Here is a 55,881-nt window from a genome sequence, read left to right as displayed (position 1 = left end):
CGTGGCGCTGATCGGACGCTCGGGTTCCGGTAAGTCCACCCTGCTGCGGGCCCTGGCCGGCCTCGACCGTGAGGTCGCGGGATCGGGGGTCGTGGAGGTGCCCGAGCGGGTCTCGGTGGTCTTCCAGGACTCCAGGCTGTTGCCGTGGCGGCAGGTGCTGGACAACGTGATCCTGGGGCTTTCGGGTTCCGATGCCCGTGCCCGTGGCCTCCAGGCGCTCACCGAGGTCGGGCTCGAGGGCCGCGAGCAGGCCTGGCCGCACGAGCTCTCCGGCGGCGAGCAGCAGCGCGCGGCGCTGGCCCGATCGCTCGTACGCGACCCGCAGCTGCTCCTCGCCGACGAGCCGTTCGGCGCGCTGGACGCGCTGACGCGGATCAAGATGCACAAGCTGCTCAAGAAGCTGTACGCAGCCCACAACCCCGCGATCCTGCTGGTCACCCACGACGTCGACGAGGCGATCGCGCTCGCCGACCGGGTGATCGTGCTGGTCGACGGCGTCGTCGGGTCCGACATCCAGGTCGACCTGGGGGAGAAGCGGAGCCCCGGCGACCCGCGGTTCGCCGCGCTGCGGGCGCAACTGCTGGCCCAGCTCGGTGTGGTCGAGGAGGAGGTGGCCTGATGGGTTCTCGACGGCTCCACCTCAACCTGTTCATCCACGACACCGGTCATCACGAGGCTTCGTGGCGGCTGCCGTCGTCGGATCTGCGCGCCAACCTCTCGCTCGCGGCGCACCAGCATCTGGCCCGGGTGGCGGAGGCGGCGAAGTTCGACTCGCTGTTCCTGGCCGACTCCCCGGTGATGTTCGGTGACCCCGGGCGACGGCCGTCCGGGCGGATCGAGCCGACCGTACTGCTGTCCGCCCTGGCGGTCTCCACCCAGCGCATCGGCATGATCGCGACGGCCTCGACCTCGTACAACGAGCCTTTCAACCTCGCCCGGCGGCTCGCCTCGGTGGACCATCTCTCCGGTGGGCGCGCGGGATGGAACATCGTCACCACCGCGGGTGATGCGGCCGCTCGCAACTTCGGGCTGGAGGAGCAGCCGCTGCACAAGACCCGCTATGAGCGGGCCGACGAGTTCCTCGATGTCGCCACCAAGCTGTGGGACAGTTGGGCCGACGACGCGATCGTGGCCGACAAGGGCGCCGGGGTTCATGCGGTGCGTGACCGTGTCCGGGCGATCGCCCACTCCGGGACGTACTTCTCGGTGGACGGCCCACTCAACCTGGCGCGATCGCCGCAAGGGCATCCGTTGCTCGTCCAGGCCGGGTCGTCGGAGGACGGCAAGGAGTTCGCGGCCCGTTGGGCCGAGGCGATCTTCACCGCCCAGCCGACCCTGGCGGAGACCCAGGCGTTCTACGCCGACATCAAACGACGGGTCGTGGCTGCCGGCCGCAACCCGGACCACGTGCTGGTGCTGCCCGGGATCGTCCCGGTCCTGGGTGAGACCGAAGCGGAGGCTCGCGAGCTGGAGGCCGAGCTGGATCGGCTGATCGCGCCGGAGTACGCCGTCGCCCAGCTCGCTCAGCTGCTCCGGGTCTCGCCCGATCGGCTCTCGTTGGACGAGGAGCTGCCCGCCGATCTGCCGTCGGAGGACTCGATCGAGGGGGCGAAGAGTCGCTATACGCTCATCGTCGACTGGGCCCGGCGCGACCGGCTCACCGTGCGTGAGCTGATCGGGAAGCTCGGTGGCGGGCGCGGGCATCGCACCTTCGCCGGCACCCCTGTCCAGGTCGCCGACACCATCCAGCACTACTTTGAAAATGGTGCCGCGGACGGGTTCAACATCATGCCCGCCGTCCTGCCGTCGGGGCTCGACGCCTTCGCATCCTCGGTCGTGCCGATCCTGCAGGAGCGTGGGCTCTTTCGGACGGAGTACGCCGGGGTCACTCTTCGGGATCACTACGGGCTGCCCCGGCCGGGTAATCGGCTTGATTCGGGAGATGCGGGGGTTGCTTCTTAGGTCCTGGCTGCGGTGGTCGAGCCTGTCCGACGGGACATCTGTCGCCAGCATCGGCGTGCCTGCACAAGCCGAGGACACTTTGTGAATCGTTCACAAGCTGTCCTCGGCTTGTGCAGGCGACTACGACACCCACACTCAACAAGGTCAGCGAACGACGTCGGGCGTCATCAGGTCTTGGTTCTCCTCGGCCCACTCGTCCATCCGATCCTCGCGTACGGCGCGCCAGAGGTCTCGGTCGCGGGACGGGTCGAGGCGTACGACGGACTGGTCGCCGATCATGGCGGTGCCTTCGGTGGGGACGGTGAGGTAGTTGATGTCGGCGGTGCGCAGGTTGCGGAGGGAGGCGGCGAGCTTGGCCATCTGGGTGGTCGACCAGTCGTCGTCGACGGAGGCGTGCTTCGCGAAGAGGGCCAGGAGGTCGAGGACCTGCTCGGGGTTGGTGCGCAGCTCCTGGGCCAGGGCCTGCTCGAGCAGCGTACGGAGGAAGGCCTGTTGGCGGGCTACGCGGTCGAGGTCGCCCTCCTGGAGGCCGTAGCGCTGGCGTACGTAGAGCAGTGCCTGCTCGCCATCGAGATGGTGACGCCCGGCCTCCCAACGGATCCCGTGAGCGGAGTCATAGACGGTCTTCGGGATGTCGATGTCGACGCCGCCGACAGCGTCGGTCAGCGCCTCGAAGCCGTCCCAGTCGACGACGGCGAGGTGGTCGATGCGTACGTCGGTCATCGTCTCGACGGTCTCGACCGTGAGGCTGGGGCCGCCGAAGGAGTAGGCCCAGTTGACCTTGCCCTTCCCGTGCCTGGGGATGTCGACCCAGGAGTCGCGCGGGATCGAGACCACCGATGCGGCGCGGCGGTTGCCGTCGAGGTGGACGATCAGCATCGTGTCCGAGCGTGCCTGCCCGGGCTTCCAGCCGGGCGCTTCGGCACCGGTGGTGGCGGTGTCGGAGCGGGTGTCGGTGCCGAGGACCAGGATGTTCATCGCGTCCGCGGCGGTGCCGGCGGTGGGCCTGGCCGGCCGGTCGGTGAGCCCGGTGAAGGTGTCGGGGAGACGCTGGATGCTTCCCTCCACCTTCGCCTGGAGCCACAGGATGCCGGCCAGGGAGGCGACGCCCAGCAGGAGTACGCACACCAACAGCCCGATCAACGGCTTGCGGGCGCGACGGCGCCAGCCGGTCGTGGTCCCGTCCGCGTCATCCGACCTCGGTGGCTCAGGCGGGTGATCGAGGATGGCCATCTCAGTATCGGACCGGTGAGACCCAGTGCATTTGCCCGAGATGCTCGCCATTCCTCAATTTCAGGCACCACTCGGTAACGGATGGTAACCAAAAATGGGTAGTCAATACCCCGGGCGACTTGGTTGAGTATGGTCACTTTGCTGTACGGCGCTGTTGTCTGCCGGTCCGTGAGGCCGGTTCAAGCGTGTTGGCGTTACGCCGCGTTCGGGGGCACGCGACAGGGGACCGCTCGAGATTTCATCGGGGACTGGTCCGGCGATTGAAGAGAAAGTGACCCCGGGGAGAGCTGTGTCAATGTCAAGAGTCGGTGCGGACGAACGCGCCCGGCTGCACGAGGTCGCCTCCGCGCTGGCCGGAGTCCGCGCGGCGACCACCCTGCTGAACATGCCCAGAGACATGGCCGGAGACATGGGCAGCGACCTGGGGGACGAGCGTCGCGCCGCGATGGCGGCGATGGTTCAGGGCGAGCTGCAACGGCTCGAGCGGATGGTCCAGGAGCGACAGGACTCCACCGCTCCGCGATCCCAGGCGAGCTCCATGGACGAGACCGAGGTGGTCGATCTCGATGCCGTCGTCGGCACGCTGGTCCTCGCGCACGCGGCCAAGGGCACCGAGGTCGAGTGGAACCCCAGCCGGATGCTCGCGCTGGGCGACGCGGACCAGATGACCGAAGCCCTCAACGTCCTCCTCGACAACGCCGCATCCCATGGCGGCGGGTCCGCCCGGATCGAGATCGGTGCCGCCGACCACGGCGCGAGCTCGGTCGAGATCGCCGTCACCGACAACGGGCCGGGCATCGTCCCGGAGCTTCGCCGGCGGGTCTTCGCGTGGGGTGTCAAGGGCCCGCGGTCCGCCGGCCAGGGGATCGGCCTCCACCTCGCGCGCGACCTGATGGAGCGCCAGGGTGGCTACCTCGAGCTCGTCGAGGCCGGCGAGCGCACCACGTTCGTCCTCGGGATTCCGATGCTCGGCCGCGCCGACGACCGCAAGACCTCAGGGAGACGCAGTGGCGTCGCCGCGTAGACGGGTGAAGGTGGTCATCGTCGAGGACCACACTCTCTTCGCCGAGTCGCTGGAGCTCGCCCTCACCCTCGAGGGATACGACGCCCACCGCGTCGACCTGCCGGAGGTGCCGCCGTCCGAGGCCAAGCTCCACTCACTGATCATGCGCACCCAGCCGCGCATCGTGCTGCTCGACCTCGATCTGGGGCAGCACGGATCGGGCGTACGCCTCATCGCCCCGATCGCCCGGGCGGGTGCGGACGTCGTCGTCGTGACGGGTGCGACCGACCGGACCAGGTGGGGTCACGCCCTGCACGCCGGGGCCAGGACCGTGCTGCCCAAGACCGTGCCGCTCGGCGAGATCCTGGGGACCGTGCGTCGGCTCAACTACGGTCTGAGCGTGCTCGACGTCGAGGAGCGTGAGCGCCTGATCGGTGCGTGGGTGGGGCAGGAGCAGAACCTCATCGAGATCCGTGAACGGCTCACTCAGCTCTCCCGCAAGGAGTCCCAGGTGCTCGAGCACCTGATGGGCGGCTTCACGGTCGGTGACATCGCCAAGCTCCGCGTCGTCTCGGAAGCCACGGTGCGTACGCAGGTGAAGTCGATCCTCGCCAAGCTCGGTGTCTCCTCACAGATCGCAGCCGTCAGCATGGCCCACAAGGCCGAGTGGCGGGCCGCCTGAGTCCCAGGTCGGAGGCGGCCGGAGCGAGGCGTACTCAATTTCAGGCAGCCTTTTCTGACGGTCGATCATGCGCTGGGGGACCCGTGGGACGTTGCGGGAGCCGGGAACCTGTCCCGGACCTAGCATCCCGGGGGACGGGCCATCTTGAACACCGCCGACTTTCTTCTCGAGCAAGCGCCCGAGGACTCGATCGCCCTCTGCGAGTCGGGTCGCGAGTACACCTACGCCGAACTGCGGGCAGGGGTGTCCGCGCTCACCGAACGGCTCTCCCCGCTCGGCCTCACCCCGGGCTCATCGGTCGGGATCATGGCTCCCAACGGACTGTTCTGGGTCTCGGCCTACCTCGCAGCGCTCCGGATGGGTCTGGTGGTCGTGCCCCTGGCATCCACGCTGCCACCCGACGAGGTGGTGGCCAGGACGCACTGGGTCGGCGCTGACGCGCTCCTGGTCGGCCGGGCGCAGCTGAACACCCTGCGACACCTGCTTCCGACCGGCTTCCCTGTCATTGCCGAGGACCGGCTGGTCCCGAGCCCACGGACAGCGCCCTCGGTCCAGCTCTCGCCATCAATCGAGGTCGCACCGGACCAGGACGCGCTCTACATGTTCACCTCCGGCACCACGGGCGAGCCGCGCGCGGTCAGGATCACCCACCGCAACATCCAGGCGAACACCAACTCGATCCTTGCCTACCTCGGCGTCCAGCAGCACGACCGGATGCTCGTGGTGCTGCCGTTCACGTACGTCTTCGGGCTCTCGCTCCTGCACACCCACCTGCGCACCGGCGCCGCGATGGTCATGCAGTCGAGCTTCGTCTTCCCGCAGGCCGTGGTCGAGCGGATGGTCACCGAGCGCTGCACCGGGTTCGCCGGAGTGCCCTCGACGTTCGGGATGCTGCTGCGCAACAGCACCTTCGGCGACCGCGCGCTGCCCGCGCTGCGGACGATCCAGCAGGCCGGCGGACGGTTGGCCCCGGCGCTGCTCGAGCAGATGGCGATAGCGCAGCCGCAGGCGAAGGTGTTCGTGATGTACGGAGCGACCGAGGCGACCGCAAGGCTCGCCTACCTCCCGCCCGAGGAGCTGGGCAGGCGGGCGGGGTCGATCGGCCGGGGCATCCCCGGGGTTGATCTGAGGGTGCTCGACGAGGACGGGATCCCGGTCGGCCCCCACCAGGTGGGCGAGATCTGGGCCAGTGGCGCGAACATCTCGCCCGGCTACCTCGATGACCCCGAGGCCACGGCCCGCAAGATGCCAGGCGGGATGCTGCGTACGGGTGACCTGGCGGAGGTCGACGAGGACGGATTCGTCTATGTCGTCGACCGGGTGGAGGACTTCATCAAGTCATGGGGCCACCGGATCGCGAGCCAGGACGTCGAGTCGGCGGCGCTCTATCTACCCGATGTCGTCGCGGCCGCCGCAGTGGGTATCCCGGACGAGGCGGCCGGAGAGCGGGTCGAGCTGGTCGTCGTGAGACGGCGTGGCTCGGATCTGCGCGTGAGCGACGTGCTGGTGCACTGCCGCGGGCTGCTGGCCAAGCACATGGTCCCCGAGGTGGTCCGCTTCGTCGACGAGCTGCCGCTCAACGCGAACGGCAAGGTCGTCAAGCGTGACGTACGCGCGATGTGTCTGAAGGAAAGCGGTATGAGAACAGCGAAGGTGAGTTGAGTGGTGTCGATCAGAGAGGTTCCCCGGTCGGTCAAGCTGCTGGTCGGCGTGTGGTCCGGAGTGCTGGTGGTCGCGGTCGCGTTGGCCTCGGCCTGGTTGGTGAGGAGCCCAGGAATGAACGAGCCGGTCGCGGTCGAGAACCCGTCGGAGTCGGAGCTGCAGATTGCCGGAAAGACGACGGTGCTCTTCGGGCACCAGTCGGTCGGGATGAACATCCTCGACGGGGTCGCGGGCGTCTACGCCGCCGCTGACGTGGACGCTCCCGCGGTCGAGGAGGTCGCGGGATCCAGCGATGCCACCTTCAGGCACGTGTTCGTCGGGAGGAACGGCGATCCGCTCGGCAAGTTCGACTCCTTCGCCGCGGTGATGGGCGGCCCGGCCGGCGAGGAGGTCGACGTGGCGCTGATGAAGCTCTGCTATGTCGACATCAATGCCACCACCGATGTCGAGGCCGTCTTCGACGCCTATGTGGCGATGATGGCCGAGGTCGAGGACGCGCACCCGAGCACGACGTTCCTCTACACGACTGCGGCGCTGACCTCCGACCGGAACCTGAAGGGTCGGGTGAAGTCGGCGCTCGGCCGTGGTGACCGGATGGGGCCTGCCGACAACGTCGCCCGGGAGCGCTATAACGCGATGATCAGGGAGAAGTACGCGGCCACCGGCCGCCTCGTCGACATCGCCGCCGCGGAGTCGGCGGGCACTGACAAGCGCAGCCACGACGGCAACGCCTACTACGTCCTGAACAAGAACCTGACCTTCGACCGGGGACACCTCAACGAGGCCGGCTCCCGCGCTGTTGCGTCCGAGCTCCTCAAGGCGGTCGCGGCGCACAGTCCCGTCGCCTGAAACCCACCACTCGAGCGATGAGTATGCGATGAGCCTGCGCGGGGTCGGGATCGATGTCGCCGACATCAGACGGTTCGCGCGGCTCCTGGCTATGCGCGGCTCCGGGTTCGCGGTTCTGTGGTTCACCGAGGCGGAGATCGCCCAGTGCATGGCGACCGCGACCCCGGCCACGGCCTTCGCGATGAGGTACGCAGCCAAGGAGGCCGTCTGGAAGGCACTCGGTCCCGGCGAATGGTCGGGCTCGCTGCCGTGGCGCGGGATCAGCGTGCTGGAGGGCGCCTCCGGCCAGCTCGAGGTCACCCTCGAGGGTCCCGCCGCCGAGCTGGCGGCTCTGGGAGGAGTCACGGTGGTGCGCGTCGCGACCGTCCCCGGGCCCAAGATGGCCATCGCCACCGCGATGGCCGAGGGCGCCCCGACCCGCTGACCCTCGCCGACTCGGCGCAAATGTCCCACATTCAAGGCTCGAGTCGGCGCGTCTGTCCCACGAGAACCGGTCGAGTCGGCGCGTCTGTCCCACTCAGAACGGTCGAGTCGGCGCTAATGTCCCAAACCGTTGAGACATTAGCGCCGACTCGACCCGGATTCTTGGGACAGTTGCGCCGACTCGGCTCGGATTTTTGGGACAGTTGCGCCGACTCGCCCGGTTTTCGCGGGACATTAGCGCCGGGTCGGCGGAGGGGGCGTCAGTCCCGGCGGCCGCGGCGGATCTCGGTGTCGAGGGCGTCGAGGTGCTGGGTCCAGAAGTGGCGGAACGGGGTGAGCCAGGCGTCGACCTCGGCCATCGGGCCGGTGTCGAGGGAGTAGATCCGGCGGGTGCCGTCGGGGCGTACGTTGGCGAAGCCGTGCTCGCGCAGGACCTTGAGCTGCATCGAGACGGCGGGTTGGCGGATGCCGAACTCGGCCGAGATCGTCTCGACGACGTCGCCCGAGGTGAGGTCGTTGGCTGCCAGGAGCTCGAGGATGCGGCGGCGGACCGGGTCACCGAGGACGTCGAAGGCGTGCAAATGGGCTACTCCGGCATCGCGGTGTAGGCGGCTACGCACCGCTCGCCGGCCGCGCGTGCCTGGTCCGCGTCGGTGCCGAAGGCGATGTCGGCCTCGACCCAGGCCGCTGCGGAGCCCTTGGTGTGCTCGACCATCGCGGGCAGCGCCTCGGGCGACATCGGGTCCATCTTCTCGGCGTCGGGCGCCGACAGATGGACGGCCAGGCCGAGCAGCATCTGCTCCCAGCCGATGCCGACCGCGCTGGGGCCGAACTCCTTCCACTGCTCCGGGGGAACCGGGGCGGAGTGCTCGAGTCGGAGCAACGTACGGCCGCCGGAGCCGGACAGGGTGGCGTCGACCCAGGACATCATCTCGCCGTAGGCCCAGGTGATGGAGAGCAGCTTCGGCCGATCGCAGGCGAGGATCTCGCCGCCGGCGTTGCCCTCGAGCTGGTAGCGGCCACCGACCTCGAAGTCGCCGGTCACGGGCATCAGCCAGCGCGGGATGCGCTCCTTGGTGGTCAGTGCGTCCCAGACCTCGTCCGGGTCGGCGTCGTAGGACCGCTCGACGACGAGGACGCGCAGCTCCTCGCCGTCGCGGGTCGCGGTGGTCAGTGCGCGGTTCACGGCGCCGAGGTGGTCTGCGGGGATGAAGGGCGGTGTGGTCATGCCGCCGACGTTATATCAAGAAGTCTTGATATTCAACGGCACCTCGTCGACGAGCATCGGCGCGGCGTGGAGATAGGCGGTCGTACGCCGCTTCTGCTCGATGTCGCGGTAGACGCGCTCGACCTGCTCGAGCGTGAGGCCGGTGGCCTCGGTGACCTGCTCGGTCGGGATGCCGTTGTTGACGGCGTACAGGCACAGGTCCATGCGCTGGTAGGGGAGCGAGAAGTAGAACTCCTCCTGGGACTGCGGCATCGAGTAGGTGTCGGTGGTCGAGGGGCGCTCCTGGATCTCGGCCGGCACCCCGAGGTAGGACGCCAGCGCATAGACCTGGGACTTGTACAGGTGCGCGATCGGCTTGACGTCCGCGGCGCCGTCGCCGAGCTTCACGAAGAAGCCCTGGTCGTACTCCAGCCGGTTCGGGGTGCCGCCGACCAGGTAGTTGAGCCGGTCGGCGTGGAAGTACTCCAGCATCTTGCGGGTGCGCTGCTTGAAGTTGGTCGCGGCGACGATCTCCAGGTAGGCCGAGGAGGTCAGTCGATGGCTCGTGGTCGTGCCGTCGGGCGCCTGGACGACGACCGAGTAGATGCGGAACGCGTCGGAGTCGACCACGCTCGGGAGCACGATCTTCGACTTCCACCCGGGCCCGTAGCCCGGTACGACCGAGGCGATCGCGGCGTCGCGGCGGCGGTAGCAGCCCGTGGCCTCCAGCACCGGGGAGATGTCCTCGAGCACCGATTCGATGCCGAGGGAGTCGGTCAGCTTTGTGCTGAAGTCGAGGGTGTCGTCGGAGGACTCCGACTCGGGCATGTGCAGGCCGAAGACCCGCTCCGGACCGAGCGCGCGTACGGCCAACGCCGCCACGACGCTGGAGTCGATGCCGCCCGAGACCGCGACCACCACACCCTTGCGCTTGTTCCGCAGCGTGTAGGACTGGATCATCCCGCTGATCCTCGCCACCTCGGCCGCCTCGTCGAAGGCCAAAGTCTCCAGGCTGAATGTCGCTGTCATCTGCTTTCCTGTCATCTTCTGAGTCATCTCTGGGGTCATCTGGGGGGTCATCTCTGGGTCATCTCGGGGGTTCGGAGACGGTCGAAGACCGCCATCGGTGCCTCACCGAGGCGCGGCTCCACAAGGCCCGCGCCGGCGAGGAAGTCGTGGTGGAGCAGCTGCACCGAGACCACGGCGACCAGGCGCATCGAGTCGGTGTTGCCGATCCCTCTGCCGCCGCCTCGGCGACACTTGGCCAGCAGGCGCTCGACGAGCTCGGGGCGGAAGACGCCGGCCTCCTTGATGGCCGCGGGCGCGGTGACCGCGTCGAGCCAGTCCGGCGACCCGGCGGCGAAGAACGCGGCGGCATCGGGCGCTCGATAGGGCTGTTTGGGGCGGGCCAGTATCTCGGCAGGTACGAGGTCGGCGAAGGCCCGCTTGAGCAGGTGCTTCTCGTCCAGCCCACGCATCAGCAGGTCGGCCGGCACCCGGCCGGCGAGCTCAGCGACGCGAGGGTCGAGGAAGGGGAAGCGGCCCTCGACCGAGTTGCCCATCAGCATCCGGTCGCCCTGGGAGGCGAGGATGTAACCGGGCAGCAGGGTCGTCATCTCGAGCCACTGGGCGCGCGAGAGCACGTCCCACGACGAGCTCTCCGCGGGCATGGTCGCGGCCAGGTCGCCGGCCGCGTCGGCAGCGACTCGCATGTCCTCGACGAGCATCGACTTCAGCACCGAGGTCGAGTCCCAGCGTGGCCGGTGCGACATCGCCGGGTCACCCGCGACCAGGTTGCGCCCGAAGAAGCTGCGGGCGAAGGCCGGTGCCTGGTTCGGCGAGCGCCGCATCCACGGGTAGAGCCGCTCGACGGCCGCCTCGGCCGCCGCCGGGTCACGGGTCCATAGCTCACGCACCCGCGCCTCACGGAAGATGTCGTAGCCGCCGAGCACCTCGTCGGCACCCTCACCGGTGACGACGACCTTGAACCCGGCCTCCCGCACCAGCCTGGAGAGCAGGAACATCGGCGCCGGGGCGGTCCGCAGCAGCGGGGTCTCGGCGTGGCGTACGACCTCGGGGAAGATCTCGGCGATGTCACGCTCCCCGACCACGACGTCCTCGTGCCGGGTGCCGAGCCGTTGCGCCATCAGGCTCTGGTAGCCGCCCTCGTCGAACTCGGCATCGGCGAAACGCAGCGAGAACGTGTGCAGCGGCGCCTCGGTGAACCCCGCCACGACGCTCGCGGTCACCGCGGAGTCGAGACCCCCGGAGAGGTACGCCCCCACCGGCACGTCGCTACGGGTGAACCGCAGCCGCGCCGCGTCGACGATCGCCTCGCGCAGCGCCTCGGCTGCTTCCTCTGCCCCCATCGACGCCCGACCCGTCAGATCCGTCGGCTCCGTCAGGTCCGGGAACGACGGTGACCAGAAGCGGTGCTCGCTCGTCTCGCCGTTGGGCCCGATCACAAGATAGGACCCCGGCGGCACCTGTGAGATGCCTTCGAAGACGGTCCGCGGCGCGAGCGTGGACCAGAAGGTCAGCACCTCGTCGAGTCCGGCGGGATCGAACCTCCGGGGCACCTCCGGGTCGGTGAGGAGCGCCTTGACCTCCGAGGCGAACAGCAGCCTGTCGCGTACGTACGTGTAGAAGAGCGGCCGCACGCCGAACCGGTCCCGCGAGAGGACCAATGAGCCCGTACGCCGGTCCCAGATCGCCAACGCCCACTGGCCGTTGAAGCGGTCGAAGCAGCCGGTGCCCCACTCCTCCCAGGCGTGCACGATCACCTCGGTGTCGCTGTGGGTACGGAAGGTGTGGCCGCGGTCGCGCAGCTGCGCGGCGAGCTCGACGTAGTTGAAGATCTCGCCGTTGAAGCTCACCCAGACCGTGCCGTCCTCGTTGGTCATCGGCTGCACACCGCCGGCGGTGTCCACGATCGCCAGGCGCGTGTGGCCGAGGGCGACGTGCTCGTCGCGGTAGTAGCCGCTGCCGTCCGGCCCGCGATGGACGAGGGCCGCCATCATCCGTCGGACCAGCTCGGCGTCGGGGGGCCCCGCGTAGGAGCGGATCCCGCTGATCCCGCACATCGATCCTCCAGGTGACGTCGTGTCCTGCTCACAGCGTGGTGTCTGCGTGGTGTCGGGCGGCGGATCGTCCCCGGGGAGGTCCCCTATTCTCGGGATACCGCCCCGACGAGGCACGAACAGCAGGCGGATCGGCGTGGAACATGGCGAAGTGCCCGCTTCGAGCGGTTCGTCACCCGGCCAGGTCGGCCGGGACCGCGGGTGGGCGGGAGGAGAAGCGGATCAGATGGCTGACGTTCAGAGCAGCATCGAGCAGTTCATCCTGGAGAGCCTGCTGCTGGGCGACGACTCGCGGATGCCGGCCGCGGCCGACTCCCTGGTCGAGTCCGGCGTGATCGACTCGACCGGAATCCTGGAGCTCATCGAGTTCCTCGAGGAGGAGTTCGGGATCGCCGTCGAGGAGTCGGAGACAGTCCCGGACAACCTCGACGGGGTGGACCGCCTGGTCGCCTACGTCGCACGCAAGAGCGAGCTGGCGGCCTGAGCCGCCTGGGTTGACCGAACCGGGTCATACGGTCCGGTGAACTCGTCGAGGTGGGAGCGCAGATCCTCGAGATCACGCTCCCACCACCTCTCCTCCAAAAGCCCTTCGATCGTCTCGGGGTCGAAGCGGTAACGAACCACTCGTCCCGGGTTGCCGGCCACGACGGCGTACGGCGGTACGTCCTTGTTGACGACCGCGCCGGCAGCCACGACGGCTCCGTCGCCGACCACGTCGACGCTCGGCATGATGATCGATCCGTGACCCAGCCAGACGTCGTTGCCGATGCTCAGCGGGCTGAACTCCCAGGCCTTGTCGGTCACCCCGAGCGCCGGGTTGAAGAAGTAGCCGTGCATCGACTTGTAGTGCATCGGGTGGTTGTCCGTGGCGGCGAAGGCGCCGTGGGCGATGGAGCTGTAGCGACCGATCGTCGTGCCCCGGCCGAAGGCCCAGGGGATGAAGCAGCCGCCGTGGGTGTACATCCCGATGTCGACGCCATGGTGGCGGCGGAAGATCTCGCGCAGGGTGGGGGAGAGGTATTCGTCGCCCTCACGTCTGCGGACCAGCTTGACGATCAGCGGGCGGAGGCTGCCGGGGGCGCGGCCATAGGCGGCGACCGCGCGCTCGTTGGGTTCGGTACGCATGGGGCAAGTCGACCCGGACACGGGCCGCAACGCCCGGCATCGGTCGGCGCATCCCCGATTCTCGGGACCTCGCCCGGAGACTCGCCGCGGATCGAGCCGGCGGCGGGAGGCTGGGTCCGTGGGATCGAGACAGTCAGTGGGATCGAGACAGAGTGCTGAGCGCGCGTTCGAGGTGGATGTGGCGAAGGCGTACGCGATCTTGCTGGGCACCCGCACGCCGCGGTTGTCCGGGCGACTGAGATTGTGGATCGGGTCCTTCGAGCTGCGCTGCGTCGCTGCGTACCGGTTCGGGAGGTGGGCGGACGGACTGCGCCGCCGCGGCCCTCTGCTCGGGTCGGCCGGGATCCTGCTGACCGTGGTTCACCGGATCTGGAACCGCCGGATGACGAGCCGTCATCACGTCGACATCAGCCCGCGATCCGTGATCGGACCTGGGCTGCTGGTGATGCATCACCACGGGCTCATCGTCGGTCCCTCGCAGATCGGTGGCAACTGCGTCCTGCACCAGAACGTCACCATCGGGCAGCGGGTCGCCGGGGGTGACCAGGGGGTGCCGCGCATCGGCGACAACGTCTGGATCGGACCCGGCGCGACGATCGTGGGCGCGATCGTGGTCGGCTCCGGCTCGACCATCTCGGCGGGCGCGGTCGTCACCCGGGACATTCCGGAGCGCTCGCTGGTGGCCGGCAATCCCGGGCGGGTCATCACCAAGGAGTACGACAACGGCCCGATGCTCAACTTCGACCTGCCGGCGCCACGGCAGCGAGCGGGCATCGTCTCGTGAGCACCACCGACGACGAGCCCGACGTCGTCGTCGAACGCTCCGGGATGGCCACCGGGACCCGGTGGAGCCTGATCAGCCTGGTCGCCAAGAACCTCGGCCGGATCGCCTTCAGCGTGCTCCTGGCCCGGATGCTCGGACCGGAGAACTTCGGCATCGCCGCCCAGGCCACGGTCTACCTGGCCTTCGCGATGGTCTTCCTCGACTTCGGTGTCGCCTCGACCCTCATCCAGCGCGACCGGCTCGATCGCCGGGTCATCGGCACCGCCACGGTGATCAACCTCGGGATCGTGGGGCTGCTGGTCGCGCTGACCTGGGCGCTGGCCGGCCCGGTGGCCGCCTTCTTCGGAACCCCGGAGCTGGTCGCGGTGCTCCAGGTGCTCTCCGCGACCCTGCTGTTCAACGGCCTCGCGGTGGTCCCCAGTGCCCTGCTCATGCGGCGGATGAGCTTCAAGCTCCTGGGCATCGCCGAGGTCGTCGGCACCTTCGGTGGCGGTGCGCTCGGGATCGTGGCCGCCCTGGGCGGCGCCGGTTACTGGGCACTGGTCGCCCAGACGCTCTCCCGCGACCTTCTCTTTCTCACCCTCGTGCTGGTCGTGGCCGGGCCGCCGACGTTCTCCTGGTCGCGCGATGCCGCCGCCTCGATCGCTGTCTTCGGGCGCAACGTGTTCGGTACGCAGCTGCTCCGGTTCGTCGCGGAGAACGCCGACTATGTGCTGATCAGCTGGAGGTTCGGGGCGACGGCGCTCGCCAACTACTCGCTGAGCTACCGGGTGCTCCTGCTGCCGGTGCAGACGCTCGGTCACACCGCCAACCGGCTGATGTTCCCCAGCCTGAGCCGGCTCAACGAGGAGCCCGAGCGGCAGGCCCGCTACTTCGAGCAGGCGACCGCGCTGTTGTGCCTGGTCGTGGCTCCGGCGATGACGCTGGTGGCTCTGGCCGCACCCGGCGCGGTGCCCATCATCTTCGGGTCGGCCTGGACCGGCGCGGTCGCGGCGATGCAGATCCTCGCCGTCGGCGCGATCGTCCGGGTGGTGCTCTCCATCAACCCCAACGCGCTGCTGGCCAAGGGGCTGCCGCACTGGGTCTTTCGGTGGACGCTGGTCTCGGTGCCGTTGCAGGTGCTCGGGTTCGCGGTCGGCCTGCGTTGGGGGATCGAGGGGGTCGCCTGGTCCTACCTGGTGGTGAACATCCCGCTCGGCGTCGTCTCGCACCTGATGGTGAGCCGGGTCATCCCGGTCAGCCACCGCCGCTACGCCCTCGGGCTGGCGCCGGCGCTGCTCGGGGCCGGGCTGATGGTCGCCACCTGGCGCCTGGCCGAGCAGGCGATCTCCTCGGCGAGCGCGGGCGGCCTGGCCGCGCTCGTGCTGGTCGCGGTCGGGAGCTACGCGACCACCCTCTACGGGGTGTGGCTGGTCTCGCGGCGGATGCCGGCGTGGCACGGTCGCCTGGAGGCCCAGGTCGACTTCGTACGCCGCGTCGCCGGCCGCCGCTGACGCCCAGGCGAGGAGCTCGGTCGAGGCCCCGGCCGAACCTCAGGAGCGGCCGGCGAAGGCGTACGTACGCCACTCGCGGTAGCGGGTCTGCCAGTCGTGCGCCGCCCGGAACCGGTCGATCTCCGCGGCCGTGGCCCGCGGTCCGGCTGCGGCCTGTCGCACCGCCGCGGCCCACGGCGCGCCGGGCGGGATCAGCCGGCACCGCCCGGAGACCTTACGGATCGTGGGGAGGTCGGTGGCGATCACGGGTGCCCCGGAGGCGAGGTACTCATACATCTTCAGCGGGCTCATCGTCCGGGTCAGCGCCGTGTCGAGGTGGGGCAGCAGACACGCGTCGGCGCGGGACATCATCGCGAGCACCTGTGGTCGAGGATGCCATCTGTCGGCGATGACGACGTTCGGCAGCGTACGCAGTCTCTCGAACGGCTCGGGCTCGGTGACCAGCCCAACCATGACGATCGTCCAGCTCGGTCCGAGCGCTCCGGCCAGCTCGGTCAGCGCGGCGGTGTCCACGCGGCTCTCCATCGTGCCCGCATAGAGGGCCACCCTGGTCCGAAGCCGGCTGAACCACTCCGGCGGCTGCCCCGGCCGCTCGAACTCCGCGGCGGTCACCCCGTTGGGGATGACATGGCGACGTGGTGCCCCGATCCGCTCGGCCGTCCTTTCGGCCACGGAGATCACCTTCACGTCGCGCTCGGCCATCCGCTCGTAGGCCCACAGGTAGAGGTCACGTGCGGCACGGTGGTGTGGGTGCGGGGCCTCGGCGAAGTCGTCCCAGGCATGGAAGACGACATCGGCCCAGGCGTCCGGGTCGGCGGTCGCGGCCTGCACCGGGTCGGAGGTCACCAGGACGGTCGGGTGCGGCGTCAGCCTCCGCAGCAGGCGCTTCTCGACCCGGCCGAAGATGGCCTCCGCCTCGGCAGGGATCCGCGGGAGCCCCCGCCGCAGGCGGTAGTGCTGGAGGAGACCGCGGCTGGGATCCTCACCCATCGACGGGGCCTTGCCCGCTCTGGGGCTGACTCGCGACGCCCAGCTCCGCAGCGGGTCGCTGACCAGCACCGAGTCCAGCCCGGGATCGCTCAGGGCCTCTCTGACGATCGCCTGACCGCTGCGGTAGTGACCGTCCTGCGTGCCGTCGGCCCAGGTGCGCATCGCCAGGCCGAACGCGGCGTGCCGGATCGGCTGCCGCGCCGAGGGGTCGGGGCGGAGGGCGGGGGACCGCTCGTAGGTGGGCCGCATGTCAGTGCGGCTTCGTGAGGAAGAAGATCGGCTCCGGCGAGAGCCCGAAGCGGTCGATGACCGCCTCCTCGAACCGCTCGCTGACCGAGATCCCGCGTACGTCGAAGCCCGCGTCGCTCAGCTTGACGGTGAAGTCCTTGCCGTACTGCCGGACATGGCCGACATCGCGAGGGTCGGGCGCTGCGTACTCCCGGGTGGTCCGCAGGTCCCAGTCGACCGGCACCTGCACGATCGCCTGGCCACCTGGCTTCAGGATCCGCAGGATCTCCTTCAGTGCTGTGTCGGCGTCCGGGATGTGCTCGAGGACGTGGAAGCAGACGAAGTAGTCGACCGAGTCGGTCTCGTAGTGCATGTCGGTGATGTCGCCGCGCTCCATGGCATGCCGCTCCAGGTCGAAGGAGACGTAGTCGATGCCGTCCTGCATCCGCATCAGCCGCTCGAAGCCGCGCATCGGCGCCACCTCGACCACGCGGCGGCCGCCGGTGAAGAGATCGGTCTCGGCGAGCATCAGTGCGAGCAGGCTGCGATGCCGGTCCTGGCTGGAGCAGCCGGGGCAGGCGACCTCCATCTCGTGGTAGCCCGGACCGGTGTTGGGATAGAAGGTGCGGCCCGACCAGCCACAGATGTTGCACTCGTGCCGGTCCCTGCGGCTCAGGTCGGCCACCAAGAGGACCGGGATCCGGAGCGCGGACTCCAGGCCCTGGCGTACGAAATCTGCGTAGCCCTGCCTCGCCGAGCGCACGATGTGGCGCAGGGTGCGGTATTCCATCCGTGCCCTGTTCTCCCAGGGGCGGGCGGCGGGCCGGGCGGGTGGGGACAGGTTCATGCGGTTGAGACCCTCCGTTGGTGCCAGGCGGCCCGTTGCCGCCAGACTTGCTGCCAGTGGTTGCGATGGGGACCGCCGCGAAGCTGGGACGCCAGCAGCCGGGTCAGCACGCGGGCGTCGAGGAGAGCGGTGCCGGCGGCGATGGCCGGTCTCGTCCAGTGCTTGCGGTAGTAGACGGCCCGTGCCGCCAGGACCTTGACGAGCTTCGCCGAGCGCACCGTGTCCGATCCGCCGCCGGCATGGACCAGCCCGACCCGGTGATGATGTACGCAGCGCCGGCCGCTCCGGCGGACGCGGAGCGAGAGGTCGGTGTCCTCGCTGTAGAGGAAGAACCGCTCGTCGAAGCCGCCGACCTCCTCGAAGACGTCGCGCCGGATGAGCAGGAAGCAGCCCGTGACGACGTCGACGTCGCGGGTGTCGCCACGGTCCCAGCCGCCGAGGTGCTCGGGGTTGAACAGCGTGGTGCCCGACCCGAGGGCGTTGAGGCCGAGCGCCTCGCACAGCGCCGACCACAGGGTCGGGCGACCGAAGCAGCAGGTGCTGTTGAGACCGCCGTCGGGGTAGCGGGTGCGGCCGCCGAGGATCCCGATCGACGGGTCCGCCAGCATCGCGTCGGTGGCGATCGACAGTGCGTCCTCATCCACCACGGTGTCTGGATTGAGGAACAGGACCAGCTCGGTCTCCAGGGTGTTCGCGGCGAGGTTGCACGCCTTGGCGAAGCCGAGGTTCTCGAGCTGCGCGAGAACGCGTACGCCGGGGTGGTCACGGCGGACGACGGCCACGGTCGAGTCGGCCGACGCGTTGTCGACCACGACCACGTCCATCGGCCCGGTCGCCGCCGCGCGGAGCGCGTGCAGAGCCGGACCGATGTGGGTCTCGTTGTTGTAGGTCACCAGGACGACGCCCATCACGCCGGCTACGTTGGCAGGTCTGTCGTGGGCGGCCTCCCGGTCAGGGAGAAGATCCCCGATCTGAGGCACCGGGCCCGATTCTCGTGCCCGATATCGGGTATGTGCCCTGGTGGTGTCCCGGGAGGTGGTCGCGCACCCGGAGGCTGAGGACGTGCTGCGAAGACGATCGCTGCTGCTCCTGTCCGTCCTCATCCTGCTGCTCGGGCTCATCCTCGGATGGTCGTTGTCCCGCTCCGGCTCCGAGAACGACCCGAGAGCCTCGACCGAGCCCTCGACCGAGCCGACCACCGAGCCGACCTCCGAGCCGACGACGAGTCCCGGTGCGCCGCCACGGGCCGAGGCGCTGGCAGCACCGCCGGGGCCGTCGGGGCTCAACTGGCCCGATCACACCCCTGCGTACGACACCCCGGCGACGAAGAAGATCGACAAGCTGAGCGAGCTGAACCAGGCGCTCGCGGACGCGACGGCCGGGGACGTCATCGAGGTCGCGCCGCAGACGTGGTCCGGGGGCGATCTGGTGGTCAGCAAGGGCGACGACGGCTGGGCGAGGAACGTCCTGGTCCGCCCACCGCTGGGCCAACGGCAGTCCGTGGTCGTCGACGTCGACGACCGGGCGCTCGTCCTCGACGCGCCGCACGTCACCGTCGCCGGCTTCCAGGCGCGCGAGATCAACATCGCCGAGCGAGGCGACCGCTCCGCGTTCGCCCGGATCGTGATGACCGACAACTCCTTCATCAAGGCCTCGGCCCGCGGTGACGTCGGCGACGACCATGTCCTCGAGGACGCGGGGTTCTACGAGATCGTCGCGCCGGAGGTCCGTACGGACGTCGGCGAGGACCGGATGAACATCAGCACGTACGGCACCGGCGAGGGTGGCGAGGTGGGGGAGGTCGTCGGCCTGACCGTCGCCGGGCTCTGGCTCGAAGGGTCCTACCGTGCGCACGGGTCCGACGCCCACACCGACACCCTGCAGACCTTCGGTGCCGCTGGTTCACCACCGCCCCGGGACCTGACCGTGCTCAACTCGGTGCTCTTCGCCTCGACCAATGCCGCCTGGCAGGCCGGTGACGGTGGCGTCGTCGGCACCTGGACGATTCGCAACAGCCTGATGGTCAACTGCCAGAACGACGACGCCGGCAAGGTGCCCGACGGCTACGACTGCGGGGGCACCAACACGTTCAACACCGCCCTCGACGTCGACCCGGACGCGAAGGTCGTCATCCGGGACACCCGGATGTACGGCAACGTACGCCACCCGGAGCTGCCCTTCGTCCTCCAGGACGTGTGCGCCGACAACCTCGCCGGCGGGGCGGAGTCGGGTCCGGTCGAGGACAAGGGCGGCAACACGCTCGGCGAGCAGGCGGTCGCGGCCAAGTGCGCTCATGTCGACCCGAAGCTGCCGGACCTGGACGCGATCTGGGAGTAGGTGCCAAGAGATCGCGTGTCGGTGCGGTTCCCCTCTATTGAGGATGCTTCCGGGCACGTTGTGGGGGAGGAATGCGCGGGACGCCACCATCTGGATGAGGCCCAACGAACGAGGCTCTGCGAACGAGGCTCCGCGAACGAAAGAGGCACGATGGACTTCTGGGAGCTGGCGATGATCCTGCTTCGGCGGTGGTACGCCTTCGTGCCGATCCTGCTCGCGACCGTCGGGCTGACCTACTTCGGCACCGAGGCGCCGGAGACGATCCACCACGCACAGTCGACCGTGCTGGTGACCAGGGTCCCGGACGATGTCGCGGGGCTGAACCCTTACGCACGCGACGAGACGACGGCGCAGACGATGGCGACCATCATGGGCTCGCCCGAGGCCCGCGAGGAGGTCATCGCGGCCGGCGGGAGCGAGGTGTTCACGGTGACCCCGGCCGCGGAGCGCTCCGCGCTGCTCCTGGTGCAGGGGTCGGCGGGCCAGGACGAGGAAGCACTCGCCACGACCGGTCTGGTCATCGAGACGATGCAGGCGAGGTTGCAGGCGCTGCAGACCGAGGCGGGTGTCAAGCGGCGCGCCCCGCGTTCGCGGGTCGTCGTGGTCTCGCCGCCGTCGCTGGCGGCCCCCGAGACCGGAAGCCGGCTCAGGGAGATCGGGGTCGGTATCGCGGTCGGTGGCCTGCTCGGGGTCGCGGTCGCGCTGGCGGTCGAGGGCCTCTCCCGGCGCCGGGCCAAGAAGCGTACGGCCGAGGGTTCTCCGGCTGAGGATGCTCCGGCTGAGGACTCTGCTGCCGCCGTGGCCGAGGACGCGGCTGACCCTGGCGAAGCGGAGGAGTCCGCTGAGCACGAGCCCGCCGACCGAGAGCCTGCCGACGAGGGGGCCGCGGAGGAGGAGCCCGCGAGCTCGGACGAGGACCCGTCCGCGGAACCCGAGCGCGAGCTGCTGTCGCGGTGAGCGAGGCAGCCGCCGGCGTCGGTCCGGTCCCAGGGACCCGGACCGGGCCGACGCTGCACCGGGTGGACCTGCACCGGGTGAGCAGGTCGTCCCGGCCTCGGTGGCTGCCGACGCTGGACGCCGCGACCCTGGTCGGGGTGACGCTGGTGGTGATGGCCCTCGTACCCGCGCGTGCGGTGGTCCCGCCGCTGGGCGCGGCCGGGATCCCGGCGCTGCTGCTCGGCCTTGGGATGCTGCTTCTCTGCGTGCTCGCACGGCTCTCGACCGGTCTGTTCGTACCCGGTCCGAACGCGCTGCGGTGGGCGCTGATCGGGTTCATCGCGGCGTACGCCCTCGGTTATGTCATCGGCTACCACCGGGCGCTGTCGGAGGCAGGACAGTCCGAGGCGGACCGTACGCTGCTGCGGATGCTCGGGCTCGCCGGGATCAGCCTGTTCATCATCGACGGGATCCGGGACCGTGCCCGGCTGGTCGCCGCGCTGCGGTGGCTGCTGGGCGGCGGGGCGGCGATGGCCGTGGTGGGACTGCTCCAGTTCGTGGCGCAGATCGACCTGGTCCCGATGCTGGTGCCCCCGGGCCTGGTCCTCAACCACGAGCTCATCGGCGCGGACACCGAGCGGTCGGCGATGTTCGCCAGGGTCGCCTCGACGGCGAACCACTACATCGAGTTCGGCGTGGTGATGGCGATGCTGGTGCCGCTCGGGCTCCATTTCATCCTCCACGGCAGCACTCGTCTGCGACGGCAGGTGGCAGTCGTGGCCACCGGCGTCATCGCGTTCGCCAGCCTCGCCTCGCTCTCGCGCAGCGCGATGCTGGCGCTGATCGTGGTGGGTCTGGTGATGGTTCCGGCCTGGACCGGCCGGGCACGGTTCAACCTGTTGTGCGTCGGCGGAATGTTCGTGGTCGGCGTCGCCGCCGTCTCACCGGGGCTGCTGGGGACCTACCGGTCGCTGTTCGTCCGCGTCGACTCCGACCCGAGCATCACCGGCCGGACGATGGACTACGCGCTGGTGTGGCCGATGGTCAACGAGCATCCGTGGCTGGGACACGGGCTGGCGCAGGTCACCATCGACGACATCATCCTCGACAACCAGTATCTGCTCAGCCTCCTCCTCGTCGGCATCACCGGCACGGTGGCACTGCTCGCCGTGCTTCTGGTCGCGGCTTTCATGGCCAAGTGGGTGGCCCGGACCGCCGTGGACGCGGAGGCGCGACACCTCGGTCACGTCCTGGCCGCCCCGATCGTGGCCGCGTTCGTCGTCTTCGGCACCTTCGACGCGCTGGCCTTCTCGAGCTACGCGGTGCTGCTCTTCGCCTTCGTCGGGTTCGCCGGTGCGCTGTGGCGTATCGACAGGGGCGTCTACAGGCGCCGCTCACGCCGCGACCCGGGAGCTGTCGTCGCGGCCCCAGTCGCCGAATGACCCGGATCGAAGCCGCCGCGCGGCAGCGATCTTCATGAGCACCTTCATCGTGACGTAGACGGTGACCGCCGGGGACAGCCACGGCCGCGCGAGCAGGACCCCCTTCCAGGTCGGCTCCGGGGCCGTGACCGGGCGTCCGGTTCTGCGCAGCTGCATGTTGCCGAGCGCGATCCGCGTGCCGCGGCGATAGACACCCCACAGCGTGCGCGGGGCGCGGACGGTGAACGTCGAGCCCGGCGGGTTGACCCGTTCGCCGTGTCCGAAGTGGTCATAGACGAACTGGTCGTCGTTGAGCACGTCGGGGAAGCGCCCGAACCGGGCCCGGCCGGCCTCGGAGAGCCCGTAGACCCCTGCTCCGACCAGATGATGTCGCGCATAGCCGAGCCGCGACCAGACCGCGTAGTAGGCACGTACGCCGGGCCCGCATCCGCGGGTGTCGACGACGATCGCCGGGGCGGCCGCCGGGGCTCCCCTGGAGAGCTCGTCGACGACCAGGCGGAGGCTGTCCAGGGTGAGGTCGATGTCGGCGTCGAGATAGATGCGGGGGAACACGGTGGCGACCTCGTCCGCGGCGTTGAGTGCGGCGATCTTGGAGGCGACGGGCAGGTCGAGGACCGTGACCCCGGCGAAGCCGGAGGCGATCGACACGGTCGCGTCGGTCGAGGCGTTGGCGGCCACGACGACCTCGAGCTCTCCGGGCTCGGCGGTGTCGAGCAGGCGATGCAGCAGCCGGCCGATCCCGGCGGCCTCGTCGTGGGCCGGGATCACCACGCTCGCCCGGGTCATCGGGATGCCTGGCCGGTGACGTACGCCTCGGACTGCAGGTGGAACAGCTCCGCGTAGCGGCCGCCGCGGGCGATCAGGTCGTCGTGGGCGCCTTCTTCGACGACCTGGCCGGCGTCGAGGACGTAGATGCGGTCGGCGCCGCGCACGGTCGAGAAACGGTGCGAGATGAACAGCGCCGTACGTCCGTGCAGCGAGGAGCGCAGCGCCGCGAAGAGCTCGTGCTCGGCGCGCGGGTCGAGGGCGGCGCTGGGTTCGTCGAGGATGACCAGCGGGGCGTCGCGGTAGAGGGCGCGGGCGAGCGCGACCCGCTGCCACTGGCCGCCGGAGAGGTCGATGCCGCCCTCGAAGATGGGGGAGAGCGGGGTCTCCATCCGGTTCGGCAGCCGCTCCAGGAAGCCGAGTGCGCCGGAGGCGTCCGCCGCGGCGGACATCCGGGCGGGATCGACGGGCTCGGCGATGCGGCCGACACGGATGTTGTCGCTCGCGCTCAGGGCGTACCTGACGAAGTCCTGGAAGAGCACCGTGACCCGTTCCCGCAGGCTGGTCGCGCTGAAGCCCGCGGTGTCGTGGCCGTCCCAGGTGATCCGGCCCTCGTCGGGGCGGTAGAGGCCGGCGAGCAGCTTGGCCAGGGTGGTCTTGCCCGAGCCGTTCTCGCCGACGAGGGCGACGACCTCGCCGGCCCGGAGAGTGATGTCCACGCCGGCCAGGGCGGGGGTGGTGGTTCCGGGGTAGCTGAAGGTGAGACCTGAGGTCTCGATCCGGGAGAACGCGACGGGCGCGGTGCTGCCGTCCTCTTCCCCCGACGGGGTCTGGGCGTGGCCCAGGAAGGTGTCGAGGTCGGCGAGGAAGAGGCCCGACTCGAAGATCGAGCGCAGCCCGCCGAACAGGCCCTGCACCTGGGTCGAGAGGAACCTCACCGCGACGATCCCGGCCCCCGCCGCCGCGACCGTGAGCATCCCACCGTCGACCATCCAGACGATCGCGACCAGGGCGGAGCCGAGCGCGAGCGCCGAGGTGGTCTGCCCGAGCAGACCGAGCAGCCCGAGCCGGAGCGCGTGGCGGCGAAGGTGGACCAGGTAGTCCTCGTACAGCCCGTCGAACCGGCCCCGCAGCCACGGGCCGAGGTTGAACGCACGCACCTCCTTGGCCTCGTCGCGACCGGAGAGGAGCAGCGCGAAGTAGCCGCGCAGGCGCACCAGCGGGGTGCTGCGTACGGCGAAGGTGAACTCCCGCCGCGACTCGCTGCGGCTGACCAGCGTCATCGGGATCCCCGCGGCCGCGACCAGAGGCAGCAGCCAGGGCGAGATCGTGACCAGCGTGATGCCGAGGACGACGCAGGCGGCCAGCGCGCCCATGGCGGCGAGCAGCCCCTGGGTGACCTGGTAGGGCCGGGAGAGGGCGCTGGTCTGCACCCGCATCAGGCGGTCCTGGAAGGCCGGCGACTCGAAGGTGCGCAGGTCGACACGGGACGCGACCCCGAGCACCCGCTGCCACATCGACCGGCTCACCGCCTCGCCCACCAGCCGTCGGAGCTGGCCCTGGACGGACCCGGAGACGGCGACCACGGCGGTGGCGGTGACCAGTGCGGCCACAGGGGCGGCGACCCCGCTCATGGAGGCGTCCTCGGCGAGCATGCCGGTCAGGAGCGATCTGACCGCGAACACCTGGCCGGCCAGCGCGACCGCGGCGACGACCTGGAGGGCCAGCTGGGTGGCGTACAGCCTCGGCGCGGCCGAGCGCACCAGGGCAGTGCTCGAGCGCACCAGCCTGCCGAGCTGCCGCAGCGACCTCTGCTCGGATCTCGCCTCTGCCCACAGGGTGAGCGGGTCGGTGGTTGCGGTCACGTCGGTCTCGGCCTTCTTCCAGCGTTGCGGTCCGCATGGGTCCGCCATATAGGGGACAAGTCTCCGGATCCGGCGGCCCCGTGCGCTCTCCCGCGGTGCCATATACCCCGAGGACGGTATGCCGACGCGGCGATGGGTCCGAGGACGATGCCAGGAGGGGTCAGAGTGGGAGGACGACGTACGCGGTACGAGCGGATGCTCGAGTCCGCGTTGGTGGCGCTGTGCACCGGTGCGGAGGTCGACCTGTCCGAGGACGTCGTGCCGCCCGAGGACCTGGCCGCCGCTGCCCGGTTCCACCGGATCGCGCCGCTGGCCCACGCCCGCCTCGCCGCCCGCCATCCGGGGTACGCCGCCGGGCTGTTGCTCGACCGGCATCTGGCGATGATGCGCCACCTGCGTGCGTCGACCGCGATAGGCGTGGTGGCCCGGACTCTCGATGACGTGCCTTGGCTGGTCTACAAGGGGCCCGCGCTCTCCGAGGTCGCACACCCGGTGGCCGGGCTGAGGACGTACGGCGACATCGACCTGCTCGTGCCCCCGGGCCAGCTGAGGACCGCGGTCGACCGGCTGGCCGAGGCCGGTTGGTCGGCGGTCAGGAAGGTCGACTGGTTCCGTCTCGACATGGTGCCGGGTGAGGTGGACCTGATGCGCCCGGGATGGGAGTCGCTCGACCTGCACTGGTCGCCGATGCTCACCAGGGAGCTGCGTACGCGGTTCCCGGTGTCCACCGACGAGGTCGTCGCCCGGCGAACGGCCCTCGACCTCGGCGGGGTGCCCGCCTGGACGATGGATGCCGCCGACACGCTGGTGCACGTCTGCTACCACGGCGCCGGGACCGGCGCGGTGAAGCTCGGGTATCTCGTCGATGCCGACCGGGCCGCGCACCGGGTCGAGGACTGGGACGCCGTGGTCGCCCGGGCTCGTGCCTCCGGGACGGCCGGGCACCTGCTGGTGGTCCTCGGCCGCGCTCATGCGGTGCTGGGGACACCGCTGCCCGATCGGCTGGCCAAGGACCTCGGTCTGGGGACCGGCTTCATGGCTCTGCAACGGATGGTCGACACCTGGTGGCCCGTGCCGGGTCCCGTCGACGTCTCGACGCCGGCGAGCTACCTGGCCCAGGGGGTCGGCCGCGGCGCCGCGTCCAGCATCGGCGGCGCGACCGGCCGGGCGGCGCGCAACCTGCGTCTGCGGATGGTCCGGTCGACCGTCACCCGTCACGGCACCAGGGCACCGTTCGGTGACGAGCTGCTGGAGACCTATCTCGCGGCCGTCGAGGACGAGGCCGTGAGGCCGACCCCGTCGCGTACGGCGCCCGCCAGGCCGGAGGGGAACGGAGGCCCGGCCGGGACGACGGCGACGTGGACCGGGACCCGTTCGACCAGATCGCCGATCTGATCCAGCTGGTCGCGGAGGACCTTCGGGGACCGCCAGCCCAGGAGCCGGGGGAACCGGGTGAGCAGCAGCAGCGCGTCCAGCGGCGCGAGCGACTCGATCCGTACGGCGGTCCGGGCCGGGTCGCGGTCGATCACCGGCACCACGATCGTGGCCAGCGGAAGCGACTCCGTGCTCGCCGTCCGCGGGGCGAACGCGTTGCGGTCGTCGGCGGTGGATCGCTGTCTCCCCGCACCCGCCTGACCATCGGCGAGCTGAGCGGCGGGCCTGCGCAGCCGCAGCTCGGTCGCCCCCAGCGAGCACAGCGGCCGCGGCGTCGTCAGGTCGAGCCGGAGCAGGTCGTCGGTCACCAGCGCGGCGCCGTCGGCGCACTGCAAGGTGGCCATGGTCGACTTCCCCATGCCGGAGGCCCCGGCGAAGGCGAGCGCCTCATCGCCCACCTGCACGGCGCTGGCGTGCAGGACCGGCGCGCGACGGAGTCCGAGCACGAAGGCCAGCAACGTGCCGCCGGCCAGCACCGAGAGCATCCCGGTCTCGCCGCCGGTCACGGGACGTACGACCGCGTGGCCGAGGTCGCCGTCGATCTCGACGTCACAGGTGCCGTGGAACCGCAGCGTGAAGCCGTCCTCGTGCTGGGTGCCGGTGTAGTACTGCTGGTTGCCCCGGAGGTCGAGCAGGACCTTGCCCGGCGGTGCGGCGTCGGTCGCGGGCGCTGGTGGTCCGACGGTGATCTCCAGGTCCGGTTGCGCCCCCGGCGGGACGGGCCGGTGCTGATGGGTCGGGATGTCGGTGCGGATGTTCATCCCGTAGAGGCGGACCAGCTCGCTCATTGTCGTGCCTCCTGTCCTGGTGCCGCGAGCGGCAGGTAGGAGGCGACCGCGAACCACGGATCGATGACCACCCCGTTCACGAGCAGCCAGGCATGCGCCCGCACCTCGTCCGCGTTGCGGGCGACGCCGACCTGGAGCACCGGGTCGAGGCGTCGCATCAGCGAACCTGCCACCAGCGCATGCCGCAGGCAGGTGTCGCCGAAGGGCCAGTGGCGCAGGACCCGCCGCACGGCGTGCAGGCGCACCTGGAGACGTTCGGGGAGGAGTCGCTTCGCCGACGCCGTCGGGGCGGACTCCAGATCAAGAGGTACGCCGAGCAGCGCCGCCAGACGAGGCAGGCTCAGCAGCCGGAGGCCGGCCTCGACGACCAGCGCCAGCAGGAGCGCAGCGACCAGCCACGGCATCTCGGCCGGTCGCCATCCGGCGGGGCGGATCATCGTCCCGCTCCTGGCGTGGAAGGGCCGGGGTGCGCGGCGAGCCAGGCCTGGTGCAGCAGCGTTCCGGTGGCCATCGTGGGTTCCTCGGAGAGCCAGACCTGCCGCAGGCGCTCGGGGTCGACGAGCGTGTCGTCGACCCCGAGGCCGTTCCAGGTGCGGGCGAACTCACGGGTCCGATCGCCGGTGTGGGCATGGTTGAAGGCGGCCTTCGTCGGCCGCGACAGCACCGCGGGCGGCAGGAGGTCGGAGAAGAGCGACCACATCGTCAGCGTGCGGTCGCCGAAGCCGAGGATGTTGCCGGCACGGGCCAGAGAAGCGACGAAGCGGTCCTCGAGGAGCGGGTCGACTGCCCGCAACCCGTGCTCGGCGGCCGCGATGGCGTGGTTGTGGCGGATGGTGGCGAACGAGCGCCAACCCGGGATCGCCCATACCGAGGACGAGTAGCGCAACGGCTCGGCGGCGGCGTCCTCGGCCACACGGCGTACGTGCTCGGCCATCGCCTCGGGACGCAGCCACCGGGCCTGGTCGGAGGAGCGGGCCATCCGGGTCATCGCGTGCCTCAGCAGTGGCCGGGGGAGCAGTGAGCGCAGCGCTGGGAGCAGCAGCTGCCGGGGCGCTCGGCGGGTGCGCCGGATCAGGGTGATCGCGGCGATGCGACGCGCGCCGAGGACCGCGTCGCCGCCCTCGCCGGTCAGCAGGGCACCCTGCCCGAGGCGGCCGAACACCGCGTCGTGGGCGTGCAGCGCCGGCGGCCAGATCGGGCCACGTCGGCGCAGGCCGGCGACGGCCGCGTCGCCGAGCAGGTCCGACTCGCCGTCGCGGAACTCGAAGCGGACCCACTCCCGCAGCCCGAGATGGTCGATCACCGTGCGTTGCCACTGCGACTCGTCCGTGTCGGGAAGGCCCGGGTAGACCCGAGTGACCGGCACCGGGAGGGCCAGCCCCTCGCGCCGGGCGAGATCGGTGGCCGCGGCGAGGATCGCGGAGGAGTCGCGCCCGCCGGAGAAGGTCACGTAGCAGGGGCCGTCGACCAGACTCGGGCGGATGACGTCGTCCAGGGCGGCCCGTGGAGTCGGCAGATCGCGCGGCAGCGGCGGCCGCGGCTCGCGGCCATGGACCCAGCCGGCGGCCGCCTCCAGCGGCGTACAGCGAAGGTAGGTCGGCTGCGTAGAGCCCCGGGTGCGGCCGGTGATGGCGGCACCCGGGGCTCTACGGGCGGTCATGATCCGTTCCCGTACGGAATCACGATGTGGAACGGGCCCCAGTTGAACACGAACGTGTCGTCGGATCCCTGCAGTCCCTCACCGAGGGTCAGGTCTTTCACGGTGCCCACCTTGGTGAGAGCGGGCGAGACATAGGCCTTCTGCATCTTGTCACCTCCTCTCGAGCTGAGAGGCCTGCTCCAGCAGGCCGTTCCGACCGAGATCCTCGACGAACGCGCGTACGTCGGCGACGGCCGTCTCCGAGGCGACGTCGAAGGCTGTCATCAGCACCTCGACGAGCTCCTCGGTGCTCCGTTCCTCGACCAGCTCCTTGAGCAGCGCCGTGCCGGTCTCGTTCGTCGTCAGGTAGGTGGAGGCAGCCAGGTCCAGGATCACCAGCTCGCCATCGATCTCTCGCCACGTGATTCTCTGGCTGTCCAGCTTCATCTGCGCTACCCCTCCATGCGCGGTTCCCGCCGGCGACGGGAGGCATGATGAGAACGTAGGAGCGGCAGACGGCGTCGGAGCCGCTACCGATGCCTACGATCCCCGGATTCGGGGATATGGCACATTCGCCCCGCTGACCGGTCGTGAGACTCCTCAACGCTGCTCTCATGATCAAGGCTGCTCATGGGGTCAACGAAGGTGTGGCGAGGACGCACGTGCTGATCATCGTGCAGAACCTGCCGGTGCCGCTGGATCGACGTGTCTGGCTGGAGTGCCAGGCGCTGGTCGGGCGCGGCTACGAGGTCAGCGTGATCTGCCCGAAGGGCCCGGGCGACCCGGGGCGGCAGCAGATCAGCGGCGTACGCATCTACAAGTATCTGCCTGCTCCGCAGGCCCGCGGGGTGCTCGGCTACCTGCTCGAGTTCGTCTACTGCTGGATCCGGACGGCGCTGCTGGCGAACAAGGTCTGGCGGGACCGCCCGTTCAGCATCATGCAGGCCTGCAACCCGCCCGACACCTACTGGCTCCTGGCCCGCATCTGGAAGCGCCGTGGGGTCCGGTTCGTCTTCGACCAGCACGACCTCAACCCGGAGCTCTTCCTCTCCCGGTTCGGCACGCCGACGTCCCTCTCCGGGCGCGCGCAGCTGGGCGCGCTGCGCTGGCTCGAGAGCCAGACGTACGCCACCGCCGACCGGGTCATCTCGACCAACGAGTCGTATCGGAGGATCGCGATCACCCGGGGCGGGATCGATCCCGAGGACGTGACCGTGGTCCGCAGCGGACCGGACACGTCGGTGATGCGCCCGATGCGACCGCAGGACCCCGCCGCCCCCGGTGGCCGAGTCTGTCGAGACCTCCGCCGGCACACCCTGGTCTACCTCGGCATCATGGGGCCGCAGGACGGCGTCGACACGGTGCTCGAGGTCATGGAGGAGCTCGTCCACGGGCGCGGTCGGCGTGATGTCGACGCCGTGCTGATGGGCTTCGGCGACTGCCTCGAGGACCTCCAGCGCCGATGCACCGAGCTGGGCCTCGACGACGTGGTCACCTTCACCGGACGGGCCGGTTCGGAGCTGATCGCACGCCACCTCAGCGCCGCGACGGTCGGCCTGTGTCCCGACCTGAAGACACCGCTCAACGACGTCTCGACGATGAACAAGACGATGGAGTACATGGCGTACGCCCTGCCGTCGGTCTCCTTCGACCTGGTCGAGACGCGGGTCTCCGCCGAGGACGCCGCGCTCTTCGTCCCTTCCGGGGACGTGGCCGCGTTCACCGACGCCGTCGAGTCCCTGCTGGACGACCCCGAGCTGCGGGTCGAGCTGGCCCTGAGGGCGCGGGAGCGCGCCGCGAAGGTGCTCGACTGGAGCCCGCAGTCGGCGGCGTACGTGCAGGTCTACGACGCCATGTGCGCGGTCGGGGAGGCCCCGGCGATGGTCGAAGGGTTCGAGTACGTCGACCTGGACGACCCCGACGCCCTGCGTCAGTTCGTGCTGGCCCGAGGACCCGCCTGAGATAGCCGGCGTTCGCCCATTTGGGGGAACGGACCCCCAAATTGGGGTACGCACCCAGTTTCATACCGTTGGATAGCCCCTTGCACTGCACGCAGGGGTCATCGGCTCCTAGATCAGCTTGGGAGCGTACGTGGCACCAACGGTGCGAATGCTCGGGACCCGCGGTGTGCCCGCGGCGCACGGCGGTTTCGAGACCGCGGTGGAGAACATCGGGCTCGACCTGGTCGACCGCGGCTGGCGGGTCGTCGTCTACTGCCAGGACGACGAGCCCGGCGCGGAGCTGCGCACCGACTCCTGGAAGGGCATCGACCGGGTCCACGTGCCCGCTCGGCACGACGGCCCGCGCGGGACGATCGAGTTCGACCTCGGGGCCGTACGCCATGCCGCCCGCGAGGCGGTGCTCGACGGCAGCGTGTGCGTGACCTTCGGCTACAACACCGGCGTGCTCAACTCGGTGCTGCGCTCACGCGGCGTCCCGAACATCGTCAACATGGACGGCATCGAGTGGAAGCGGGCCCGCTGGTCCGGTCCCGAGAAGGCATTCCTGTGGACCCAGGAGCGGGCCGCCTGCTGGCTGGGCGACCATCTCATCGCCGACCACCCCGAGATCGCGCGTCACCTGGAGACGCGGGTGCGGGCCGAGAAGATCACCACGATCGCGTACGGCGCGCCCACCATCATCGACGCCCCCGAACGGGCCGTGCTCGAGCACGGCCTCGAGCCGGGCTCCTACCTCACCCTGGTCGCGCGACCGGTCCCGGAGAACAGCATCCTCGAGGTCGTCCGCGCCTTCTCCAGCCGCCGCTGGGGCCGCCAGCTGGTCGTCCTGGGGTCCTATGACCGGGCCGATCCCTACCATCGCGCCGTCCTTGAGGCGGCGAGCGACGAGGTGGTCTTCCTCGGCGCGATCTACGAGACCGACATCGTCTCGGCCCTGCGCTTCCACTCGGCGGCGTACGTCCACGGCCACCAGGTCGGCGGCACCAACCCGTCCCTGGTCGAGGCTCTGGGCTGCGGCAACCCCGTCATCGCCCACGACAACCGCTACAACCGTTGGGTCGCCGGCGCTGCCGCCCTCTACTTCTCCGACGAGGCCGGCGTCGTCACCGCGCTCGAGCAGCTCTTCGCCTCCCCGGACCTCGCCGACTCCCTCTCTCGCGCCGCCCGGGCCCGGCACTCCGCCGAGTTCACCTGGGGCCGGATCACCGACCAGTACGAGGAGCTCGTCCGAGCCCATCTGCGATGAGAGCGCCGGTGATGAGCGTGCCAGTGCGGGTGGGTGTGGATCCGGTCAACGGCTGAGGGGGTGGCCCCCGGCGGGCGAAATTTTTCGCCCGCGGAGATAGGGGGTCACGCGCCCGCCGCCTCGGCGCCGAGACTCAGACCTCGGTCGCGATGTCGGGTGCCTGGGGCTCGGGCGGGTGCTCGCGTGCGGTGTAGGCGCGGTAGGCGATGACGCAGGCCACGGTCAGGACGGCGGCGGTGACGGCGCAGACCGTGAAGAGGACCTGCCACTGATTGTGGTCGGCCGCGGGGCCGGCGACGACGGCGGCGACGGAGCTGCCGATGAAGAGGGAGGCGGCGAAGCAGGCGACGACGGTGCCGCGCGCCTCCGGGACGATCGAGGTGGCCCAGGTCTGGAGCGAGGTGTGCAGGAAGGCCCAGGTGACGCCGAGCATCACCACGATGCCGATGATGGTGGGCACCGAGACGCGCATCGTCGCGACGGCATACCCAAGGGTCAGGGCGATGCCCCCGATCCCCATCAGCGCCCAGCGCGGCAGGCGTCGGGTCAGGGCCTTGAGGACCTGTGAGGAGAGCAGGACCGCGATCCCGTACGCAGCAGCCGCCAGCCCCGCTCGGGCAGCGTCGACCCCCTGGGCCTGCAGGGCGGGCGCAAGGAGGGTGAGGACGCCCAGGACGAGGCCTCCCTCGACGAAGACGAGCAGGCCGACCACGACGACCCAGCGGTTGCTGAGCGCCGCCCGGAACGAGGCGGCCACCCCACCGGTCGCGGGGCGCGGAGGCTCGGCGAGCGACCGCAGACCCCAGGCGCTGACCAGTGCCACGATCGCGGGTACCGCGAACACGACCCGCCACCCCGCCAGCTGGCCGGTGATCCCGGCGGCGGCAGCCGCCAGGGCGGTGCCGACCGCCATCGCGGCCATCAGGTCGGAGAGGGCCCGCTGCCGGTGGGTCGCGGAGACGGTGTCCCCGACGTACGTCAGCGAGGTCGGCACGATCGCCCCGAAGAAGGCCCCTGCGACGACTCGCACCACGACCAGCGTCACCAGGCTGGGGGCTGCTGCCGATACGAGGCCGGCGATCCCCGCCCCGACCAGCGCCGCCTGCATCAGCCGGATCCGGCCGAAGCGGTCCGAGAGCGCGCCCCAGAGCGGCTGGCACAGACCGTACGCCAGGTAGTAGCCGCTCGCGATCGCCACCGCCTGGCCGACCGAGACCCCGAACGTCGCCGCGACCAGGACCAGGATCGGGCTCACCACGAACCTGTCGAAGCTGCTCACGAACGACGCGACCGAGATCCAGAACGGCGGCCGCTTCGGGGAAATGTCCAGCGGCTCCATCACCCCGCCAGGTTAATGAAAGGGATACAGCGCCGCCCGGAACGCCCCAGCATGGAGCGCCGCCGACTCCGGCCACTCCCGCGCCGAGAGGTCGGGCCGCCCGGCCGGCCGGTTGTTGGCGACCGCCTTCAGTGCACGCTCGAGGTCCTCGATGGTCAGCGTGCCTTCGAAGAGGTGGAGCCAGCCGTCGCCGACCTCATCGGCCAGGCGACGGTTGACCTCGTTGTCGGGCGCGAGGACCGGGGTGTCGAGGGAGAGCGCCAGCAGCAGCGCGCCGGAGTTGTGCATCGCCTTGTAGGGCAGCACCACCAGCGCGGCAGCGCCGATCTCGGCGGCCAGGGTGGCGTCGTCGGCATAGCTCAGCTCGGCGCTCACCCGGGCGTCGGCGGCCACCGCGGCGCGGACCCGGTCGGCGAGGGCGGCGTCGGAGGGTGAGCCGACGAGGCGTACGTCCAGGTCCGCCCCGGGGCTGTCGGCGACCGCCTCCAAGAGCTGCTCGACGCCCTTGTAGGGCTTGATCAGGCCGAAGTAGAGCACTCGTCTCGGCTGCCGGGTGGTCGAACCGGTGGTCGATCTGGTGGTCGAACCGGTGGTCGAGCTTGTCGAGACCTCCGAGGCGAACCAGTCCCGGTAGTGCCCGTGCACGATGGTCGAGGTCGGCACGTCGAGCGGGGGAGCGGTCTGGTCGGTGAGGCGGATGACGTGCCGGGTGCGGCGCTCGAGTGAGTCGAGGAGCCGATGGTCCCAGCGGCTCAGGCCGTCGGGGCGGGTGAGGTTGTGCCAGGTGCGTACGGCCGGGGTGTTGGTCAGCCGCAGCCTGGTCACGAATGCGGTGGTGAGCAGGCGACGGGCCAGCCGACGCAGCGGCGTACGTGCCGACATGAGCAGCTCGGGCCAGTGCACGTGGAAGACGTCGTAGCGGCCCGCGATGGCCCGCGCGAAGGCGAACAGCACGACCTCGGTGTCGTCCCGCCGCCCCAGGGTCTCGACGAGCTGGACGATGTAGGGGTTGGTCGTCGTGCGCAGCTCCCGGACCGACTCCAGGACCCGGACCGGCCGGTCGCGGCGACCGTCGTGCAGCCCACGCACGACCGCGGAGACCGGCCGAACCGGGTGCAGGAGCTGGCGGCGGCCACCCCGCATCAAGATCTCGTACGCAGCCCCGACCGCCCCGCGACGCCAGGCCCGCTCGCGCTCCTGGCCGAGCCAGGTCCGCGCGAAGAGGGCACGGTTGCGGATGTTGAAGTAGTAGTAGGCGGCCGACTTGGCGCGAGACCCCTCCGGCCGCTGGGTGCCGCCACCGGAGTGGGTCGCGGTAGCCCCGTCGATGACCGCGACCCGGCCGCCGAACGCGCGGACCCGGGCACACAGGTCGACGTCCTCCCAGTAGAGGAAGTAGCGCTCGTCGAAGCCGGCCAGCCGCTCCCACAGCTCACGGGTGACCGCGAAGCAGGCGCCGGTGACCCACGGCAGCGTCTCGGCCTCGTCGGACCGCTCGCCGCGGCGCCGCCACGGGCGCATCGCACCGGTGTCCAGGTCGAGGTCGATCCCCGCGGAGGCGACCTCGCCGCCCGGGCCGAGCACCGTCGGTCCGGCGAGCAGCAGCGGCTCGGCGTCGACGGCCGCCACGAGACGTACCGCCGACTCGGCGTCGATCGTGGCATCGGGGTTGAGGAAGAGCAGCACCTCGGCGCCGGCATCGAGGGCGGCCGCGGCGCCCAGGTTGCAGCCCGCGCCGAAGCCGGTGTTGGTGCCCGGGAACACCCCGGTCCAGCCCTCTCGCTCGCACAGAGCTCGGACCGCGTCGCGGTTGGCATCGCTGGAGTAGTTGTCGACCACGACGACCCGGGCCGGCCGAAGCGCCTCGGCGACCAGGGTCGTGTGCCGCTCCAGCAGTGCCGGGTCGCCGTAGCTCACCACGACCACCGCAAGCCTGGCGAGATCGCTCATCACGGGGCCGCTCATGACGAGACCGGCGGCGAGGCGTCGAGCGCGCGCAGCTCACGCCACCACTTGCGCAGCGCGACGGCCAGTGCGGCCGCGTTGCAGACGAAGACCAGGACGTACACCGCCTGGAAGATCACCCCGAAGCCGAGCAGCACGAACATCCAGCACTGGGCGCCGTAGTCCATCGGCAGCAGCGCCCACTTGCGCAGCGGGTTCTCATGGACCGCGGCGGGCGACCCGGACGACTCCGGGGGTGCCGGGCGCAGCGTCGGCATCAGGATCAATCCGAAGTACGTCACCACGGCGACGATCTCGAAGCCGAGCGGCACCAGCAGCCAGCCGTCGGTGGCCGGACCGAAGCGATACCAGGACACGAGCACCGCCAGATGCAGGCTGGCGGTCTTGAAGCAGTCGATGGTGTGGTCCAGCCACTCACCCGCGCGCGACCGCTCGCCGCGCAGCCGGGCGAGCTGCCCGTCGGCGGCGTCGAGCGCGTAGCCCGCGGCCAGCAGCACCGCGACCACGACCCCCGTCCACCAGCGCGGCTCGACCAGCGCGAGCACGGCGAGCCCGGCGGCCGAGAGCGTCGCGCTCAGCGCCGTGACCTGGTTCGGGATGGCGCCGATCGTGTGCGCGGCAGCCGCCGCGACCCGGCCGGCGGGTCGGTTGACGAGCCGCGCGTAGGCCGCGGTGTTCAGCGAGGGCTTCTGTGCCCCGGCGAGCGCCGCCAGATGCGTACGGAACCCGCCTGGGGCGCGTTCGGCGCCGGTCGCGGCCATGCTGGATCCTGCTTCGCTCATACGTGGGGGAGGGACATCGGGACCCTAGGTCAGCCCCGATTGTCTCAGGTCGGCGAGGCCACCTCGTCCCCAGATCTAGGTACGACCCTGCCAGGACTTTCTGCCCGGCTGCTGCGGGTGGCATACCTTTGCCCATCATGCGTTTGTTGGTCGCTCACCCGTCTCCGGACGTCTACGGATCTGACCTCCAGCTGGTCGAGACGGTGCGCGGACTGCGCCAGGCGGAGCAGCAGGTGACCGTCGTCGTGCCCGCGACCGGGCCGTTGGTGCCGCTGCTGGAGGCCGCGGGGGCCGAGGTCGAGGTGATGGCGTTCCCGGTGCTGCGCAAGGCCTTCCTCAGCCCGACCGGGCTGGTCCGGCTCACCGCCGCGCTGATGGTCTTCTGGGTGCGCGCGGCTCGGTTGTGGCGGCGGGTGCGCCCCGCGCGACTGCTGGTCAACACCGTGACGATCCCGTGGTGGATCCTCGTCGGCCGCGCGGCCCGGACGCCCGTGGTCTGCCACGTGCACGAGGCCGAAGAGGACCAGCCGAAGCCCGTACGTCTCGCCCTGGCCGCTCCGCTCCTGCTGGCCACCCGGGTGGTGGCCAACTCGCGGGCCTCGCGCGATGTTCTCGCGCGCACGATGAAGGTGCTGGCGCGGCGTACGACCGTGGTCTACAACGGGGTGCCGGCGCCGTCGGTCCTGGTGCCGGCACGCGACCGCACCCCTCAGGGGACGCTGCGGCTGGTGCTGGTCGGTCGGCTCTCGCCGCGGAAGGGGACCGACGTGGCGCTCGAGGCGCTCGCCGAGCTGCGCCGGCGGGGGATCGACGCGCGGCTGCGGGTCTGCGGATCGATCTTCGCCGGCTATGAGTGGTTCGAGCATGAGCTCCGCTCTCGTGCCTCCGACAGCGACCTTGCGGGCAGCGTCGAGTTCCTGGGCTACGTCTCCGAGCCCGCGCGCGAGCTCGAGCAGGCCGACGTGGTGCTGGTGCCCTCGCGCGTGGAGCCGTTCGGCAACGTCGCCGTCGAGGCCCTCCTCGCCGAGCGGCCGCTGGTCGCGAGCCGGGTGCAGGGGCTCGCCGAGATCGTGCGCGACGGCGAGACCGGTCTGCTCGCCGAGCCCGGGGACGCCGCCGCGCTGGCCGAGGCGGTGGCGCGCCTCGCCGCCGACCCCGTGCTGGCCGCATCCCTGGCGACTGCCGGCCGCAAGGACGCCGAGGAGCGCTTCGGGGCAGAGCGCTACCGCCGTGAGATCGCCGCCGAGGTCCTCGGGTGAGTGTGGAGGAAGACACCACGCACAGCGGTCTCGGGAGGCGCGCAGCCCGTGGCGGGATGATCGTGCTTGGCGGCCAGGGCGTACGCATCGTGGTCCAGGTCGCCTCGGTGGTCGTGCTGTCGCGGCTGCTCACGCCGCGCGACTACGGCCTGGTCGCGATGGTGCTCGCGATCGTCGCGGTCGCCGAGATCTTTCGCGACTTCGGGCTCTCGACCGCTGCGATCCAGGCCAAGGTGCTCACCCGGGCGCAGCAGTCGAACCTGTGGTGGCTGAACACCGCGCTCGGCCTCGGCCTCGCGCTCGTCGCCATCGTGGCCGCTCCGCTCGTCGCCGCTCTCTACGACGAGCCCGCCCTGACGGCCCTGACCGCCGTGATGGCGGGGATGTTCGTCCTCAACGGCATGGCCGCGCAGTATCGCGCCGACCTCACCCGTCGAATGCTCTTCACCCGGCTCGCCGCTGCCACGAGCCTGGCGCCGATGCTGGCCCTCGGGATCGCGGCGTACGCAGCAGCCAATGGCGCCGGCTACTGGGCGCTAGCCGTCCAGCAGCTGGTCCAGGGCGCTGTCAGCCTGGTGGCCGTCGGTGTGCTCGCCGGCTGGCTCCCCGACCGGCCGAGGCGCGGTGTCGAGATGGGCGGATTCCTGCGTTTCGGCTGGTCACTGGCGGGCACCCAGCTGATCAACTATGCCGCCAGCAACATCGACTCGGTCCTCATCGGCACCCGCCTGGGCGCCCACGAGCTGGGTACCTACAACCGGGCCTGGCAGCTGCTGATGACGCCATTGGGACAGCTGCGCAGCCCGACCACGACGGTCGCGCTGCCGGTGCTGACCCGCATCCGCGGCAACGCGGCGCTGACCCAGCGGTTCGTGCAGCGGGGCCAGGTCGCGCTCGGCTACACGCTCGGCGCCGGGCTCGGGCTCTGCGCCGGCGCCGCGGTACCGATCTGCGCGCTCTTCCTCGGCCCGGGCTGGGACGTGGCCGGTGTCTTCGCGCTGCTCGCCTGCGCGGGCCTCTTCCAGACGCTGGCCTATGTCGGCTACTGGGTCTATCTCGCCCACGGGCTGACCACGGAGCTGCGTCACTACACCCTCGTCGCGTCGGCGCTGAAGGTCATCTGCGTCCTCGTCGGGGTGCGCTACGGGATCACCGGCGTCGCGGTCGGCTACGCCACCGCCCATCTCCTGGAGTGGCCCCTGTCGCTGTGGTGGCTCTCGCGCCGCACCCGGCTCCGTGTCGGCCCGCTCTATCTCGGCGCGGCGCGCATCCTGCTGGTCGCCGGGGCGGTCGCCGCCGCCTCCTTCGGCACCGCCCAGGCCATGCACGGACAGCACCCCGCCGCGACGGTGCCGGTCTGCGTGGTGGCCAGTGCCGCTGCGTACGCGCTCCTGCTTCTGGTCCCGCCGATCCGCAGCGACGTGCTGGCGCTGGTCGCGACCGTGAGGGGTGCGCTGGCCCAGAAGGTCAGCCGCGGCTGAGCTTCACCGCGCGCCCGGAGTCGTGCCAGACGTTGCCGGAGTGGGCGACCTTCGTGGACGACGGGTGGATGATCGCGCAGCCGTCGATGCGCTGGTCGCTGAGGAACCGGTTGCTGTGGATCTCGATGCCGCCGACCGGGCCGCGACCCTTCTCGGCGATGTTGACGGTGCAGCCGCCCCCGCCGAGGAGGTTGTCGCGGATCGTGATCCCGTTGACGTCGCTGATGCTCTGGGTGATCTGCACGCCGGCGTTGTAGGCGCCGGTGAAGCGATTGCCCGCGATCGTGATGTTGCCCCCGCCGATGATCTGGATCGAGTCGTCGTGGGAGGCACCGCCGCCCTGGTGGGGGTCGTTCTCGAAGTGGTAGTTGTCGTGAAACCAGTTGTCGCGCACGGTCACGTTACCGCCGGTGATGTGGACCTGGTCGGTGACGTGATGGATCTCGGAGGCCTCCAGCGTGAAGTCGTGGCCGACCACGCCGTTGACACCCGGCGCGGCGCTCGCGGCCAGCACCTCGACGTTGCGGACCACCATCCCCGCGCCACTGTCGTTGTTGTTCGAGATCCCGGCGACCTCGGAGCCGGTCGGCACGATCACCCGGGTGCTGCGGATGGTCACGTTCGGCGCCTCGACATTGATCCGGCCATGCACCTCGAGCCCGTCGACGACCTTGCCCGCGGTCCTGATGATCAGGTCGCCACGGTGGACGCGCAGCTTCTTGTCGGCGGGTACGCCGGTGTTGTCCGGCCCGGGGAACCCGTCCGCGGGCGGGGGGCCGGCCTCGGCCGGGGTCGTCGTCGGCTCGGCCGGACGGTCGCCGGACCGGTTCGGGTCCGCCGGGCCCGTGGACCGCTTCTTCGGCTTCGGGCTGGCGGACGGCCTGGTCGAGGCGTAAGGGGAGGCCAACGCGGTCGCCGGCCCGCCGAAGTCGTCGGGCGGCAGCTCGCCGTGGGTCCGCTCGGCGCGCGGCGTGCTGTTCTCTGTGGGGCGCTGGGTCACCGCGTACGTCGTACCGAGCGCGGCGACGGTGACAACCGCGGAGATGCCGAGGAGGAGAGACCTCGAGTCAGCCAAAGACGTACGCCTTCCTGGGACCATGCAGCCGATGACGTGGGCGGAAGTGTGCACACGCAGTGTGCGCAGGTGGGCCCGCAACGTCCAACACATACCCGATTCGGGGGAAGCAGGGTGCGTTTGACAGGCGGAACCGCCGACATGTCCGCGACACTTGCGCGTCGCGGCCGAGGTGGCCGCCTTTGCGCAGGGATGGATGATGACGCGGATTCAGGGCAAGCTCGTCTGGGCGAGGTGGCGGCTGCTGACCGCCGGAGCGGCTGTTGCCGTTCTGGGCGTGAGCGGTCTGGCCATGTCAGGAGGGGCGACGGCGGACACCGCTCCCAGCGACCCCGAGCTGCCGGAGACGGTCTCTGCGGACGTACTTCCGACGGTGCAGATCGACGGCGTCGCCTGGAAGCAGGTGATCGTCGGCGACACCGTCTATGTCGGTGGCAACTTCGGCTCGGCCCGTCCGGCGGGAGCGGCAGCCGGCACGAACGAGACGGCGCGGTCCAACATGCTGGCCTACCGGCTCTCCACCGGTGAGCTGATCTCTGGGTTCGCGCCGACGTTCAACGGCCAGGTCAAGGACATGGCGCTCTCGCCCGACAAGTCCCTGCTCTACGTCGCCGGCAGCTTCACCCAGGTCAACGGCGTCAACCGCTACCGCGGCGCGGCGATCAACCTGGCCACAGGTGCGGTGACGAGCTTCCGGCCGATCTTCAACTCCGCGACCAACGCCGTCGCGGCGACCGCCGACGCGATCTTCTACGGCGGCGCGTTCACCTCGGCCGACAACACCCTGCGCACCAAGGTTGCCGCCGTCCGGCCCAGCGACACCGGCACCCAGCTGCTGCCGATGAACCCGACCGTCTCCAACGGCTCGCTGCAGGACCTGGTGGTCTCGCCCGACGGCACCGAGCTCGTGATCGCGGGCAACTTCACCCGGGTCAACGGCTCCTCCAACCCGGGCTACGGCCTGGCTCGGATCAAGGTGTCGACCGGTGCCTCGATGGCGCTGCCGGTCAACTCCGAGGTCCGCAACGCAGGCAGCGAGGCAGCCATCCTCGCGCTGGAGAGCGACGGCACCAGCTTCTACGGCACCGGCTACCACTACGGCAGCGGCGGCAACGTCGAGGGCTCCTTCAAGGCCGACTGGGCCACCGGCCGGCTGACCTGGCTCGAGGACTGCCACGGCGACACCTACGCGATCTGGCCGACCGCCGAGGTCGTCTACCAGGCCAGCCACAAGCACTACTGCGGCAACTCCGGTGGGTTCCCGGAGACCAAGCCGCGCAGCTTCCAGCACTCCACCGCGGTCACCCAGGACGTACGCGGCACCAACACCGGCGACATCTTCGGCTACCCCGACCACCCCGGCACACCGCGCCCGGAGTTCCTGGAGTGGTATCCGAAGTGGACGCCCGGATCCTTCACGGGGTCCAACCAGGCGCCCTGGACGGTGACGGCCAACGCCGACTACGTCGTCTACGGCGGCGAGTTCCTGAAGGTCAACGGTGTCGCCCAGCAGGGGCTGGTGCGTTTCGCGGTCAAGACGATCGCCCCCAACGACGTCGGCCCGGCGCTTTCTGGTGCCGAGTTCGACCTCACCGCGACCTCGCCGGCCGACGGGCAGGCCCGGCTGACCTGGCCGGGCAACGCGGACATGGACAACGCCACGGTGACCTACAAGGTCTACCGCGGCTCGATGGATTCTGCTCCCATCCACACCTCCGCGGTCACCGCGGCGTTCTGGAAGCAGACCTCGAAGACGTTCGTCGACGAGGAGGCCCCGCCGGGCTCCACGCAGCGCTACCGGGTCGTGGCCGAGGACCCGCTCGGCAACCGGGCTCTCTCGGAGTGGGTCACGGTCGCGATCGACGGCGAGCCCGCGCCTCCGGCCGAGGGCACCGTCGCCGAGGACACCTTCGAGCGGAACGAGGCGAGCGGCTGGGGCACCGCCGACGCCGGTGGCACCTGGGCGCGCACCGGGATCGCTGGCAACTTCTCGGTCTCCGATGGCCGCGGTCAGCACGCGGTCACGGCCGGCGGGACCACGGAGTCCCGGCTGGAAGGCGTCTCGGCGACCGACGTAGACGCGACCGTCAGCGTCGGAGTCTCCCGGCTCCCCGACGCGGGCTTGGTCTGGTCGATCCTCGGCGCACGAGTCTCCGGATCGACCCACTACGCCTCCCGGCTCCGGTTCAACCCGGACGGCACCGTCGGCCTCCATCTGGTTCGCAGCGGCAGCCCGGTCGTCGGCGCCAACGTCGTCCCGGGCCTGAGCGTCGCGGCCGGCGACCGGCTGATGGTCCGCCTCCAGGTCACCGGCACCTCCCCGACGACCGTGCGCGCCAAGGTGTGGCCGGCCGGCTCCGCGGAGCCGTCGGAGTGGACGTACTCCCTCACCGACTCGACCGTCGCGAACCAGCTCTCCGGTGGGGTGATGCTGCGCAGCTACGGCTCCTCGACGATCGGTGCGACGCCGGTTCGGGTGAGCCATGACGACCTGTTGGTGGTCGAGCCGTAGTACCCGATCTTGGGGAGAGCACGGGCGGATCGCCCCGCTGGCCCTCGCTATGGGCTTGAATACACCGTCTTTGTCCGACTCGGCCGCGGAAGATCCCCCATGCTCAGTCAAGTCCGGCGACCGAGGACGTACGTCACGGCCGCGGCCGTCGCCGTCGCTCTCGTGAGCCTCGCCGTCGTGCTCGCCCTGCGCCTTTCCGGCTCGGACACGGCAGGGTCGGATCCGACGGTCGCCGCTGCGCCGTCCTCCTCGGAGTCACCGTCGGATGGCTCCTCCGAGTCGTCCTCGGCCCCGTCCGAGGAGCCCGAGCCGGGCAAGCCGGCGGTCGGCACCCGTGCGGTCGGGCTCAAGGGCGAGGCGACCTCGGCGCCGGGCGTGACCGCTCGGCTGGCGAGGATCGAATCGGTCCAGGCCACAGCCAGCCTGCCCGGCGAGGTCGGCGGCCCAGCCCTCGCGATCACAGTGAAGGTGAAGAACGAGACCGAGAAGGACCTCTCCCTGGCTCTCGGCGTGGTCAACGCCTACTTCGGCCCCGAGCGCACCCCGGCGGTGAGCGTCGCCTCCGACGGCGAGGTCCCGTTCCCGTCCTCGGTCGCGCCGGGGGCGGCGGCCAAGGGTGTCTACGTGTTCCAGATCCCGGAGGATGCCCGTCCCGTACGTGTCGAGCTCGATCTCGGCGACGGCGCTGACGTGGTCGTCTTCAAGGGCCGTCCCCAGCGATGAACCCAGCGAATGACCCAGCGAATGACTCAGCGACGAATCCAGCGATGAGAGATGTGATGAAGCCGATCCTGGCCGCTCTGATGCTCGTGGCAACGAGCCTGTCCCTGGCGACCTCCGCCTCCGCGGACACCGCCCCGACCGACCCCGACCTGCCGAAGACGGTCGCGGCCGACGCCCTTCCGACGGTGCAGATCGACGGCGTCGCCTGGAAGCAGGTGATCGTCGGAGACATCGTCTACGTGGGCGGCAACTTCACCTCGGCCCGCCCGGCGGGCGCCGCGGCCGGCACCGATGAGACGCCGCGGTCCAACATGCTCGCCTACCGACTCTCCACCGGGAAGCTGGTCACCGGGTTCGCGCCGAAGTTCAACGGCCAGGTCAAGGACCTGGCCCTCTCGCCCGACAAGAAGCTGCTCTACGTCGCGGGCGGCTTCACCCAGGTCGACGGCGCCAACCGCTACCGGGCTGCCGCGATCGACCTCGCGACCGGCAAGGCGACGAGCTTCCGCCCGATCTTCAACTCGACCACCAACGCGGTCGCGGCAACGTCGAGCGCGGTCTTCTACGGCGGCGTGTTCACCTCGGCCGACAAGGTCGCGCGTACGAAGGTCGCCGCCGTCAAGCCCGGCGACGCCGGCACCCAGGTGCTGCCGTTGAACCCGAAGGTCGCCGGCGGCAACGTCAACGACATCGTGGCCTCCGCCGACGGCTCGCAGATCGTGATCGGCGGTGCTTTCACCACCGTCAACGGCTCCTCCAAACCCGGTTACGGACTGGCCCGGCTCGAGGTCTCCTCCGGCAAGTCGCTGGCACTGCCGGTCAACGACGAGATCCGCAACGGCGGCGCCGAAGCGGCCGTCCTGTCCTTGGAGACCGACGGGACCAGCTTCTACGGCGCCGGCTACAACTACGGTGGCAGCGGCAACTCCGAAGGATCCTTCAAGGCCGACTGGAAGACCGGCAGCCTGACCTGGCTCGAGGACTGCCACGGTGACACCTACGCCGTCTGGCCCACCGCCGAGACCGTCTATCAGGCCAGCCACAAGCACTACTGCGGCACCTCCGGAGGCTTCCCGGAGACCAAGCCGCGCAGCTGGTATCACGCCACCGCGACCACCCAGGACGTACGCGGCACCAACGTCGCCGACGACAAGTACAACTACCCTGACCACCCCGGCACCCCGCGCCCGGAGTTCCTCGAGTGGTATCCCAAGTGGACCAACGGCACCTACACCAGCTCCGGCCAGGCGACCTGGACGGTGACGGCCAACGACGACTACGTGATCTACGGCGGTGAGTTCTTGAAGGTCAACGGAACCCGTCAGCAGGGCCTGGTGCGCTTCGCCGTCAAGGACATCGCGCCCAACAAGGTCGGCCCGAAGCTGCGCGGTGCCGCCTGGGAGCTGAAGGCCACCTCCGCCACCGCCGGCAAGGCAGTGCTGACCTGGCCCGGCAACCCGGACAAGGACAACGCCGCGGTGACCTACAAGCTCTACCGTGGGTCGACGACCTCGGTCCCGATCAAGACGGTGAAGGTCGACGCCCCGTTCTGGAAGCACACCGCGATGACCTTCACCGACACGGCTCTGGTCTCCGGCTCGTCGCAGAAGTACCGCGTCGCCGCCGTCGACCCGCTCGGCAACACCTCGCTCTCGGACTGGGCCACGATCAAGGTCAAGTGATGGCGCCGATCTGGGTGGCCATGCTCACCTATCGGCGACCCGAAGAGTTGCCCGATGCGGTGGGCATGCTCCAGGCCCAGCTCGACCTGGTGCCCGGCGCCCGGCTGCTCGTGGTGGACAACGACGAGCAGCCGAGCGCAGCCCCGGCAGTGGCTGCGGTGGCAGGGGACGACGTACGCGTGACGTACGTCCACGAGCCCACCCCCGGCATCGCGGCAGCCCGCAACCGAGCGCTGTCCGAGGCCGGACCGGAGGCTGTGGTCGTCTTCATCGACGACGACGAGCAGCCCTCGGCGGACTGGCTGCCGACGCTGGTCGCGTGCTGGCAGTCGTCAGGCGCGGCCGCGGTCGTCGGGCCGGTGGTCTCGCGCTTCATCGGCGAGCCGGACCCGTGGATCGCCGCCGGAGGCTTCTTCCAGCGGCTGCGGCATCCGACCGGCACCGTCGTCACCACCGCGGCGACCAACAACCTCCTCCTCGACATGGCCCAGGTCGGCCCACTGCGCTTCGACCTCGGCTTCGGTCTCTCCGGCGGCTCGGACACCGTCTTCACCCGCACCCTCTCCGCCTCCGGCGGCCGGATCGTATGGTGCGACGAGGCACCCGTACACGATCTGGTGCCGACCGATCGGGCGACGGTGTCGTGGGTACGCGCCCGCGCCTCCCGGATCGGCAACTCCGACTCCCGTGCCCGTGTCCACCTCGCCCCGCGCGGCCAGCGCCTGACCGCCCGGCTCGTTGCCACCGCCCGTGGATTCGTACGGGTCGCCGGGGGAGCGCTGCGCCTCACCGTCGGCCGCCTGACCGGTTCCGCTCGCCACCACGCTCGCGGCACCCGCACCTTCCTCCGCGGCCTCGGCATGCTCCGCGGCGCCTGGGGTTCCTTCGTCGACGAGTACGCCCGGGGCTAGCTCTGGTCGTCCGGCGGTCGAGCTTGTCGAGACCACCCGACGGGTGGGGCCAGCCCTCCGTTGTCCGGGTTCCAGCGTGGGTGGGGCCAATACTCTGTCCGGGTTGGGAGATCTAGAACCAGGGCGCCTGGCATGGGTGCCATCTGGCTCTCTTGCGGGCTTCCGGCAGCGGCCATGCTTCGCATGGGATATCTGTCCCTGACCGGGTTCCTTAGGTGCCATCTCGGTTGCCCTGGCTTGCATTCCTTGGTAGGATCGGTGCAAGCGCAAGCGGAGTGACCGACCACCCCACCAGGGGCGACCCCGACACTGGGGTAACGAGGGAACCAGGGCCGCAAACGCCAGTTGCGAGGGTAAGTAATAGCACCGCGCCAGCGGGCCTCCAGGACCGACGAACCATGGATCTGCAGATCTACAGAGTTCGTACGCCGGGAGGTGACCGCTTCGATGAACCCACAAGCCGCACAGCCACACCCCCTGCTGGCCGGCGTCACTTCGTGCAGCAGTCCCGACCGAGCCAGCGCATCTGACCCACCAGAAGGCACCGAGTCGGCGCAACTGCCCCAGCAAATCGGGTCGAGTCGGCGCGTCTGCCCCACTCAGGCGGGTCGAGTCGGCGCGTCTGCCCCACTCAGGCTGCTCGAGTCGGCGCGTCTGCCCCACTCAGGCTGCTCGAGCGGGCGCGTCTGCCCCACCAGAAGGCACCGAGCCGGCGCGTCTGTCCCGCGGGGCCTGCCGAGTTGGCGCGTCTGCCCCGCGGGCCTGCCGGGTTGGAGCGTCTGCCCATTCAGACCGACCGAGCCGGAGCGCACCTTCGGTGACTGTGGATGTAGAAGATCGCGGGCTATCTACGTACCAGTCGGCGCGTCTGCCCCAGCCAGACCGGCCGAGCCGGCGCAACTGCCCCAGCCAGACCAGCCGAATCGGCGCAACTGCCGCTGAGAATCGTGTCGAGTCGGCGCGAATGTCTCATGTGAAGGCACCGAACTGGCGGGTCCATCCCGCGCCCACCGTCCGAGTCGGCGCGTCCGTCCTACACAGACCGGACGCGTCTGCGCGGAGGGCCTACCAGAAGACACCGAGCCGGCGCCTGGGCCGCGCAAGCAAGTCGAGCCGAGCGACTGCCCCGAAGTTCGTGCCAAGTCGGCGCAGGTGTCTCACCAGAGGTACTGAGCCGGCGCGCTTCTGCGCGCTCTTGCGGGCCGAGTGGGCGCGAACCCGTCGAGTCGGCGTGGATCTGTGGCGAAACGCGGGATGGACGGCAGGAGGCGTACGACTCGGCCTCACCGCAGGCGAGATGACCCCGAGGCCGCCGGGCTGACCGATGCCGACGGAGATCACGCGGCCCGCTCAGCGTCCTCGAACCGGGCCGCGTTGGCCCAGGCCTCCTCGACGCTCTCGCAGCGCTGGTCACCGGCGAGGTCCAGTGCAGGTGCAGCACATCTCCCCACCCCGGGTGCTCTGCCCGCCGCTCCAGCCGCCGCAGCCCTGGATCCGCTCGGCCACCCTCCCGCCCCACCGCACCGGGCGCCTCGACGAGAGCCCCCCTCACGCATCGGGCCATCGCCGTGGGCGCCGTTGGAGTGTGATGTCGGGGCCGCCGCGGACCTCACGATGCGCACACTCGACCTGGACCTGTGCGACCTGGACCCGCACGACCTCGACCCGCACGACCTGGACCTGTGCAACCTCGACCCGCGCATCCAGGCACGGCGTCAGGGGGTGGTCTCATGCGCTGCCGTTGCCATCGCGCAAGGAGCGGATCATGCCCCTCAGAATCCGGAGCGCCTCGGCCCGGTCTGCCTCCGTCGTGCCGGCGAGCATCCTCACCTCGACGGAGCGGACTGCGACGGTCGCCTTCTCGAGCCTGCGCCGGCCGCGAGGGGTGAGTCGCGTCGGAAGCACCTTTCCTACGGGCGCCTCCGCGGGCCTGGTCACGTCACCCTCCTTCTCGAGGGAATGGAGCAGCACGTTCATCGTCTGCCGCGTCACGAATGCTCCCCGTGCGAGATCGGAGTTCGACAAGCCCGGCCGTTGGGCCAGCAGCTCGAGGCAGGCGTAGTGCGTCACGCTCATTCCCAGTGGCCGCAGCACATCCTCCATCGACGCACGCAGCGCGCTAGACGCCTCCTTCAGGAGATAGCCCAGTGATCTTTCCAGGTCGACGCCGTCTTGACTCATGTCAGTATTCTGACATACATTGATTTGTGTCAGATAACTGACACACAATCCAGGAGGATCAACATGCCTGTCACCGGCCCCGACTTCATCTCACTTCAGGCGAGCGACCTGGACGCATCACAAGCGTTCTACGAGCACTATCTCGGCCTCGTCCGCTCCCCTGCCGGGCCTCCGCACGCGGTCGTCTTCGAGACCAAGCCGATCGCGTTCGCAGTCCGCGAGGTCATTCCCGGCACCGACCTCGCATCCGTCACCCAGCCCGGCATCGGTGCCGCGATCTGGCTTCACGCCACCGACGTCCAGGCCATTCACGACGCCCTCGTCGCCGACGGTCACACCGTCGCCTCCGCACCTGTCGACGGACCCTTCGGGCGGACCTTCACGTTCGCCGACCCCGATGGTTACCAGATCACGCTCCACGACCGCACCTGACGGGCGCCGGACGGACGGCAGCGTCAACCACCTACACACTCGTCGTTGTCGCCGCCGGAGTAGCAGGGCGGGGCGCGATAGCCATCGTCCTCCCGCTCCGACACCGGTAGGTCAATCGCGCCAGGGATGTAGCAGAAAACGACGATCGCAGTGCCGCCGACGACCAGCAGAACCTGCCAGAACGTCCCGAGCATCCGCCGGCCACGGTTGAGCAGGTGGGCGAGCGCGCCGCACACAAGCGCGGCGAGTGCGATCGCACCCCAGATGCGGTACGCCGCGATGTTCGACGGCTCGACCTGCGGCTGCTCACCGAAGAAGACGAGATAAACATCCAGCCAGTTCATGGCCAGGTTCCCGATGGCGAGAAGAGCCACGACGGACGCCAGGGCGGTGATGAGGGGAAGCCAGGGGAGGCGCGTCATACGCCAACGGACACTGGCTGGGCGGTCGAAAGCGAGCATACGACGAGTCTCGCGGCACCGCGGCGTGGCGTGATGAGCCTGCGTACTCAACTCCTTGACCTTCGGGTCGGGCGAAGCCTCATCATCGAGGCATGACCACGACGCCTGCTGCCGACCCGACGATGGACGCCATCACCACCGCTGTGACCTATGGCCGCGAAGGCGAGACCGCCAGAGCACGACAGGAGCTGCTCGCGGTCTGGGAAGACCTCGGCGTGCTGGGCGATCCGCTTCACCGGTGCACGCTCGCCCACTACCTCGCCGACCTGTATACCGATCCTGCCGCGGCACTCATCTGGGACGTACGCGCCCTCGACGCCGCCGACGCACTCACCGACCAACGGACCGGCGAGCACCACCCTGGCCTTCAGGTCGCCGGGTTCTATCCGAGCCTGCACCTCAACATCGCCGACAACCTGCGCCGCTTGGGCGCCTTCGAGGCGGCCGCCGAACACGTCGGCAAGGCCGAGGAGCGAGTCGACGCCCTGCCACAGGGACCGTACGGCGACATGATCTGCACAGCGATCCACGGCGTCCATGAGGCGATCACGGCTCGCGACACGATGGCCCGACCGACCTCTCCGAGCCTCGACGGCCCCGAGGAGGGCTGACCAGTCTGGATCGTCGGCACGGCGTGACGAGTCTGCGTGCTCAACGAAGAACTACACGGCCGCCCTGAGCATCGATGCGAGCCAATTGTCGGCAGCTCGATGGGAGTGCAGCCGGATCAGGGTCACGTCTGGATGAGCAGCAACCTGATCAGGAAGGTGCTGACGGAGCTTGTTCCGGGACTTCCACGCCCACCGCACGACATAGTCAGGGTCGGTGAAGATCGATCGCAACGGCGGCTCGACGTTGCCGTTCCACAGCTCTGTGCGACGTGCCCGGCGTATCAACGTCCGGCGGATCACCTGGTACATCGTCAACGGCGTCGGGACGTCGAGCCACACGACGACGTCAACACGGTCGAGGATCAGCGGCTTCGCCGCGGCGTACTGAAACTCGCTCACCCACGCCGGGCGCGCGACGAGAGCGCGGACATCGTCGACGAACTCGGGTCGCGGGGTCCAATCAGGTCCGTGGTGCAGGGAGTCGAGCTCCACGTAGGGGATGTCCAGGCGATCACTGATGCGCTTCGCGAGGGTCGACTTCCCGGAGCCGGACACGCCCGCCACCGCGATCCGGGCCAGCGGACCGGTCACGCTTTCAGGAAGCCTTCGCGATCGTGCCGAGGATCGCCGAGGCTGCGGCTTCGGGGGCCTTGGTCGGGATCCAGTGGCTGACGCCGTTCAGCTCGATGAACTCGTACGGTCCGGTGACGGAGTTCTCGTTGCCCTCCAGGGCGGTGCGGCCGATCGCCACGTCGCGGTCGCTCCACAGCATCGTCGTCGGCACCGAGACGCGACCGACGCGAGGGGCCAGGAGGAGGGCGCGATACCACCCCAGGCCGCCGGGCAGCGCACCGTAGTCGACGATCTCCTCGCGGAAGCGTTCGATGTCCTCGTCATTCCAGCCGCTCCCCCGCATCATCCGCTCCATCCGGCCGTCGCGGCCGGAGACCAGCTCGGGTAGGAGCGGGATGTTGAAGAGGGCCATGTACGTCGACTTACGCCGCTGCGGGCCCTTCATCGATCGCGCGAACGGGACCGGGTGCGGCACCGACATCGCGGTCCAGCTCCGAACCAGGTCCGGACGCTTCGCAGCCACTCCCCAGCCGACCGCACTCCCCCAGTCATGACCGGCCAGGTGCACCGGCCGGCCGATCTCGTCGATGAGCGCGACGACGTCCTCGACCAGCTCGCCGGCGCCGTAGCCGAGGCGCGTACGCGGCCGGGCGCCCGGAGAGTAGCCGCGCTGGTCCGGAGCGAGGGTGCGGAAGCCCGCCTCGTGCAGGATCGGCGACACCTCCCGCCAGCAGGTCGCCCGCTCCGGGAAACCGTGCAGGAGCACGACCGGGTCACCGTCGGCGGGGCCCGAGTCGATCACGTCGAAGGTGAGTCCGTCACGTACGTAGCTCGAGATCGTCACGCGCCCATCTTGTCAGGGTCTCCCCGCCTCTGGGCGGGGGTTGTGGTGTGCGTTGCCGGCATCAGCAACCAAGGTGTGCGATAGCGCGCCGAGGTAAGGCGCGTCGGGCGTGGGCACGAGAAGGGCGCCGGCTCGGAGGACCGAGCCGGCGCCTTCGTAGTGCTGCTGACTAACCTTCGGAGATCGCGTCCAGGCGTTTGACGGTGGCCTCGAACTCGGCGATGAGGTCGCCCATCACCTCGGCGACCGGGCGTACCTCGTTCATCCGGCCGACGATCTGCCCGACCGGCATCGCGACCACGTCGGGGTCGCCGGCGGCGTTGATGCGGTTGTGGGCGTCGGAGACGAGCAGGTTCTGCAGGGGCATCGGCAGCGGTGCCGGGGAGCCCTCGGCCTCCCACGCATCGGTCCACTTCGACTTCAGCAGCCGGGCGGGCTTGCCCGTGTAGATCCGCATCCGGCGGGTGTCGGCGGAGGTCGCGCGGGTGAAGGCGCTCTCCCAGCCGGCGTGGGTGTTGAGCTCGCGATACTCCGACGTCCCGAGCCAGATGGAGCCCGTCCAGACACCCTGGGCACCGAGCGCGAGCGAAGCGGCGATCTGGCGTCCCGAGCCGATCCCGCCCGCGCCCAGGACTGGCACGTCCGGGCCGACCGCGTCGACGATGTCGGGCTGGAGCACCATCGAGGCTATCTCGCCGGTGTGGCCTCCCGCCTCATAACCCTGGGCGATGATGATGTCGACGCCGTTGGAGACGTGCGAGACGGCGTGCTTGGGGGCGCCGGCGAGCGCGGCGACCTTGATCCCGTGCTCGTGCGCCTTCTCGATCACATCGTTGGGCGGGGTGCCGAGCGCGTTGGCGATCAGCACCGGCCGGTGCTGCAGCGCGACGTCGACGTGCGAGCGTGCCGTCGAGTGCAGCCAGCCGAGCACCCCCTCACGGCCCTCACCCTCGGGCAGCGGCGGCACGCCGAGCGAGAGCAGGGTCTTGTCGACCCAGTCGGTGTGCTCCTCGGGGATGTAGGCCGACAGGTCGGTCGAGGTGCCCTCGGTCGGGACCTTCGTCGGCATGACCACGTCGACGCCGTACGGCTTCCCGTCGGTGTTCTGGTCCATCCAGGTCAGCGTGCGGTCGAGCTCCTCGGCGTCGTTGAAGCGTACGCAGCCGAGCACGCCCAGCCCGCCGGCCTTGGAGACCTCGGCCGCCACGTGCTCCGAGGGGGTGAAGGCGAAGATCGGGTAGTCGATCCCGAAGGCGTCGCACAGCGGCGTACGGATCATGCCTTCGCTCCTTCCGCCGCGGAGGTCGCCTGCGTGGCCAGGGCGATCTCCTTGGCCTTGGGGTACTGCGCCTTGCCGGTGGCGTTACGCGGCACCTCGTCGACGATCGTCAGAGCACGCGGCAGCTTGTAGCCGGAGAGATGAGACCGCAGGAACGTACGCAGCCCCTCGAGCTCGATGGTCGCGCCCGGACGTGGCTCGACGACCGCGGCGACGGCTTGGCCGTAGCGCTCGTCCGGGATCCCGACGACGAGGGTGTCGTAGACGTCGGGGTGAGCCTTGAGCGCGGCCTCGACCTCTTCGGGATAGACCTTCTCGCCACCGGTGTTGATGCAGTTGGAGCCTCGCCCGAGGAGAGTCAGCCGGTTGTCGGTCTCGATCCGCGCGTAGTCACCCGGGATCGCGTAGCGCTCGCCGTCGATCTCGACGAAGGTCTTCGCGGACTTCTCGGGGTCCCGGTAGTAGCCGACCGGCACGTGGCCCTTGCGAGCGGTCCGGCCGATCTTGCCGACGTCCTTGGCGAGGTCGAGCGGATGACCGTCGTCGCCGATCACCGCGGTGTGCCCGCCGGCGGTGACCACCGGGCCGTCGGTCGAGAGCGCGGAGGCATCCTGCAGCCCGGTGCCCTGGAAGCCGGTCTCCGTCGAGCCCACCGAGTCGGTGAAGACCGCGTTCGGGAAGGCCTTCATCCAGCGTTCCTTGACCGACTTGGAGAAGATCGCGGCGCTGGAGGCGATGGCAAAGAGTGACTGGCCGTCGAAACCGCCTGCCTCGTACGCATCGATGAGCGGCACCGCCATCGCGTCGCCGGTCATGAACATCATCTGGACCTTCTCGCGGTCGACGATCTCCCAGGTCTTCACCGGGTCGAACCTGGGCTCCAGGATCGTGACCTGGCCGGCGAAGAGGTGCATGAGGAGCGAGGCCTGGGCGCCGCCATGCATCAGCGGACTCAGCGGGAGCGTGGTGAGGCCGTCGCCGGCGGCCTGCTTGGACTGGTCGTACTCCTCCAGCGGCACTCCGGTCATGAAGTCGATGCCGCCGCCGAGCACGCGCCAGAAGTCCTCGTGGCGCCACATCACGCCCTTGGGGAAGCCGGTGGTGCCGCCGGTGTAGATGACGTGGATGTCGTCGGCGGTGCGCTCGTCGAAGTCGCGCTCGTCGGACTGACCGGCCAGCGCCTCCTCCAGCGTGACCCCGCCGAACGGGCTCAGGTCGGAGGCATCGTCGGGCTCGAGCGGGTTGGGCACGGCCACGAAGGTCTTCAGGTCGGCCAGCTTGGGCGCGACCTCGGCGACCAGCGGCGCGTAGACCCGGTCATGGACGAGCGCCTTGAGGTCGGCGTTGTCGAAGAGATACTCAAGCTCGCCGGCGACGTAGCGGAAGTTCACGTTGATCGCCACCGCGCGGATCTTGAGGATCGCCAGCAGTGCGATCACGTGCTCCACGGAGTTCTTGGAGTAGAGACCGACGTGGTCGCCCTTCCCGATCCCCTGACCGGCCAGATAGTGGGCGAGCTTGTTGGACTCACGCTCGAGCTCGGCGTAGGTCACTTTGCGGTCGCCGACTTGGACGGACACCTTCTCAGGCGCGGCGTCGACGGCGTGTTCGAAGAGGTCAGCAAGATTCAGCGCCATGCGACCGAGACTAGAACACGTTTCAGTTTTCCGCTAGGGTCCGGTGTTATGCCGATCACAGAATCTTCTGCCGGATCTTCTCCCGCGACCGGCCCGGACGCGATCGTCGAGCAGGACGGCCACAAGCTGATCGTGACCATGAACCGCCCCGAGCGTCGCAACGCCCTCTCCTCCGAGATGCTGCGGATCATGGAGGAAGCCTGGGACCGGGTGAACTCCGATCCCGAGGTCAGGGTCTGCATCCTGACCGGCGCCGGCGGCTACTTCTGTGCCGGGATGGACCTCCAGAAGGCGGACGAGAAGCCGCCGTCGGAGTCGTTCGACGAAGGCTTCGACCCCTCGGTGATCAAGGGCCTCCTCAAAGGCTTCCGGCTCACCAAGCCGCTCATCGCCGCCGTCGAGGGCCCGGCGATCGCCGGCGGCACCGAGATCCTGCAGGGCACCGACATCCGCGTCGCCGGCGAGTCGGCGAAGTTCGGCGTCGCCGAGGCTCGCTGGTCGCTCTACCCGATGGGCGGTTCCGCGGTCCGTCTCCCCCGCCAGATCCCCTACACGGTCGCCGCCGAGCTGTTGCTGACCGGACGTACCTTGAGGGCGCCCGAGGCCAAGGAGCTCGGCCTCATCGGCCACGTCGTCCCCGACGGGACCGCGCTCGAGAAGGCGCACGAGCTCGCCGACATGATCGCAGCCAACGGCCCGCTCGCGGTGCAGGCGATCCTGCGTACGATGCGCGAGTCCGAGGGCAAGCACGAGGAGGAGGCCTGGGCCGCCGACGCCAAGGTCGGCGCCGCCGTCTTCGCCTCCGAGGACGCCAAGGAGGGGCCCAAGGCATTCCTGGAGAAGCGCAAGCCCGACTTCAAGGGCCGCTGACCCTCAGGCCCTTGGCGAGGTACGCGGTCCCGGCAGCATTCGCGGAAGCAACCCGCGACGCAGCACCAGCAGCAGATGGACGCCGAGCGCGGCGAAGAACGCGATGTGGGCCGCCACGTGCAGCGCGACCAGGTCGCCGGAGGCCACGACGAGCGCGAGGCCCGTCAGCGGGACGACGAACATCAGCGAGATCAGCACCCGCTCGGTGACATGAGCCAGTCGCCGGTCGGTCGCGGTCAGACGGCGGGTCCCATGGCGGAAGCGAGGAGATCATGCGCCCGGCCACCCGAAGCCCGCCGAGCAGCAGGATGGCCAGGCCGAGCAGGATGTGCAGCTCGGGCAGGCTGATGCCGTCGGCACCGATGCCGCCGCCCCACAGGTCGGTCCAGGCGGTGGCGAGCGAGCCCTCCTCGCCACTCCGCGCCTCGCAGGCGTCCTCGAGCCGGTCCAAACGCTCGTCCTCCGCGTCAGAGGTGTCGCCCCCGCCGCGATCTTCCCCCGGCGGGTCGCAGTCGGCCTCTGTCGACATGACATAGCCGACCACGAACTGCAGCGCGAAGACGGCGACGGTCAGCCAGTGCAGCGTCTTGGCGACGACCCCATAGCCCGCTGCGCCTGACATCAAGGGTCAGACTAGCGGGCCAGGGCCGTCTTGGAGACGTACTGTCGGCCTGTCGGATCGGCGGTGGTCCGATCGTGGTGTTGGTGAGCGCCGCCATCCGCGGCACCTGACCACCAGCAGGAGGAACCATGTCCGGCACCACACGCACACCCGTCCGTCTGTCCATGTCGATGACCCTGGACGGGTTCGTCACCGGTCCCGACGACCGCCACGGCCAAGGGCTCGGGCGGGGCGGCGGGCGGATCTTCGACTGGCTCGACGACCGTCACGACGCCGGGGTGAACGGCGACGTCTACCGCGAATACCTCGCCACGGGGGCACTGATCTCCGGGCGGCGTACGTATGAGCTCGCCGACCGTTGGGGAGGCGACCACCACGACGGCGTGCCGATCCACGTGCTCACCCACCACCCCGACGACGTCCCGCCGGGCAGCGCCCGCTACTTCACCGACGTCGACCGGTGCGCCGACGAGGCCCGGGACGCCGCCGGCGACAAGGTCGTGATGGCCCACGGCGCCGGCCTCGCGCAGGCGCTCCTGGCCGCTGGCCAGCTCGACGAGATCGAGATCCACCTCGTGCCGGTGCTCCTCGGCGCCGGGCGACGGCTCTTCCCCGACGACGGGGCCGGGCCCATCGAGCTCGAGCCCGTCCGACGCCTCGA

The 55,881-nt window shown here is 70.1% G+C and carries 52 protein-coding genes (1 of these 52 only partly in view); 26 read left to right on the top strand and 26 right to left on the bottom strand.

The genetic code is table 11. From position 1 onward, the window contains the following. Both ACRDPS_RS26245 and ACRDPS_RS26240 read left to right on the top strand, forming a co-directional pair. On the top strand, positions 1–619 hold the 3' portion of the coding sequence (locus ACRDPS_RS26245; RefSeq protein WP_431504613.1) for an ABC transporter ATP-binding protein. The gene continues 125 nt to the left of window position 1, outside the view; only the last 619 of its 744 coding nucleotides appear in the window; its start codon lies off the left edge, out of view; its stop codon occupies positions 617–619. Further along, a complete protein-coding gene (locus ACRDPS_RS26240) occupies positions 619–1,962 on the top strand; it encodes an LLM class flavin-dependent oxidoreductase (RefSeq protein ID WP_431504612.1) in 1,344 nt (447 codons plus the stop codon). Before ACRDPS_RS26245 ends, ACRDPS_RS26240 begins: the two co-directional genes overlap by 1 nt. A 144-nt stretch (positions 1,963–2,106) precedes the next feature. Here ACRDPS_RS26240 and ACRDPS_RS26235 read toward each other — a convergent pair whose 3' ends face one another. Then, positions 2,107–3,195: an LCP family protein gene (locus ACRDPS_RS26235; protein WP_431504611.1), complete on the bottom strand. Its 1,089-nt coding sequence runs from the start codon at positions 3,193–3,195 to the stop codon at positions 2,107–2,109. Between the two features lie 295 nt (positions 3,196–3,490). Here ACRDPS_RS26235 and ACRDPS_RS26230 point away from each other — a divergent pair, with 295 nt between their 5' ends. The 5 genes from ACRDPS_RS26230 to ACRDPS_RS26210 all read left to right on the top strand — a co-directional run bounded on the left by ACRDPS_RS26230 (position 3,491) and on the right by ACRDPS_RS26210 (position 7,815). After that, complete coding sequence (locus tag ACRDPS_RS26230; protein ID WP_431504610.1) at positions 3,491–4,219, top strand: sensor histidine kinase; 729 nt, start codon at positions 3,491–3,493, stop codon at positions 4,217–4,219. Next, the gene (locus tag ACRDPS_RS26225; RefSeq protein ID WP_431504609.1) at positions 4,203–4,880 is read left to right on the top strand and encodes a response regulator; all 678 of its coding nucleotides are present in this window, start codon (positions 4,203–4,205) and stop codon (positions 4,878–4,880) included. Before ACRDPS_RS26230 ends, ACRDPS_RS26225 begins: the two co-directional genes overlap by 17 nt. Positions 4,881–5,024: 144 nt before the next feature. Next, positions 5,025–6,542, top strand: coding sequence for a class I adenylate-forming enzyme family protein (locus ACRDPS_RS26220; protein WP_431504608.1), 1,518 nt, complete (start codon positions 5,025–5,027; stop codon positions 6,540–6,542). Beyond that, positions 6,543–7,391, top strand: coding sequence for an SGNH/GDSL hydrolase family protein (locus tag ACRDPS_RS26215; RefSeq protein WP_431504607.1), 849 nt, complete (start codon positions 6,543–6,545; stop codon positions 7,389–7,391). It abuts the gene before it with no gap. A gap of 28 nt (positions 7,392–7,419) precedes the next feature. Beyond that, positions 7,420–7,815: a holo-ACP synthase gene (locus tag ACRDPS_RS26210; protein ID WP_431504606.1), complete on the top strand. Its 396-nt coding sequence runs from the start codon at positions 7,420–7,422 to the stop codon at positions 7,813–7,815. 259 nt (positions 7,816–8,074) lie between these two features. Here the strand turns inward: ACRDPS_RS26210 and ACRDPS_RS26205 are convergent, their stop codons facing one another. Genes ACRDPS_RS26205 through asnB form a run of 4 tightly spaced genes read right to left on the bottom strand, consistent with a single transcriptional unit; the run spans position 8,075 to position 12,104 of the window. Beyond that, a complete protein-coding gene (locus tag ACRDPS_RS26205) occupies positions 8,075–8,395 on the bottom strand; it encodes an ArsR/SmtB family transcription factor (RefSeq protein WP_431504605.1) in 321 nt (106 codons plus the stop codon). A 5-nt stretch (positions 8,396–8,400) separates the two neighbouring features. After that, the gene (locus ACRDPS_RS26200; RefSeq protein ID WP_431504604.1) at positions 8,401–9,042 is read right to left on the bottom strand and encodes an SRPBCC family protein; all 642 of its coding nucleotides are present in this window, start codon (positions 9,040–9,042) and stop codon (positions 8,401–8,403) included. Positions 9,043–9,057: 15 nt separating this feature from the next. Beyond that, positions 9,058–10,050, bottom strand: a complete 993-nt coding sequence (gene nadE, locus ACRDPS_RS26195; RefSeq protein ID WP_431504603.1) for an NAD(+) synthase — start codon at positions 10,048–10,050, stop codon at positions 9,058–9,060. Between the two features lie 47 nt (positions 10,051–10,097). Then, on the bottom strand, positions 10,098–12,104 hold the full coding sequence (asnB, locus tag ACRDPS_RS26190) for an asparagine synthase (glutamine-hydrolyzing) (protein WP_431504602.1): 2,007 nt from the start codon (positions 12,102–12,104) through the stop codon (positions 10,098–10,100). Between the two features lie 223 nt (positions 12,105–12,327). Between asnB and ACRDPS_RS26185 the strand changes: the two genes are divergently transcribed. Then, positions 12,328–12,585 (top strand): acyl carrier protein, encoded by a 258-nt coding sequence (locus ACRDPS_RS26185; protein WP_141781792.1) that lies wholly within the window; start codon positions 12,328–12,330, stop codon positions 12,583–12,585. Here the strand turns inward: ACRDPS_RS26185 and ACRDPS_RS26180 are convergent. Continuing rightward, positions 12,552–13,226: a CatB-related O-acetyltransferase gene (locus ACRDPS_RS26180; protein WP_431504601.1), complete on the bottom strand. Its 675-nt coding sequence runs from the start codon at positions 13,224–13,226 to the stop codon at positions 12,552–12,554. The two genes, ACRDPS_RS26185 and ACRDPS_RS26180, sit on opposite strands and share 34 nt — an antisense overlap. Before the next feature lie 136 nt (positions 13,227–13,362). Between ACRDPS_RS26180 and ACRDPS_RS26175 the strand changes: the two genes are divergently transcribed. Together ACRDPS_RS26175 and ACRDPS_RS26170 are read left to right on the top strand one after the other, a co-directional pair. Continuing rightward, positions 13,363–14,010: a serine O-acetyltransferase gene (locus ACRDPS_RS26175; protein WP_431504600.1), complete on the top strand. Its 648-nt coding sequence runs from the start codon at positions 13,363–13,365 to the stop codon at positions 14,008–14,010. After that, positions 14,007–15,503, top strand: a complete 1,497-nt coding sequence (locus tag ACRDPS_RS26170) for a lipopolysaccharide biosynthesis protein (RefSeq protein WP_431504599.1) — start codon at positions 14,007–14,009, stop codon at positions 15,501–15,503. Before ACRDPS_RS26175 ends, ACRDPS_RS26170 begins: the two co-directional genes overlap by 4 nt. A 39-nt stretch (positions 15,504–15,542) precedes the next feature. Here the strand turns inward: ACRDPS_RS26170 and ACRDPS_RS26165 are convergent, their stop codons facing one another. The 3 genes from ACRDPS_RS26165 to ACRDPS_RS26155 are packed head-to-tail and all read right to left on the bottom strand — an operon-like array spanning position 15,543 to position 18,548. After that, positions 15,543–16,742 carry a glycosyltransferase gene (locus tag ACRDPS_RS26165; RefSeq protein ID WP_431504598.1) on the bottom strand — a complete coding sequence of 400 codons (1,200 nt, stop codon included), beginning with the start codon at positions 16,740–16,742 and terminating at the stop codon, positions 15,543–15,545. Position 16,743: 1 nt separating this feature from the next. Further along, positions 16,744–17,568 carry a class I SAM-dependent methyltransferase gene (locus ACRDPS_RS26160; protein WP_431504597.1) on the bottom strand — a complete coding sequence of 275 codons (825 nt, stop codon included), beginning with the start codon at positions 17,566–17,568 and terminating at the stop codon, positions 16,744–16,746. Then, positions 17,565–18,548, bottom strand: coding sequence for a glycosyltransferase family 2 protein (locus tag ACRDPS_RS26155; protein ID WP_431504596.1), 984 nt, complete (start codon positions 18,546–18,548; stop codon positions 17,565–17,567). The genes ACRDPS_RS26160 and ACRDPS_RS26155 overlap by 4 nt, the downstream gene beginning before the upstream one ends. A gap of 40 nt (positions 18,549–18,588) precedes the next feature. Here ACRDPS_RS26155 and ACRDPS_RS26150 point away from each other — a divergent pair, with 40 nt between their 5' ends. The 3 genes from ACRDPS_RS26150 (at position 18,589) to ACRDPS_RS26140 (ending at position 22,283) form a co-directional block, all read left to right on the top strand. Beyond that, positions 18,589–19,905 (top strand): hypothetical protein, encoded by a 1,317-nt coding sequence (locus tag ACRDPS_RS26150; protein ID WP_431504595.1) that lies wholly within the window; start codon positions 18,589–18,591, stop codon positions 19,903–19,905. Positions 19,906–20,055: 150 nt separating this feature from the next. Further along, positions 20,056–20,862 (top strand): hypothetical protein, encoded by an 807-nt coding sequence (locus ACRDPS_RS26145; RefSeq protein ID WP_431504594.1) that lies wholly within the window; start codon positions 20,056–20,058, stop codon positions 20,860–20,862. Beyond that, positions 20,859–22,283: an O-antigen ligase family protein gene (locus ACRDPS_RS26140; protein ID WP_431504593.1), complete on the top strand. Its 1,425-nt coding sequence runs from the start codon at positions 20,859–20,861 to the stop codon at positions 22,281–22,283. The genes ACRDPS_RS26145 and ACRDPS_RS26140 overlap by 4 nt, the downstream gene beginning before the upstream one ends. Here the strand turns inward: ACRDPS_RS26140 and ACRDPS_RS26135 are convergent. Both ACRDPS_RS26135 and ACRDPS_RS26130 read right to left on the bottom strand, forming a co-directional pair. Further along, positions 22,236–23,069, bottom strand: a complete 834-nt coding sequence (locus tag ACRDPS_RS26135) for a glycosyltransferase (RefSeq protein ID WP_431504592.1) — start codon at positions 23,067–23,069, stop codon at positions 22,236–22,238. The genes ACRDPS_RS26140 and ACRDPS_RS26135 overlap by 48 nt on opposite strands. Next, complete coding sequence (locus ACRDPS_RS26130; protein ID WP_431504591.1) at positions 23,066–24,913, bottom strand: ABC transporter ATP-binding protein; 1,848 nt, start codon at positions 24,911–24,913, stop codon at positions 23,066–23,068. Before ACRDPS_RS26130 ends, ACRDPS_RS26135 begins: the two co-directional genes overlap by 4 nt. A 165-nt stretch (positions 24,914–25,078) precedes the next feature. On the opposite strand from ACRDPS_RS26130, the gene ACRDPS_RS26125 reads away from it, so the two are divergent. Beyond that, on the top strand, positions 25,079–26,308 hold the full coding sequence (locus ACRDPS_RS26125; RefSeq protein ID WP_431504590.1) for a nucleotidyltransferase family protein: 1,230 nt from the start codon (positions 25,079–25,081) through the stop codon (positions 26,306–26,308). A gap of 823 nt (positions 26,309–27,131) precedes the next feature. Here the strand turns inward: ACRDPS_RS26125 and ACRDPS_RS26120 are convergent. From ACRDPS_RS26120 to ACRDPS_RS26105, 4 genes are read right to left on the bottom strand one after another with little or no spacing between them, the layout of a single operon-like run. After that, a complete protein-coding gene (locus ACRDPS_RS26120; protein WP_431504589.1) occupies positions 27,132–27,572 on the bottom strand; it encodes a lasso peptide biosynthesis B2 protein in 441 nt (146 codons plus the stop codon). Next, positions 27,569–28,795: an asparagine synthase-related protein gene (locus ACRDPS_RS26115; protein WP_431504588.1), complete on the bottom strand. Its 1,227-nt coding sequence runs from the start codon at positions 28,793–28,795 to the stop codon at positions 27,569–27,571. Before ACRDPS_RS26115 ends, ACRDPS_RS26120 begins: the two co-directional genes overlap by 4 nt. Next, a complete protein-coding gene (locus ACRDPS_RS26110) occupies positions 28,792–28,941 on the bottom strand; it encodes a lasso RiPP family leader peptide-containing protein (protein ID WP_431504587.1) in 150 nt (49 codons plus the stop codon). The genes ACRDPS_RS26115 and ACRDPS_RS26110 overlap by 4 nt, the downstream gene beginning before the upstream one ends. A 4-nt stretch (positions 28,942–28,945) precedes the next feature. After that, positions 28,946–29,221 carry a PqqD family protein gene (locus ACRDPS_RS26105; protein WP_431504586.1) on the bottom strand — a complete coding sequence of 92 codons (276 nt, stop codon included), beginning with the start codon at positions 29,219–29,221 and terminating at the stop codon, positions 28,946–28,948. Positions 29,222–29,388: 167 nt separating this feature from the next. Here ACRDPS_RS26105 and ACRDPS_RS26100 point away from each other — a divergent pair, with 167 nt between their 5' ends. Both ACRDPS_RS26100 and ACRDPS_RS26095 read left to right on the top strand, forming a co-directional pair. Further along, positions 29,389–30,735, top strand: a complete 1,347-nt coding sequence (locus ACRDPS_RS26100; protein WP_431504585.1) for a glycosyltransferase family 4 protein — start codon at positions 29,389–29,391, stop codon at positions 30,733–30,735. 130 nt (positions 30,736–30,865) lie between these two features. Continuing rightward, the gene (locus ACRDPS_RS26095) at positions 30,866–31,981 is read left to right on the top strand and encodes a DUF1972 domain-containing protein (RefSeq protein WP_431504584.1); all 1,116 of its coding nucleotides are present in this window, start codon (positions 30,866–30,868) and stop codon (positions 31,979–31,981) included. A 133-nt stretch (positions 31,982–32,114) separates the two neighbouring features. Here the strand turns inward: ACRDPS_RS26095 and ACRDPS_RS26090 are convergent, their stop codons facing one another. From ACRDPS_RS26090 to ACRDPS_RS26080, 3 genes are read right to left on the bottom strand one after another with little or no spacing between them, the layout of a single operon-like run. Continuing rightward, complete coding sequence (locus ACRDPS_RS26090) at positions 32,115–33,320, bottom strand: MFS transporter (RefSeq protein WP_431504616.1); 1,206 nt, start codon at positions 33,318–33,320, stop codon at positions 32,115–32,117. Positions 33,321–33,332: 12 nt separating this feature from the next. Continuing rightward, the gene (locus ACRDPS_RS26085) at positions 33,333–35,285 is read right to left on the bottom strand and encodes a glycosyltransferase (protein ID WP_431504583.1); all 1,953 of its coding nucleotides are present in this window, start codon (positions 35,283–35,285) and stop codon (positions 33,333–33,335) included. Further along, entirely contained in the window at positions 35,282–36,046 is a 765-nt protein-coding gene (locus tag ACRDPS_RS26080) for a CDP-alcohol phosphatidyltransferase family protein (RefSeq protein ID WP_431504582.1), read from the bottom strand. Before ACRDPS_RS26080 ends, ACRDPS_RS26085 begins: the two co-directional genes overlap by 4 nt. Before the next feature lie 158 nt (positions 36,047–36,204). On the opposite strand from ACRDPS_RS26080, the gene ACRDPS_RS26075 reads away from it, so the two are divergent. Both ACRDPS_RS26075 and ACRDPS_RS26070 read left to right on the top strand, forming a co-directional pair. Next, positions 36,205–37,326 carry a glycosyltransferase family 4 protein gene (locus tag ACRDPS_RS26075; RefSeq protein WP_431504581.1) on the top strand — a complete coding sequence of 374 codons (1,122 nt, stop codon included), beginning with the start codon at positions 36,205–36,207 and terminating at the stop codon, positions 37,324–37,326. Beyond that, entirely contained in the window at positions 37,323–38,807 is a 1,485-nt protein-coding gene (locus ACRDPS_RS26070; protein ID WP_431504580.1) for a lipopolysaccharide biosynthesis protein, read from the top strand. The genes ACRDPS_RS26075 and ACRDPS_RS26070 overlap by 4 nt, the downstream gene beginning before the upstream one ends. Here ACRDPS_RS26070 and ACRDPS_RS26065 read toward each other — a convergent pair. Further along, a complete protein-coding gene (locus ACRDPS_RS26065; RefSeq protein ID WP_431504579.1) occupies positions 38,794–39,882 on the bottom strand; it encodes a right-handed parallel beta-helix repeat-containing protein in 1,089 nt (362 codons plus the stop codon). The two genes, ACRDPS_RS26070 and ACRDPS_RS26065, sit on opposite strands and share 14 nt — an antisense overlap. A 199-nt stretch (positions 39,883–40,081) precedes the next feature. Here ACRDPS_RS26065 and ACRDPS_RS26060 point away from each other — a divergent pair, with 199 nt between their 5' ends. The 4 genes from ACRDPS_RS26060 (at position 40,082) to ACRDPS_RS26045 (ending at position 45,710) form a co-directional block, all read left to right on the top strand. Next, entirely contained in the window at positions 40,082–42,394 is a 2,313-nt protein-coding gene (locus tag ACRDPS_RS26060; protein ID WP_431504578.1) for a hypothetical protein, read from the top strand. Positions 42,395–42,493: 99 nt separating this feature from the next. After that, positions 42,494–43,117 carry a hypothetical protein gene (locus ACRDPS_RS26055; protein ID WP_431504577.1) on the top strand — a complete coding sequence of 208 codons (624 nt, stop codon included), beginning with the start codon at positions 42,494–42,496 and terminating at the stop codon, positions 43,115–43,117. Between the two features lie 44 nt (positions 43,118–43,161). Further along, the gene (locus ACRDPS_RS26050; RefSeq protein WP_431504576.1) at positions 43,162–44,799 is read left to right on the top strand and encodes a hypothetical protein; all 1,638 of its coding nucleotides are present in this window, start codon (positions 43,162–43,164) and stop codon (positions 44,797–44,799) included. Next, a complete protein-coding gene (locus tag ACRDPS_RS26045) occupies positions 44,799–45,710 on the top strand; it encodes a glycosyltransferase family 2 protein (RefSeq protein ID WP_431504575.1) in 912 nt (303 codons plus the stop codon). Before ACRDPS_RS26050 ends, ACRDPS_RS26045 begins: the two co-directional genes overlap by 1 nt. A 1,728-nt stretch (positions 45,711–47,438) precedes the next feature. Here the strand turns inward: ACRDPS_RS26045 and ACRDPS_RS26040 are convergent. Continuing rightward, positions 47,439–47,891: a MarR family winged helix-turn-helix transcriptional regulator gene (locus tag ACRDPS_RS26040; protein ID WP_431504574.1), complete on the bottom strand. Its 453-nt coding sequence runs from the start codon at positions 47,889–47,891 to the stop codon at positions 47,439–47,441. Positions 47,892–47,954: 63 nt separating this feature from the next. Here ACRDPS_RS26040 and ACRDPS_RS26035 point away from each other — a divergent pair, with 63 nt between their 5' ends. Then, positions 47,955–48,323 carry a VOC family protein gene (locus ACRDPS_RS26035; protein WP_431504573.1) on the top strand — a complete coding sequence of 123 codons (369 nt, stop codon included), beginning with the start codon at positions 47,955–47,957 and terminating at the stop codon, positions 48,321–48,323. 23 nt (positions 48,324–48,346) lie between these two features. On the opposite strand, the gene ACRDPS_RS26030 is transcribed toward ACRDPS_RS26035, so the two are convergent. After that, positions 48,347–48,784 carry a hypothetical protein gene (locus ACRDPS_RS26030; protein ID WP_431504572.1) on the bottom strand — a complete coding sequence of 146 codons (438 nt, stop codon included), beginning with the start codon at positions 48,782–48,784 and terminating at the stop codon, positions 48,347–48,349. Positions 48,785–48,876: 92 nt separating this feature from the next. Here ACRDPS_RS26030 and ACRDPS_RS26025 point away from each other — a divergent pair, with 92 nt between their 5' ends. Beyond that, on the top strand, positions 48,877–49,395 hold the full coding sequence (locus ACRDPS_RS26025) for a hypothetical protein (RefSeq protein WP_431504571.1): 519 nt from the start codon (positions 48,877–48,879) through the stop codon (positions 49,393–49,395). 51 nt (positions 49,396–49,446) lie between these two features. Here the strand turns inward: ACRDPS_RS26025 and ACRDPS_RS26020 are convergent, their stop codons facing one another. The 4 genes from ACRDPS_RS26020 to ACRDPS_RS26005 form a co-directional block, all read right to left on the bottom strand. Next, entirely contained in the window at positions 49,447–49,986 is a 540-nt protein-coding gene (locus ACRDPS_RS26020) for an AAA family ATPase (RefSeq protein ID WP_431504570.1), read from the bottom strand. Between the two features lie 4 nt (positions 49,987–49,990). Beyond that, positions 49,991–50,812: an alpha/beta fold hydrolase gene (locus tag ACRDPS_RS26015; RefSeq protein ID WP_431504569.1), complete on the bottom strand. Its 822-nt coding sequence runs from the start codon at positions 50,810–50,812 to the stop codon at positions 49,991–49,993. 169 nt (positions 50,813–50,981) lie between these two features. Next, the gene (locus ACRDPS_RS26010; RefSeq protein WP_431504568.1) at positions 50,982–52,091 is read right to left on the bottom strand and encodes an NAD(P)H-dependent flavin oxidoreductase; all 1,110 of its coding nucleotides are present in this window, start codon (positions 52,089–52,091) and stop codon (positions 50,982–50,984) included. Further along, complete coding sequence (locus ACRDPS_RS26005) at positions 52,088–53,728, bottom strand: acyl-CoA synthetase (protein ID WP_431504567.1); 1,641 nt, start codon at positions 53,726–53,728, stop codon at positions 52,088–52,090. Before ACRDPS_RS26005 ends, ACRDPS_RS26010 begins: the two co-directional genes overlap by 4 nt. A 48-nt stretch (positions 53,729–53,776) precedes the next feature. On the opposite strand from ACRDPS_RS26005, the gene ACRDPS_RS26000 reads away from it, so the two are divergent. After that, entirely contained in the window at positions 53,777–54,598 is an 822-nt protein-coding gene (locus ACRDPS_RS26000) for a crotonase/enoyl-CoA hydratase family protein (protein ID WP_431504566.1), read from the top strand. Here the strand turns inward: ACRDPS_RS26000 and ACRDPS_RS25995 are convergent. Then, the gene (locus ACRDPS_RS25995) at positions 54,585–55,220 is read right to left on the bottom strand and encodes a hypothetical protein (RefSeq protein WP_431504565.1); all 636 of its coding nucleotides are present in this window, start codon (positions 55,218–55,220) and stop codon (positions 54,585–54,587) included. The two genes, ACRDPS_RS26000 and ACRDPS_RS25995, sit on opposite strands and share 14 nt — an antisense overlap. A gap of 128 nt (positions 55,221–55,348) precedes the next feature. Here ACRDPS_RS25995 and ACRDPS_RS25990 point away from each other — a divergent pair. Then, positions 55,349–55,881: dihydrofolate reductase family protein (locus ACRDPS_RS25990; RefSeq protein ID WP_431504564.1), on the top strand; the 533-nt coding region annotated here is incomplete at its 3' end.

Source organism: Nocardioides sp., from assembly GCF_050699375.1.
Taxonomy (GTDB): Bacteria; Actinomycetota; Actinomycetes; order Propionibacteriales; family Nocardioidaceae; genus Nocardioides.
The sequence above is the reverse complement of the archived record's forward strand: the minus strand, read 5'-3'. Positions and strand labels throughout refer to the sequence as shown.

Excerpts from the sequence above, each read along its gene's own strand:
- ACRDPS_RS26240 (WP_431504612.1), top strand. The coding sequence starts at position 619 with ATGGGTTCTCGACGGCTCCACCTCAACCTGTTCATCCACGACACCGGT.
- ACRDPS_RS26235 (WP_431504611.1), bottom strand. The coding sequence starts at position 3,195 with ATGGCCATCCTCGATCACCCGCCTGAGCCACCGAGGTCGGATGACGCG.
- ACRDPS_RS26230 (WP_431504610.1), top strand. The coding sequence starts at position 3,491 with ATGTCAAGAGTCGGTGCGGACGAACGCGCCCGGCTGCACGAGGTCGCC.
- ACRDPS_RS26210 (WP_431504606.1), top strand. The coding sequence starts at position 7,420 with ATGAGCCTGCGCGGGGTCGGGATCGATGTCGCCGACATCAGACGGTTC.
- ACRDPS_RS26200 (WP_431504604.1), bottom strand. The coding sequence starts at position 9,042 with ATGACCACACCGCCCTTCATCCCCGCAGACCACCTCGGCGCCGTGAAC.
- nadE (WP_431504603.1), bottom strand. The coding sequence starts at position 10,050 with ATGACAGCGACATTCAGCCTGGAGACTTTGGCCTTCGACGAGGCGGCC.
- asnB (WP_431504602.1), bottom strand. The coding sequence starts at position 12,104 with ATGTGCGGGATCAGCGGGATCCGCTCCTACGCGGGGCCCCCCGACGCC.
- ACRDPS_RS26185 (WP_141781792.1), top strand. The coding sequence starts at position 12,328 with ATGGCTGACGTTCAGAGCAGCATCGAGCAGTTCATCCTGGAGAGCCTG.
- ACRDPS_RS26180 (WP_431504601.1), bottom strand. The coding sequence starts at position 13,226 with ATGCGTACCGAACCCAACGAGCGCGCGGTCGCCGCCTATGGCCGCGCC.
- ACRDPS_RS26165 (WP_431504598.1), bottom strand. The coding sequence starts at position 16,742 with ATGCGGCCCACCTACGAGCGGTCCCCCGCCCTCCGCCCCGACCCCTCG.
- ACRDPS_RS26160 (WP_431504597.1), bottom strand. The coding sequence starts at position 17,568 with ATGAACCTGTCCCCACCCGCCCGGCCCGCCGCCCGCCCCTGGGAGAAC.
- ACRDPS_RS26145 (WP_431504594.1), top strand. The coding sequence starts at position 20,056 with ATGGACTTCTGGGAGCTGGCGATGATCCTGCTTCGGCGGTGGTACGCC.
- ACRDPS_RS26135 (WP_431504592.1), bottom strand. The coding sequence starts at position 23,069 with ATGACCCGGGCGAGCGTGGTGATCCCGGCCCACGACGAGGCCGCCGGG.
- ACRDPS_RS26120 (WP_431504589.1), bottom strand. The coding sequence starts at position 27,572 with ATGATCCGCCCCGCCGGATGGCGACCGGCCGAGATGCCGTGGCTGGTC.
- ACRDPS_RS26115 (WP_431504588.1), bottom strand. The coding sequence starts at position 28,795 with ATGACCGCCCGTAGAGCCCCGGGTGCCGCCATCACCGGCCGCACCCGG.
- ACRDPS_RS26110 (WP_431504587.1), bottom strand. The coding sequence starts at position 28,941 with ATGCAGAAGGCCTATGTCTCGCCCGCTCTCACCAAGGTGGGCACCGTG.
- ACRDPS_RS26105 (WP_431504586.1), bottom strand. The coding sequence starts at position 29,221 with ATGAAGCTGGACAGCCAGAGAATCACGTGGCGAGAGATCGATGGCGAG.
- ACRDPS_RS26100 (WP_431504585.1), top strand. The coding sequence starts at position 29,389 with ATGATCAAGGCTGCTCATGGGGTCAACGAAGGTGTGGCGAGGACGCAC.
- ACRDPS_RS26090 (WP_431504616.1), bottom strand. The coding sequence starts at position 33,320 with ATGGAGCCGCTGGACATTTCCCCGAAGCGGCCGCCGTTCTGGATCTCG.
- ACRDPS_RS26085 (WP_431504583.1), bottom strand. The coding sequence starts at position 35,285 with ATGAGCGGCCCCGTGATGAGCGATCTCGCCAGGCTTGCGGTGGTCGTG.
- ACRDPS_RS26080 (WP_431504582.1), bottom strand. The coding sequence starts at position 36,046 with ATGGCCGCGACCGGCGCCGAACGCGCCCCAGGCGGGTTCCGTACGCAT.
- ACRDPS_RS26075 (WP_431504581.1), top strand. The coding sequence starts at position 36,205 with ATGCGTTTGTTGGTCGCTCACCCGTCTCCGGACGTCTACGGATCTGAC.
- ACRDPS_RS26060 (WP_431504578.1), top strand. The coding sequence starts at position 40,082 with ATGACGCGGATTCAGGGCAAGCTCGTCTGGGCGAGGTGGCGGCTGCTG.
- ACRDPS_RS26055 (WP_431504577.1), top strand. The coding sequence starts at position 42,494 with ATGCTCAGTCAAGTCCGGCGACCGAGGACGTACGTCACGGCCGCGGCC.
- ACRDPS_RS26050 (WP_431504576.1), top strand. The coding sequence starts at position 43,162 with ATGAGAGATGTGATGAAGCCGATCCTGGCCGCTCTGATGCTCGTGGCA.
- ACRDPS_RS26045 (WP_431504575.1), top strand. The coding sequence starts at position 44,799 with ATGGCGCCGATCTGGGTGGCCATGCTCACCTATCGGCGACCCGAAGAG.
- ACRDPS_RS26040 (WP_431504574.1), bottom strand. The coding sequence starts at position 47,891 with ATGAGTCAAGACGGCGTCGACCTGGAAAGATCACTGGGCTATCTCCTG.
- ACRDPS_RS26035 (WP_431504573.1), top strand. The coding sequence starts at position 47,955 with ATGCCTGTCACCGGCCCCGACTTCATCTCACTTCAGGCGAGCGACCTG.
- ACRDPS_RS26030 (WP_431504572.1), bottom strand. The coding sequence starts at position 48,784 with ATGCTCGCTTTCGACCGCCCAGCCAGTGTCCGTTGGCGTATGACGCGC.
- ACRDPS_RS26025 (WP_431504571.1), top strand. The coding sequence starts at position 48,877 with ATGACCACGACGCCTGCTGCCGACCCGACGATGGACGCCATCACCACC.
- ACRDPS_RS26010 (WP_431504568.1), bottom strand. The coding sequence starts at position 52,091 with ATGATCCGTACGCCGCTGTGCGACGCCTTCGGGATCGACTACCCGATC.
- ACRDPS_RS26005 (WP_431504567.1), bottom strand. The coding sequence starts at position 53,728 with ATGGCGCTGAATCTTGCTGACCTCTTCGAACACGCCGTCGACGCCGCG.
- ACRDPS_RS26000 (WP_431504566.1), top strand. The coding sequence starts at position 53,777 with ATGCCGATCACAGAATCTTCTGCCGGATCTTCTCCCGCGACCGGCCCG.
- ACRDPS_RS25995 (WP_431504565.1), bottom strand. The coding sequence starts at position 55,220 with ATGTCAGGCGCAGCGGGCTATGGGGTCGTCGCCAAGACGCTGCACTGG.